The organism is Bernardetia sp. (genome assembly GCF_020630935.1).
GTDB lineage: Bacteria > Bacteroidota > Bacteroidia > Cytophagales > Bernardetiaceae > Bernardetia.
In genome coordinates this window covers 62,203-112,042 of the sequence record NZ_JAHDIG010000006.1, presented here as the reverse complement: position 1 = coordinate 112,042, position 49,840 = coordinate 62,203, and the positions used below count along the sequence as shown (strand labels likewise).

At 33.7% G+C, this 49,840-nt stretch carries 43 protein-coding genes and 1 pseudogene; 15 read left to right on the top strand and 29 right to left on the bottom strand.

Annotation, left to right across the window (positions count from 1 at the left end):
* A partial coding sequence (locus QZ659_RS03405; protein ID WP_291721855.1) for an OmpA family protein occupies positions 1-2,474 on the top strand: 2,474 nt, incomplete at its 5' end.
* A gap of 41 nt (positions 2,475-2,515) precedes the next feature.
* Here the strand turns inward: QZ659_RS03405 and QZ659_RS03400 are convergent.
* Together QZ659_RS03400 and QZ659_RS03395 are read right to left on the bottom strand one after the other, a co-directional pair.
* Positions 2,516-2,995 carry a hypothetical protein gene (locus QZ659_RS03400; protein WP_291721852.1) on the bottom strand — a complete coding sequence of 160 codons (480 nt, stop codon included), beginning with the start codon at positions 2,993-2,995 and terminating at the stop codon, positions 2,516-2,518.
* Between the two features lie 45 nt (positions 2,996-3,040).
* Entirely contained in the window at positions 3,041-3,592 is a 552-nt protein-coding gene (locus QZ659_RS03395) for a hypothetical protein (protein WP_291721849.1), read from the bottom strand.
* A 175-nt stretch (positions 3,593-3,767) separates the two neighbouring features.
* Between QZ659_RS03395 and QZ659_RS03390 the strand changes: the two genes are divergently transcribed.
* On the top strand, positions 3,768-4,316 hold the full coding sequence (locus QZ659_RS03390; RefSeq protein WP_291721846.1) for a DUF4291 domain-containing protein: 549 nt from the start codon (positions 3,768-3,770) through the stop codon (positions 4,314-4,316).
* A 17-nt stretch (positions 4,317-4,333) separates the two neighbouring features.
* Here QZ659_RS03390 and QZ659_RS03385 read toward each other — a convergent pair whose 3' ends face one another.
* On the bottom strand, positions 4,334-5,212 hold the full coding sequence (locus tag QZ659_RS03385) for an NAD(P)-dependent oxidoreductase (protein ID WP_291721843.1): 879 nt from the start codon (positions 5,210-5,212) through the stop codon (positions 4,334-4,336).
* A gap of 275 nt (positions 5,213-5,487) precedes the next feature.
* Positions 5,488-6,003, bottom strand: coding sequence for a TspO/MBR family protein (locus QZ659_RS03380; RefSeq protein ID WP_291721840.1), 516 nt, complete (start codon positions 6,001-6,003; stop codon positions 5,488-5,490).
* 123 nt (positions 6,004-6,126) lie between these two features.
* Between QZ659_RS03380 and QZ659_RS03375 the strand changes: the two genes are divergently transcribed.
* The gene (locus QZ659_RS03375; protein WP_291721837.1) at positions 6,127-6,666 is read left to right on the top strand and encodes a YceI family protein; all 540 of its coding nucleotides are present in this window, start codon (positions 6,127-6,129) and stop codon (positions 6,664-6,666) included.
* 83 nt (positions 6,667-6,749) lie between these two features.
* On the opposite strand, the gene QZ659_RS03370 is transcribed toward QZ659_RS03375, so the two are convergent.
* A complete protein-coding gene (locus QZ659_RS03370; protein ID WP_291721834.1) occupies positions 6,750-7,679 on the bottom strand; it encodes a hypothetical protein in 930 nt (309 codons plus the stop codon).
* A 61-nt stretch (positions 7,680-7,740) separates the two neighbouring features.
* Positions 7,741-9,327 carry an OmpA family protein gene (locus QZ659_RS03365; protein WP_291721831.1) on the bottom strand — a complete coding sequence of 529 codons (1,587 nt, stop codon included), beginning with the start codon at positions 9,325-9,327 and terminating at the stop codon, positions 7,741-7,743.
* 594 nt (positions 9,328-9,921) lie between these two features.
* On the opposite strand from QZ659_RS03365, the gene QZ659_RS03360 reads away from it, so the two are divergent.
* From QZ659_RS03360 to QZ659_RS03335, 6 genes are all read left to right on the top strand, one after another.
* A complete protein-coding gene (locus QZ659_RS03360) occupies positions 9,922-10,734 on the top strand; it encodes an ABC transporter substrate-binding protein (protein WP_291721828.1) in 813 nt (270 codons plus the stop codon).
* A 161-nt stretch (positions 10,735-10,895) separates the two neighbouring features.
* A complete protein-coding gene (locus QZ659_RS03355; RefSeq protein ID WP_291721825.1) occupies positions 10,896-11,510 on the top strand; it encodes a hypothetical protein in 615 nt (204 codons plus the stop codon).
* Positions 11,511-11,648: 138 nt separating this feature from the next.
* Positions 11,649-12,524, top strand: coding sequence for a 30S ribosomal protein S6--L-glutamate ligase (gene rimK, locus QZ659_RS03350; protein WP_291721822.1), 876 nt, complete (start codon positions 11,649-11,651; stop codon positions 12,522-12,524).
* A gap of 282 nt (positions 12,525-12,806) precedes the next feature.
* Complete coding sequence (locus QZ659_RS03345) at positions 12,807-13,748, top strand: hypothetical protein (RefSeq protein WP_291721819.1); 942 nt, start codon at positions 12,807-12,809, stop codon at positions 13,746-13,748.
* Between the two features lie 192 nt (positions 13,749-13,940).
* Positions 13,941-14,804 carry a hypothetical protein gene (locus QZ659_RS03340; protein ID WP_291721816.1) on the top strand — a complete coding sequence of 288 codons (864 nt, stop codon included), beginning with the start codon at positions 13,941-13,943 and terminating at the stop codon, positions 14,802-14,804.
* 126 nt (positions 14,805-14,930) lie between these two features.
* Positions 14,931-16,307 (top strand): OmpA family protein, encoded by a 1,377-nt coding sequence (locus QZ659_RS03335; RefSeq protein ID WP_291721813.1) that lies wholly within the window; start codon positions 14,931-14,933, stop codon positions 16,305-16,307.
* Positions 16,308-16,311: 4 nt separating this feature from the next.
* On the opposite strand, the gene lpxK is transcribed toward QZ659_RS03335, so the two are convergent.
* Positions 16,312-17,403 carry a tetraacyldisaccharide 4'-kinase gene (gene lpxK, locus QZ659_RS03330; RefSeq protein WP_291721810.1) on the bottom strand — a complete coding sequence of 364 codons (1,092 nt, stop codon included), beginning with the start codon at positions 17,401-17,403 and terminating at the stop codon, positions 16,312-16,314.
* Between the two features lie 114 nt (positions 17,404-17,517).
* Between lpxK and QZ659_RS03325 the strand changes: the two genes are divergently transcribed.
* Positions 17,518-18,201, top strand: a complete 684-nt coding sequence (locus QZ659_RS03325) for a hypothetical protein (protein ID WP_291721806.1) — start codon at positions 17,518-17,520, stop codon at positions 18,199-18,201.
* Between the two features lie 52 nt (positions 18,202-18,253).
* Here the strand turns inward: QZ659_RS03325 and QZ659_RS03320 are convergent, their stop codons facing one another.
* From QZ659_RS03320 to QZ659_RS03295, 6 genes are all read right to left on the bottom strand, one after another.
* Positions 18,254-22,354: a LamG-like jellyroll fold domain-containing protein gene (locus QZ659_RS03320; protein ID WP_291721803.1), complete on the bottom strand. Its 4,101-nt coding sequence runs from the start codon at positions 22,352-22,354 to the stop codon at positions 18,254-18,256.
* A gap of 211 nt (positions 22,355-22,565) precedes the next feature.
* Positions 22,566-23,252 carry a hypothetical protein gene (locus tag QZ659_RS03315; protein WP_291721800.1) on the bottom strand — a complete coding sequence of 229 codons (687 nt, stop codon included), beginning with the start codon at positions 23,250-23,252 and terminating at the stop codon, positions 22,566-22,568.
* A 93-nt stretch (positions 23,253-23,345) separates the two neighbouring features.
* The gene (locus QZ659_RS03310; RefSeq protein ID WP_291721797.1) at positions 23,346-23,792 is read right to left on the bottom strand and encodes a GNAT family N-acetyltransferase; all 447 of its coding nucleotides are present in this window, start codon (positions 23,790-23,792) and stop codon (positions 23,346-23,348) included.
* Between the two features lie 137 nt (positions 23,793-23,929).
* On the bottom strand, positions 23,930-24,562 hold the full coding sequence (locus tag QZ659_RS03305) for an NAD(P)H-dependent oxidoreductase (RefSeq protein WP_291721794.1): 633 nt from the start codon (positions 24,560-24,562) through the stop codon (positions 23,930-23,932).
* 30 nt (positions 24,563-24,592) lie between these two features.
* Entirely contained in the window at positions 24,593-25,042 is a 450-nt protein-coding gene (locus tag QZ659_RS03300) for a MarR family winged helix-turn-helix transcriptional regulator (RefSeq protein ID WP_291721791.1), read from the bottom strand.
* A gap of 4 nt (positions 25,043-25,046) precedes the next feature.
* Entirely contained in the window at positions 25,047-25,478 is a 432-nt protein-coding gene (locus tag QZ659_RS03295) for a hypothetical protein (RefSeq protein WP_291721788.1), read from the bottom strand.
* A 178-nt stretch (positions 25,479-25,656) separates the two neighbouring features.
* Between QZ659_RS03295 and QZ659_RS03290 the strand changes: the two genes are divergently transcribed.
* Positions 25,657-26,082: a hypothetical protein gene (locus tag QZ659_RS03290; protein ID WP_291721785.1), complete on the top strand. Its 426-nt coding sequence runs from the start codon at positions 25,657-25,659 to the stop codon at positions 26,080-26,082.
* 43 nt (positions 26,083-26,125) lie between these two features.
* Here the strand turns inward: QZ659_RS03290 and QZ659_RS03285 are convergent, their stop codons facing one another.
* A complete protein-coding gene (locus tag QZ659_RS03285) occupies positions 26,126-26,677 on the bottom strand; it encodes an AAA family ATPase (protein ID WP_291721782.1) in 552 nt (183 codons plus the stop codon).
* 444 nt (positions 26,678-27,121) lie between these two features.
* On the opposite strand from QZ659_RS03285, the gene ileS reads away from it, so the two are divergent.
* The 4 genes from ileS to QZ659_RS03265 all read left to right on the top strand — a co-directional run bounded on the left by ileS (position 27,122) and on the right by QZ659_RS03265 (position 32,960).
* Positions 27,122-30,487 (top strand): isoleucine--tRNA ligase, encoded by a 3,366-nt coding sequence (ileS, locus tag QZ659_RS03280; RefSeq protein WP_291721779.1) that lies wholly within the window; start codon positions 27,122-27,124, stop codon positions 30,485-30,487.
* A gap of 102 nt (positions 30,488-30,589) precedes the next feature.
* Positions 30,590-31,519 carry a toxin-antitoxin system YwqK family antitoxin gene (locus QZ659_RS03275; RefSeq protein WP_291721777.1) on the top strand — a complete coding sequence of 310 codons (930 nt, stop codon included), beginning with the start codon at positions 30,590-30,592 and terminating at the stop codon, positions 31,517-31,519.
* Positions 31,520-31,680: 161 nt separating this feature from the next.
* Positions 31,681-31,983: a hypothetical protein gene (locus tag QZ659_RS03270; protein WP_291721775.1), complete on the top strand. Its 303-nt coding sequence runs from the start codon at positions 31,681-31,683 to the stop codon at positions 31,981-31,983.
* A 62-nt stretch (positions 31,984-32,045) separates the two neighbouring features.
* Positions 32,046-32,960: a glutaminase gene (locus tag QZ659_RS03265; protein WP_291721773.1), complete on the top strand. Its 915-nt coding sequence runs from the start codon at positions 32,046-32,048 to the stop codon at positions 32,958-32,960.
* 226 nt (positions 32,961-33,186) lie between these two features.
* On the opposite strand, the gene QZ659_RS03260 is transcribed toward QZ659_RS03265, so the two are convergent.
* The 15 genes and pseudogenes from QZ659_RS03260 to QZ659_RS03190 form a co-directional block, all read right to left on the bottom strand.
* On the bottom strand, positions 33,187-37,248 hold the full coding sequence (locus QZ659_RS03260; RefSeq protein ID WP_291721771.1) for a response regulator: 4,062 nt from the start codon (positions 37,246-37,248) through the stop codon (positions 33,187-33,189).
* A 170-nt stretch (positions 37,249-37,418) separates the two neighbouring features.
* Positions 37,419-37,808: a hypothetical protein gene (locus QZ659_RS03255; RefSeq protein ID WP_291721769.1), complete on the bottom strand. Its 390-nt coding sequence runs from the start codon at positions 37,806-37,808 to the stop codon at positions 37,419-37,421.
* A 3-nt stretch (positions 37,809-37,811) separates the two neighbouring features.
* The gene (locus QZ659_RS03250) at positions 37,812-37,976 is read right to left on the bottom strand and encodes a hypothetical protein (RefSeq protein ID WP_291721767.1); all 165 of its coding nucleotides are present in this window, start codon (positions 37,974-37,976) and stop codon (positions 37,812-37,814) included.
* An 18-nt stretch (positions 37,977-37,994) separates the two neighbouring features.
* Positions 37,995-38,771 carry a phosphodiester glycosidase family protein gene (locus QZ659_RS03245; protein WP_291721764.1) on the bottom strand — a complete coding sequence of 259 codons (777 nt, stop codon included), beginning with the start codon at positions 38,769-38,771 and terminating at the stop codon, positions 37,995-37,997.
* A 109-nt stretch (positions 38,772-38,880) separates the two neighbouring features.
* Positions 38,881-39,633 (bottom strand): hypothetical protein, encoded by a 753-nt coding sequence (locus QZ659_RS03240; protein ID WP_291721762.1) that lies wholly within the window; start codon positions 39,631-39,633, stop codon positions 38,881-38,883.
* Positions 39,634-39,731: 98 nt separating this feature from the next.
* Positions 39,732-40,493, bottom strand: coding sequence for a L,D-transpeptidase family protein (locus tag QZ659_RS03235; protein ID WP_291721759.1), 762 nt, complete (start codon positions 40,491-40,493; stop codon positions 39,732-39,734).
* A gap of 27 nt (positions 40,494-40,520) precedes the next feature.
* The gene (locus QZ659_RS03230; protein ID WP_291721756.1) at positions 40,521-41,243 is read right to left on the bottom strand and encodes a hypothetical protein; all 723 of its coding nucleotides are present in this window, start codon (positions 41,241-41,243) and stop codon (positions 40,521-40,523) included.
* Positions 41,244-41,385: 142 nt separating this feature from the next.
* A complete protein-coding gene (locus QZ659_RS03225; RefSeq protein WP_291721753.1) occupies positions 41,386-42,585 on the bottom strand; it encodes a BamA/TamA family outer membrane protein in 1,200 nt (399 codons plus the stop codon).
* A 297-nt stretch (positions 42,586-42,882) separates the two neighbouring features.
* Positions 42,883-44,031, bottom strand: coding sequence for a glycosyltransferase (locus QZ659_RS03220; RefSeq protein ID WP_291721749.1), 1,149 nt, complete (start codon positions 44,029-44,031; stop codon positions 42,883-42,885).
* Positions 44,024-45,334 carry a hypothetical protein gene (locus tag QZ659_RS03215; RefSeq protein WP_291721746.1) on the bottom strand — a complete coding sequence of 437 codons (1,311 nt, stop codon included), beginning with the start codon at positions 45,332-45,334 and terminating at the stop codon, positions 44,024-44,026. Before QZ659_RS03215 ends, QZ659_RS03220 begins: the two co-directional genes overlap by 8 nt.
* Before the next feature lie 9 nt (positions 45,335-45,343).
* A complete protein-coding gene (locus QZ659_RS03210; protein WP_291721743.1) occupies positions 45,344-46,612 on the bottom strand; it encodes a hypothetical protein in 1,269 nt (422 codons plus the stop codon).
* Complete coding sequence (locus QZ659_RS03205; protein ID WP_291721740.1) at positions 46,587-47,846, bottom strand: glycosyltransferase family 4 protein; 1,260 nt, start codon at positions 47,844-47,846, stop codon at positions 46,587-46,589. Before QZ659_RS03205 ends, QZ659_RS03210 begins: the two co-directional genes overlap by 26 nt.
* Positions 47,847-47,855: 9 nt before the next feature.
* Positions 47,856-48,581, bottom strand: a complete 726-nt coding sequence (locus QZ659_RS03200) for an FkbM family methyltransferase (RefSeq protein WP_291721737.1) — start codon at positions 48,579-48,581, stop codon at positions 47,856-47,858.
* Complete coding sequence (locus tag QZ659_RS03195; RefSeq protein WP_291721733.1) at positions 48,578-49,612, bottom strand: glycosyltransferase; 1,035 nt, start codon at positions 49,610-49,612, stop codon at positions 48,578-48,580. Before QZ659_RS03195 ends, QZ659_RS03200 begins: the two co-directional genes overlap by 4 nt.
* A 6-nt stretch (positions 49,613-49,618) precedes the next feature.
* Positions 49,619-49,840: pseudogene (locus tag QZ659_RS03190) on the bottom strand (hypothetical protein); the annotation flags it as partial.

Below are 49,840 nucleotides of genomic sequence, written 5' to 3'. Positions count from 1 at the left end.
TGTCCACAGTAGAAAAAAACAAACTCACATCGGAAGGAATCAGTAATTTTAAAGATGTTTTTAATGTAAAAGAAGGCATCGCAACGGCAGCATCAAATCTTATTATTGATGCGTTTTATTATGTTCCTTTTGAGCGATTACCACTTACGCCTCCATACAATCGCCCAGAAAATGCAGATACTACACAGGCTTTGCGCCACATTTTGGTACTACAAGCCACAGATTTTTTAGAAACCTATCAGAAAACACGTCCTTATCAAACCATCAAAAACGCTCGTAGAAGTCTTTTGAAAGAATTTATTTCTATTCAAGATTTACGTGCTAGAGGAACTGGAAACGGTTATCTCTACGAAAAATATTGTAAATATATTTTGGAAGATTACACAGAAGAGGAACTGCGCCACATTATTCCAGAATTTTATGGAGCAGACTGGGATTTTCCTAAATATGGCTACAAGAATAAAGAAGAATATAAAAAACTAGAAGCCTTTGCCAAGACCAAAAACATGAGTGTTTTGGAGCTTTTTTGTGAGCTAAACCTTCATTACAAAGGAGTTGTCTATGAAAACAATAAATGTCTGAACTGTAATTTGTACGAAGATTTTATAAAAGAATTTGCACCTCATCAGCTTGCTTTTGTAGCAGTTCAGAAGCTCGCTAGTCCTCTGATTGTGGAAAAAAAATGGAGTGAGGCAAGTGCTGTTTATCAGAAATTTCAACCTTTATTTACAGACAAAAAAGATGATTTTGACAAACTCATTGCACTTTTAAATGCAAAAGAAGATAATCTCAACTTAGAAAATTTAGGACAGAATGTAAATTCAGAAGGTTATGAAACTGCGCCTGTACCGTTTTTGGATGCGTATGGCAATGAAGGACTTTATTTTTGTCGAATGGATTTAGGAACAGGACAAGATGTGTATTACTCAATGTTTCAAAATGGAAAGTACACAAAAGCTGTTCGTTTGCCCGACGGAGTAAACACCAACACACACGAAGTTCCTCAAAGTGTTAGTTTTGATGGAAATACACTTGTTTTGTTTGGAAATTATGGCAGCTTAGATGCTTACAAAATTGAACTTCGCCAGCAAAACAGTCAGCTTGGAAATGGAGATTTATTTTATGCAGAAAGAAATCTCAAACAAGGAAACTCAACTAGCAATACCACTTGGGGAAGAATAAAAGCCTTTCCTTTTCCAGTCAATACACCAAACTATGAAGCAGGATTGAGTTTTTCAGCAGATGGAAATGCAGTTGTTTTTTCATCAGATAGAGAAGGTGTAGTGGGAAATTATTTACCCAAAGCTCCAAAAGACCGTTTGTATTTTCATGGCAGAGAAGAGTTTAATATCGATATTTTTGTAAGTGAGAAAAATCCAGAAACAGGAGAATGGCAAGAACCCATAAATTTGGGAGAAATCATCAATACACCTTTTGCCGAAACACAGCCTTTTCTTCATCCAGATATGAAAACACTTTATTTTGTTTCTGACGGACATTATGGTTTGGGAAGTGGAGATATTTTTATGTCTAAACGCCTAAATCCAACGTCTTGGACAGAATGGAGTGAGCCTGTAAACTTAGGAAAATCTATCAATACGCCTTTTTTAGATGGTTTTTATATGGGAACAGATGGAAAGTTTGCTTTCATTGTCTTAAAAAATACAGATACGCCCAATGAGAATCAGAATAATTCTTACAAGACTAATTATGACATTTATCGTTTTGAAGTGCCAGAGCGTTTTCGTCCAGAGCCTGTTTTGCCTCCAAGCATTATTACAGGAAAATTGGTAGATATAAATGGAAAAGGAATCCAAACACACGTTTTTATTGAAGACTTATCAACAGGAAAAACAATTGGAAAGACACAAAGCAAAAAAGACGGTTCGTTTAGCGTTCAGATAGCTGGCAATTTCCTTTCAAATAATTCGTCTGCCAATGCTTCTTCAAAAATAGGAATGTATGCTAAAGAAAAAGGCTATTTTTCTACCTCTCAAAATATTTCTACCAAATCTAATCAACAACACAATAGTAATAATACAAACTCCAAAACAGGAGTTGTAGGGAAAGCAAATTTTATCCAAACGAATCAAAATTTAGAAATCTATAAAATCTCTGAACTTATAAGCAATCAGAAAACAGTAAGGCTGAATAATCTATTTTTTGACTTTGATAGTTATGCACTACAAGAAACTTCGCTTCCAGAAATAAAGCGTTTATTTGAAATTTTGAAAGAAAATACATCTTTAAAAGTCAGTATTGAAGGACACACCGACAATACTGGAAAAGCAGACTATAACAAACAACTTTCTGAAAACCGTGCAAAATCGGTTGCCGAACAGCTTATTTCTTTAGGAGTTGATAAAGCTAGAGTAAGCTATGAAGGTTTTGGTTCAGAAAAACCCATCGCAGATAATTTTAACGAAGAAGGAAGAGCCAAAAATCGTAGGGTAGAGTTTAGGCTATCCGAATAAAAAAATGTAGGTCAAATGGCTTACCTTTGACCTATTAATTTCTACAACTGTTTGAAAGAGGCTGCAATTTCTGTCATTTGTTTCTCAAAAAGAGATTTTTGATTTTTGGCTGTCCATTGAGCAATCTGATAATATTTCTCTTTGCCTTTCACTAGCGTAAAACTATAATATACAGAAATTCTGTCTTGGGTTTGCCCTTGAATGGTAAAGTTTTTGGCAGCCAAACCATTGATTTCCAAATCTATAATATCAGTTTTTGCACTAATTTTTATCGTTTCTCCAATAGAATGATAGACAATATCTGTATAACCTTTCAGATTAGGAGGATAAACTTCTTCTGCCTTATTTTCTATAATTTTTCTGGTAAAGTCTTGTCTGTCTTCTTCTATCACAATAACAAAAAGTTCTTTATTCAAATTTTGATATTGCAAAGAAGCATTCGGATTTAGAGAGTCCGTTTCACTCAAAAAATCGGGAAGAGCTAAAGAATAATCGTTGTTGATTTCTACAATTTTGTTCATAAATTTATTTTTATTGTAAGTTTTATGAGTACAAAATTAGCGATTTTATAATTCTTTGAATGAAGCTGCAATTTTATCCATTTCTGCTTTATGTAGTTCTTTTCTGTCTAAAAGAGTCCATTGCAATATTTGGTAATAGGTGTCTTTTCCTTCTACTAAAGTATAGTGATAAAAGACATCCAACTCTTCTAGTTTCAAAGAAAATTCAAAGTATTTTGCATCTAAAGTTCCAATTTTTTTATCTACAAGATTTGCCTCTCCAAACTCTGGATTTTCTTTAAGCCCAGCCACAATCAAGTCAGAATAGCTTTTCAAATCATTTGAAAACATTTCTTGCAAACCATTTTCTTCAATAATTTTATTGAATTCTGTTTTGTTATCTTCAATCACAACAACATAAAATTCTTTTAATGGGTTCTGATATTGCAGTGTTGCCTCTTCATGTAGTTCCTTGCTTTCTCTCAAATAAGAAGGTAAATCTAATGAGTATTTCTGACCTGTTACAACAGTTTCGTAAGTGGTTTTGAAATCACAGCCACTAAAAAGAGTAGAAAAAAGAAAGAGAGCGACTATATAAAACAAAGGTATTTTTTTCATTATGATATTTTTTTTCTTGAAAAATAAAATTACTGTCTTGTCAAAAGAACGAAAAATAAAGTAAATAAAAGATTTTTGAAGTATTTTTATTAAAAAAACTAAATCAGATCGGAATTTTATAGGTAAAAATGTGGTTTTGGTAAGAATAAATTTATAACAATCAAGATGATAAAATATGAGTACCATCAAAAACTACCAAACCATTCGTGCTACCTTCAACAAAGATACAATCGTTGTTTATCAAGCCTATAACGATAAAATTGCTGATGAGGCAGTAGAGTTACAAAAATTTGGACAACAATTTTCATTCAAACGAATGACGTGGATAAAGCCTTCATTTCTTTGGCTAATGGAACGCAGCAACTGGGCAAACAAACCCAATCAAAATAGAATATTAGAAATTCATATAAAAAGAATATTTTGGGATAAATGCTTAGAGTTGGCAGTAGATACAGACATTAGCAAGTCTGAGGGAAGTGTAAAAAATGCTGATATTTTAGTGCAATGGGATCCAGAACGCACTCTTAGAGGAGCAAAACTAGGTATTCGTAGTATTCAGATTGGGATAAGCAGAAAAATGATAGAAGAATACAATGAAAATATCACTAAAATTGTGGATATTACAGAAAAGGTAAAGAAGATGTATAACCTCAATAGCCAAGGCAAGTTTGATAAATCAAACAAACTGCTTCCTAAAGTAAAAGAATATAGGACAGAGGTTTAAATCTGTCCTATTTTTGACTATTTAGACTTTTCTAAAAATTGATGAATAGCCGAAAAATCAAGTCTGCCCAATCCTTCTTTTTTTGCACTAGCGAAGAGTTCTTTTGTGAGGTTAGCTAAAAATAAAGGCTGATTTTGCTCGTAGGCTGTAAGCGTAGCTAAGTGTAAATCTTTGTGCATTAGCTCTAACGGAAACTGAACTTCATAATCGTTTTCTTTGATTTTTGGAGCTTTAAACTTTGTAAAAGGAGCAGTTACGGCAAGGTTGGGCAATGTATTTAATAAAAAATCCCTATCCAATCCCATAGATTCGCCTAGCAAAATACTTTCAGAGAACATCAGCATCGATTGCGCCAACATAATATTGACAATCATTTTGAAGGAAGAGCCTTTTCCGACGTCTCCTAAAGAAAGTATTTTCTGTCCCATCATCAAAAGATAAGGCTCTATATCTTTAATACTTCCCTTTTCAGCTCCTATGAAGAAGACCAATTCTTTGTTTTGAGCTTGTGGTTTTGAGCCTGCTACGGGTGCATCAATAAACTTTACACCTTGCTTTTTTGCCTCCTCAAAAGCTCTCTTGCTAAATGATGGATTTACAGTAGAGCAGTCTAACCAAATTGTATCTTTTTTCATAGCCGAAAGTCCACCATTTTCTCCAAAAAACACATTCTCAACAGCTTCTGGATTGGCAAGCATACTAAAGACAATATCAGCTTCTGATACAGCCTCATTTACAGAATCTGCTACTTTTGTACCTTGTTTAGCTAGTTTTTCTGTAGCTTCTTTGCTTCGGTTATAGACGGTAAGTTCGAAATCATGCTCTTTTTGGTTGTTAGCTAAATGGGTTGCCATTTCTGTTCCCATTATTCCCAGTCCTATAAATGTGATTTTCATTGTGGTTTAGTTTTTTGAGGTAAAATGTTCTTTACTTATTGGTGTCGCTATCACTAAAATACCAATAAGGGTATCGTCTGACACCTTCAAGAAGCCAAGTACGTTTATGTTTCATTTTCTACAAAACTACTTCAAAAGAAAGTGTTTAAAAATGAACTAGATAAATCAAAAATCTTGAACTAGATTAAGATTTTGCACACTAAAGTATATGCTACATTATTTTTATTTGCATTCATTTCCAAAAAAGCTAACCTAAGTCCTTCATAATTAACCATTCATTTATTCAGCCACCAAATAGAGAAATTAAGTACACTAGCAAAACTAACCCACAAAATATATGGGAACAGCAAAAAACTAGCAGGCTTATAAATTCTGTAAAAATGAATTGTTGTCAAAACCACAAAGCCAAGAAGCGTAATAATCTCTATAAAAGCTAAGAAAAGCATTTGATGTTTAAAGAAAATAAATGACCAAAAGAAATTTAGTATCAATTGTATAGCAAACAGACCTAGTGCAATCTGAACATTATTTTTTTTCATGTCAGAAAGCGAATATTTTCCATCTGATGTTCCCTTGTGCCAAACGAGTGCAGCAGCAAGTCCCATCAAAAAATATAATACCGTCCAAACAGGTGCAAAAAGCCAACTAGGAGGATTGAAAAAGGGCTTTTCGATAGTTCTGAACCAATCCGTAACTCCGTCAGAAGTTGCTACACCAGCAATAACTCCAACAATTTCACAAATAACAATCAGAACAACAGCTTTGATAATAAACGAGTTCTTATTTTGCATGTACTTAAAAAAATAAAGGTGAAAAAATAATTTTTGTCTCTTTTTAACAAATTAATAACATTTTGAACCTTCATTTGTTCTGTCCATATAAACAACTATTTTTTAAACTAACCCCCTATTTTTATGTCAACTTGGACAATAGACCCAATGCACTCTGAAATTCAGTTTAAAGCCAAACACATGGTAATTACAACTGTTACAGGCTCTTTTTTAGAGTTTTCTGGCAAACTAGAAAAAGAAAATGATGAGAAAGACAATTTTGAAGATGCTACTATTTCGTTTGAAGCAAAAGTAGATAGCATTGATACAGGTGTAGAACAGCGTGATGAACATTTGCGCTCCAAAGATTTTTTTGAAGCAGAAAAGTACCCTACCATTAAATTCAAATCTACAACCTTCAAGAAAAATGGTTCTGATTCTTCCTATAATTTAGAAGGTGATATGACTATTAAAGGTATTACAAAACCTATCCAACTCAAAGTAGAGTATGGGGGAACGGGAAAAGACTTATACGGACAAACTAAAGCAGGTTTTGAGCTTAGAGGTGAAGTAAAACGTCAAGATTTTGGGCTAGTTTGGGATGTAAAAACAGAAGAAGGTGCAGTTGTAGTTTCTGATGACATCAAACTCGTTGCAGAATTACAGCTTGGCAAGCAGGAATAAAAAGCTTTAGGGACAATGCGTGCATTGTCCCTACAAAAAATCCATACTTCTCATTCGCTAAACTTGGCTAGTTTTTGTCTGTTTTATTTGAATTCAATTTTTAGAGGTTTTTCTGATTTTATCCAGCCTGATACATTTCGATTCCCTCTCCACCAACCCCTTACTATTCTTTTTATGGATTCTTTTGAAAAAACCACAAAGTACCAATACATATCTTCTTCCTTCTTATAAAAAAGTAATTCTCCTTTTTGATCAGCTTTTATTGTAGCATAACTTCCTATTTTATATTCATTTTCATAATTATAATGTTCTTCAATTCCTGGAAACTTTGCACGACTTTTAACCAAAATACTATCACTAGCTATATAAAGTTCTGTACTATCTGTTGTTGTAATGTTACCTATAGGAATTCTTTCTTCAACCAAATCAAACCTATATGTATAACATAGTTGGTATTTTCTTCTAAGTGTTTGGTTTTCATACTCATAAACATTTTCACAGCGAAGAAAGTCTGCACAACATCCATGTTCAATTACCTTTATTAGAACGCAGTTATCACTTTTTTTGTTAATTTCCACGACTGTCCCATCCCAAGACTTCAGTAAATCAAACGTTCCCTCACTATTGATTTTCCAAATAGCACACATATATCCCTCACCTGGCATGTTATGTCCTTTCAACAAAAATATAAGATCTGTATCTTTATTATTATCTGAATCTACAAATTTCCAGTCTTGAAATAAGCCATTTACGACATGATAATTATCATAATCTTTCTTGTCTATTCTATATAAATAATTAGCAAAACCTCTGTAATCATTATCTGCTATTACTCCTACCTTTTCGCAATTTCTAAGAAGACTCTCCCTTTCCTTGACAGAAAGCTCTACTGTATCAACAGTAATGATAGGCTCTCTAAAAGCAGGATATTCCCTTACCAAATTTTGCCCAAAACTCTCAAATCCAATTCCTAAAAAAAGGAGAGAAAAAAATATCAAAACTTTGATTTTCATAGCCATTTTTAATTTATAAACATTTATTTCCTCACTCTAAAGAGTGAGCTACATTTTTCGTTCACTTACGTATCACAATCTCCACACGTCTGTTTTTGCTGCGTCCGTTTTCGGTGGTGTTGGTTTGGGCTGGACTTTGCTCGCCTTGTGGTGTGATGCTGATTTTTGCGCTTGAAATACCATTCTTTTCTAAGAAATTTTGAACAGATGCTAGTCTTTTTTGAGACAGAATTTGATTGTAGTTATTGCTACCTTTCGAATCGGTGTGTCCTGTCAAGATAATTTTTTGTGTGGGATTCTTAGAGCTATTTCTTTCAAAGGTTTTTATGAGCTTTTTCAAAACTTGAATCGCTTTCTCATCTAACTTATCCGAATCAAAAGCAAAATAGACGTTTTCTAGTTCGATTATATTTTCCTTGCAGTCGGTTATGGCTGTGTTTCCTAGTTCTAGCTTAGTATATTTTTTTATAATTGGAATTTCTACATTTTTCGTCTCAAAAGATGGTTCTTCATCAAAGCCTTTTGTAGTTTCTATGATTTGCTTGTATGATTTTTTAGTTTTTGGAGGATTCGGAATAAGAAGAACATACTCTCCTTTGTTGCGTGCATTGGTAAAGCTAACACTAATTTCTCTGTCATTTTCATCATACAAACTCACTTTTGCATCTATGGGTTCGCCATCACAACCTATTATATTTCCCTCTAAAAGCAAAACAGGCGAAGGCTTTATCTCTGGCGAGGCATTGATTAAATCTGCATAAAAAATATCGCCTTCCCTCACAAAATAAGCAGCCTCTCCAGAAGCCGTCAAGACAAAACCATAATCGTCTTTTTCTGTGTTGAAGGGCGCACCAATATTATAAATCTCTAAAGCATTGCCATTTTCATCTAAAACAGCCTTGAAAATATCTAGCCCACCAAAACCACCATAGCCATTAGAAGCAAAGTAAATCGTTTTGTTATCAGCAGCTAAAAACACCGAACGCTCATCTTTTGGCGTAGAAATTGGCATTTGCTCACACAAAGACCATTTTCCAGTAGAGTCTTTTTTGCTCCAATACAAATCCATATCACCATTATAATTTGCTCCAGCAGCCACAATAAAACAGTTCATATCCGAAGAAACGCTCATTCCATCAGTTGCATATCCTCCATATTTTGAAAATTCTCTTCTAAAAAATTGGTTTATTCCTTCTCCCAATCCTCTCATTCCTGTCCACGTATTGCCCTTTGCTTTAGCTTGATAATAAGGACCTCCTTCGGCTACCCAGTTTCGTCTCCACGACTGAAAAACTACTTGCTGTCCGTCTTGGGTTACAAAAGGCTCATCTTCCCCCGAAGAACTATTGATGCCTTTTAAATTTTTAGCTTCCGTCCAGTTGCCGTTGTGGTCTTTTTTTGAAAAATAAATATCTCCATCGTAGCGCACTTGATTTTTATACATTCCAGAACGCACCGACCACGCTTCCCCTCCTCGGCTACTCATAAAAAATAAATATTTTCCATCTGGTGTAACAGAAAGATTCGTTTCTCTGCCTTTTGAGTTCAAGACATTTATCGCTTCAATTTGTGCAGAATCTGGATGTTGCAAAATACGTGGAAGCAAATTAGCATCTTGAGCAGAAATAGCACTAACTTTGAATATCAAAATTATTAATAATACAGAATAAACAACTGGTTGTGAATTTTTTATAATTTTCATCTGAGGAGAAGATAGGAACAAATCAAATAGTCGATAAGAGAACGGAAACAAGGTAGGAATATTTTGTAGTTTTAATGAGATTATTGTCGGTGGCAAGAATATGATAAAACTCTCTTGTAATATGATAATAAAATTTTGAATTTATGACATTTCGTTGTGCTACAATAGGGTAAACGCACGAAACTTTTTATACTAGCTCACTTAGCTTTAAATAAACTTTACTTGTCAGAGTAATCTAAATAATCAAAGTAAAAAAGACCTTCTATTTGATTTAAATGGCTATACTTTTTTTTCGTGCGTTTACCCTAGTGCTACAACTCTATTCCAATTTATCTATGCTCTTCTACAAACATCAGGTTGCTCTGCAACTGGTATCTTGAAAAAATACTTTCATCAAATAAGTAGTCTAAAAATGTTGCAGCGCAACACAATATTTGTAGAAATGAGTCATTACAAGTATTTTGAAAGTTGCAGCGCAACGAAATATAAAAAAGCAGGTAGTTATCTTTTTTATAAAAACCATTTACCAATTTGTCAAAAATGCCCATTTACACAGACCAGTTAGACAGAAAAATAGAAATTAAAGAAATACCAAAACGCATTGTTTCGCTCGTTCCTTCACAGACAGAGCTTCTTTTTGATTTAGGAGTAGAAGAAAACATTGTAGGAATTACGAAATACTGTATTCACCCAAGAGAAAAAGTAAAAAAAGTAACCAAGATAGGAGGAACAAAAGATTTTGATGTTGAGAAAATAGCTAATCTAAAGCCAGATTTGATTATTGCCAACAAAGAAGAAAACTACAAGGAAGGCATTGAAGCATTGGAAAAACAGTTTCCTGTTTGGATAAGTGATGTAGATGATTTGAATTCTACTCTTGAAATGATTTCAGATGTTTCAGAAATAGTAGGCAAACAAGAAGAAGGCAAAGAACTGACAGACAAACTAATTTTAAATTTTAACGCCTTAGAAAATTCAACTAAAAATAGCTACACAACTCTGTATTTTATTTGGAAAGAACCTTATATGAGCATAGGACAAGATACTTTTATCAATGATATTTTGAAGCGTACAAATTTAGAAAATGTAATTACAGAAAATCGCTATCCAACTCTTACTCTTGATGAGATTAAAAATCTCAACCCTCAAATTGTATTGCTTTCTTCCGAACCTTATCCTTTCAAGGAGAAAGATATAAAAGAGTTTGCTCAAGTTTTACCGAATGCTTATATTAGAGTAGTCGATGGAGAGCTTTTTTCGTGGTACGGAAGCAGACTAAAGCATACAGTTTCTTATCTTAAAGAGCTTCAAAAAGACATAAAATTGCACTTTAACAAGTTAAAATTAAATTAAAAAGATACATTTATTACATTTTTTCTCTAAAATCGGATTGTTGGCGTGGTTTGTGTTTTTATTGAGATATAACAATTAAGAAATTTGATTCTACTTACTTACTTTATATTTTCAGATTTTAGAAATTTTACTATTCTTACCCTAAAACCTTCCTTCACTCTATGAAAAATTTAGTAACAAATTCTACAATAAGATTAGCTCAAAAAATGGTATTAGCTTTTGCTTTTGTATTTTTTATTGGAAACAGCTATGCAACAACTTCTTTTCATCAGTATTACAACGATATTTTCACTAACCTAAACAGTGACCTAAACGATATAAACACAAAAAACCCTCGTGGTTATCTGACAAGAAAAGGCGTAAAGTATAAGTGGGAACTAGAACGCTCGGCACGTCCAGGACAATATACCTATTTTGTACACAGAGAAAAAGGAGGAAAATCTAATCTTGTCTATAATACGACAATGGTAGCTATAGATAATAGAAGCACTACTGGAGATTATGTTATCAAGATATTTTATTCTGTAAACAAAGGCTATAAGTGGGATTTGGATAGAAAAACGATGTTAAGAATTACCTATAAAAAAGATGGTTCAGTAGATTATCAAGCAACAGGACAAATGGCTAAATTTGAAGACAACAATCACGGACTATCAGCAGCACAGTTCAAAGAAAAAACAGCTCTGAATCCTAATTTTTCAGATACATTTGTACGCCATGCAGCAGCTTCTATTGCGTATGCTATATATAAGTATCCAAAAATGATGAGGTTATAAGAAAAACACGTCTGACTTACTTATTTACTCAAAAGCGACTTCTTTATTACGAAGAAAGTCGCTTTTTTTGTATTTGAAATATTAATTCCTATCTTTTCAAGTATTAATTCACAACAAAATCTTATTAAAACAAAAATCATGAAATTAGCCATCTTATCGGCAAACAAACACCTTTATTCTACACAAAGACTTGTTGAAGCAGGAGAAAAAAAAGGACACGAAATGGTTATTATAGACCATACAAAATGTGATTTGGTCATTCAAAAAAAGAAGCCTAGCATAATTTATAAAGGAGAAGAAATAACAGGCGTAGATGGAGTTATTCCAAGAATTGGAGCTTCTGTAACTTTCTTTGGAACAGCAGTAGTGCGTCAGTTTGAGATGATGAAAGTTTTTACAGCCATCGAATCGCAGGCTTTAGTTCGCTCAAGAGACAAGCTAAGAAGTTTGCAGATTTTGGCTCGTGCAGGTCTGGATTTGCCTAAAACAGTTTTTAGTAATTATTCAAAAGACGTAAGCAGTGTGGTAGATAAAGCTGGAGGTGCGCCACTGGTTATCAAACTTTTGGAAGGAACACAAGGACTAGGCGTAGTTTTGGCAGATAATCGAAACACAGCCGAATCTATGCTTGAAGCCTTCAACGGACTTAAAGCTCGTGTAATTGCACAAGAATTTATCAAAGAGGCAGGAGGTGCAGATATTCGTGTGTTTGTAGTAGGAGGAATGGTAGTAGGAGCAATGAAAAGACAAGGAAAAGAAGGTGAGTTTCGTTCTAACCTTCACAGAGGAGGAAGCGCAAATATCATAGAACTGACAGACCAAGAAGAAAATGCAGCCTTGAAAGCAGCTAGAGTTTTGGGCTTAGGAATTGCTGGTGTGGATATGTTGCAATCGGCTAGAGGACCTTTGATTTTGGAAGTCAATTCTTCCCCAGGGTTGGAAGGCATAGAAAAAGCCACAGGCAGAGATATTGCCAACGATATTATAAAATATATGGAAAGAAATGTAGACTAATTGAATGAAAAGTTTACAATGAACACCTGAAAGTCAGTGCAGCTAATTAAAAATTAGCTTATCAATTTTTGGTCGGGTTGAGGTACACCTCAACCTATTTTATTTTAATAGAATTAGCAAAAAATAAATTATAATGTATTTATTATCTTGGCTTTCAGCTTAAAAATCCTATCAATCATTTACCAATCAAACCATACAGTATTTAAAAACTTTTCTCTATAAAATACCGTTTTGTTAAAAAAGTAAAACGAATTTCCATTTTTTCAACTAAAACAGTTCTCCATGAAAACGCTTCTTGTTCTTTTTATTGCTTCGATTTCTTCCATTGCAGCCTACGGAATTATAAAAGTCAGTCAATCTCATAAGCAAACTTATAATGCTTGGATTACTCATGTAGAAGAATATGCAGGAAATAAGATTGACACGATTCGTCCCAATCCAGACGATATAGATAGCTATCGTTATGTGAGCAGAAGTATAGAATGGAAAACGTTTTTAGCCATGGCAGATACATTTAATTTACCCAAAACTACACAGCGTTTTAGGTATTTGACAGACGATGACGTTTTCAAAATTCGTGAGCAGTTTTGGTACATGTCTGGAGCAAACAATATAGAAGATTTGGCTATCGCAGCTTTTTTTGCAGAAATGTATTATGCTGCCCCAGCATCTATAAAATACATCCAGCAAAGGTTGAAAGCAGATGGATTTAGAGGATTGAATGTTACAGGAAAACTCAATCAGCAGACTATTAATGCTATTGAATCGCAGCCTAAAAAACAAATGTGGGATTGGCTTTTAAAACAGCGTAAAAACTATATTTATAATAAAACAGCCTCTCCACAGATGCAGAAATACAGAAAAGGATTATTGAAAAGAGCCAATGATTTCCATAAAAAATTTGAATCTTTTTTAGGAGAAGACAGCACAACTAAGGAAATGGATAGTTATGAAGATACAAAAGTTCCTATTGAAAACTTAGAAAAAGATTCTACCCAAAATAGTACATCAGAAACCCAAAGTACTTCTCAAAATACAGATAATTCAGAAGCTGATGTAAAAATTATTGTGAGCTCTGTCCCTCTACAAAGTCCAAGAACTGGGGACACTACTAGACGGAAAGAAAACGTTGCATCTGTAATAAAGGGTGATACAATAAAAACAATAAGCGACACAAAAGAAAATGGCGTTCGTATCGTTGTCAAATCTGAAAACGAACAGTAGCAATTATTGTAGGTCAAAAGCGAGCTTTTGACAAAAGTTTATTTTCAAACTGATAGATTTTATGTATTTTGGAGTGGAAATAAGAAGAATATAGGAAAATATCATTTTTTCTATATTTTTTTTAACGCACAATGAATAGTAACTTTGTGTTGTAGTGTACTATCTAAAACTCCTTTCTACATCTCTGAATCTATGCAAAAATATATTTACCCTCTTTTAGTATCTGTTTTTTTATTTGCTGGAATATTCTTTTCTTCTTGTAATAACACAAAAGAAGAAGCTCTCAATGAATCTAGGGAAATCATAAAAGAACAAGATTACGAAATCGAAACGATGAAGCGCCGTATCGATACGCTAGAACAAACCATCCGTGCATTGGCAAAAAACAGAGAATCTTCTGACCAAGAGGCAAATGAGTTGAAACTAAAAGCACAAGAACTCCAAAAAGCTATCAAAAGCTACCAAGGAGCATTATCAAAAAAAGAAAAAGAATTTAAAGAATATCGTTATCTAGCATTGGAAGATAAACGTGTTGCTGAAATCAGAGAAGAAAAGCGCAAACTTCGTGAAGACAATGAGTTTATTGTCAATAAAATCAAACAACTCAAGCAGATGCAAGAAGTCAATGATGTTATGGACGGACTAACTGACATTATTGATAAAATCCCTCCTTTCAATAAATTTGATTGTTATTATAGAGATAAAAAAGACTTAGAAGCTAGTCGTAAAAAAGACAACGGTTATAGCCCTAAACTGCTTTTAGTAGAAGAAGATGGAACATATCCACAGGCAGATATTGGGCAAGTTATCATCGATTTGGATTTAAACTTCTTTAAGCTAGACGGCAACCCTAACCAAGCTACCCTAACACTCTGTTTGTTTGAAGAAGGAAGTCAAGCTCCTGTTTTTTGTCAAGATGAAGTATTCGACACAGAGTATAAACGTGTAGAATGGAAACAAGCAGCTTCTACCTTTGGAGCAAAAAAATACTATTTCCAAGTGCGTCATGGAGACAGAATTTTGAGTAATAAATACAATTTTTCTATAAAGAATTGATATTTCTATACTTTCTATTGCTCTAAGACATAATAAAAACACTGTCTAAAATACAGATTAATAACTAAAATACGTTATTCTAGTACAAAATATACCTATTCTGAATAACTAATTTTCCTCTTTGTGATGAATATCCAAATTTTCTCTTCACATACCTTTTTTAAGGCTGTTTTACTATTTGTTTTATGTTTTGTTTTTGTATATGCTAGTGTTGCTCAAACAACTCCTGCTTGGCATTTTGACACCTACAATACTAAAAACTCTACTATTCCACACAACTTTATCAATGATTTAGCTTTTGATGCAACAGATGGTTCGCTTTGGATAGCTACTGGAGGAGGGTTGGTACATTGGTCTAAAAAAGATTCTACCCTCTACACACCAAAAAATTCAGAACTTCAAGATTATGGTATAAAATGTATTACAATTGGGCAAGATGGTGATAAATATATTGGAACATATGGAGCAGGAGTGTATAAAATAGATACAGAGGGTAATTTTTCTCATTTGAAAGTTCCTTCACAGTCAAATAAAAATGCTGTTCTTTGTATTACAGAAGACCAAAACAAAACTATTTGGGTAGGCACAGAAGAAGAAGGACTTTTTCGCATCGATTCTAAATTCAAGTTACTTATCAGTGTAGAAAGAATAGCTTTTACACGTGTTTTTAATATTCTTGTAGATAAAGATAATACGAAATGGATAGCCACAGAACGTGGACTTTATACACTAGATAACGAGAGTCGTCTTAAAATATATCCTTCTTTAAGAAATCAACCTATCAATTCTATTGTCTTCTCGCCAAAAAATGAACTCCTTATCAGTTCAACATTAGAAAGCACTGCACAGTTTTTCATAGATGGTAAAAAACAAAAATCCTCAAAAAATGTGCATTATCAGTTCCGAACAATGCTACCAGTCGCAGAAAAAAATCAAACGCTTTGGGCTGCTTCACTAAGTGGTTTGTCACTATTAGACAATGAGAGCGAGTGGACTGTTTTTAGTCCTCAAAACTCTGCTTTTCCCTCTAGTATGGTAAGTACACTAGCACAAGACCCAAAAGACAAAACAATATGGGCTGGAACTTTTGGACAAGGATTAGTTAAAATCTCTCAACTCAAAAACCTACCCGAAGGAGAATTTAGACTAGGAACAACCTCTATCAAAAAGGGAGAAATAGTGCGTTTGCATATTGGTTTTGAAAGAGCCACAGCTATTTTTAGCGACACTACAGGAATTTCTGAACTGGTAGAATTTATGCAAGAAAATCAAAATATAAGAATCGAACTAGCAGGACACACCGACACAGCAGGAGATGCCTCCCTAAACTACAAACTCTCACAAGAAAGAGCTGATGCCGTAAAACTCTATTTGATGAGAAACAACATAGAAGCCAGCCGAATAGAAACTAAAGCATACGGAGGAACACGTCCTATTTCGAATAATAATAGTGAGGCTTCAAGGCAAAAAAATAGAAGAGTAGAAATGAAGATTATTGAATAAGGAACTATCCCCACAGAGAATGCAATACTCCACCAAAACCATCTGGAAAAAACATTCCAAACTCTTTTTCTTCATTTTTATCTAAAAAAACGACTTTGATAGGAATATAAAAAATAGAGAGTTTAGACTTTTCTGATTCTGTAAACTTTTCTAATAAAGGACGTAACTTAACAGCATCTTTTTCTGTGGTTAGCCAAACTGTCTTTGAGTTTTTTAAAAAGCCTATATCCTTTGCAGAATAATCGTGATGGTCTGGAAAGTTTTTTTCAGATTCCAATTGACCAAATTTCTGCTCTACATATTCTTGGAAAGGTTTGTAGTTAGCTATTCCTGTCAAAATTCCATAAGAGTAAGTTGTATCATCTTCTAAGTCCAACAGTTCATTTTCATTTAAAACAGAAACAGGAGTATCATACTCAAAGCCAGTAAAAAAAATAGGAGCTTTTGTGTATTTTCTAATTTTTTTTCGAATTATCCTCTTTTCTCCTTCTGCTAAATTCAATGGCGACTTACTTATAAAAACAGCATGTGCACGTTTTGCACCTCTTCGGCTTTCTCTAATTCTACCCATCGGCAACAAAAAATCTTCATAAAATGGACGATTATAGTCTGAAAGTAGAATAGAAAAATAAGGTCGTATAGCTCGGTGCTGAAAGGCATCATCTAGCAAAATAGTCTTTGTATTTGGAAATAACTCAAGAATTTTTTGTACTCCCAAAGCACGTTTTTCACACACTACAACATTTACTTTACTATTGTCTTTTGCAAATTTTTGATAAAACTGCATTGGTTCGTCTCCTATTTCAGAAGCTGTTGTGGTTTCATTTGCCAATACAAAACCTTTTGTTTTTCGTCCATAGCCTCTTGAGAGAGTTGCTAGTTGGTAGTCTTTTTCATCTTTGTATTTCTGTAGAAAATATCGAATCAAATACTCTGTATGTGGTGTTTTTCCTGTTCCTCCTACAGTAATATTACCCACTGAAACTACCATAACAGACGAGTGAAAAACTTTGAACCATTCTTTATCATAAAAATAGTTTCTTAGGCGAGTTATGGCATCATATAGAATAGCGAAAGGAAAAAGAAGGTATTTCAAAGTTGCTTTGTTTTACGCATTGGTTATTGTACTTTTAGAAAAGACAAAATTAAACAAAACAGGCAGATACAAACCTGTGAGCAATAAAAAAAGAAAATTAAATATTATCTCATTATGATAAAACATTATCTACTTTTATCTGTGTTTTTACTGTTTTCTTGTACTGCTTCTCCTCAAAAAAATGAGTCCTTTGCTACTGACACAACTAACAATACAGAGCAAACAAGTAGTGTAACAGAATTAGTTACTTGGGAAGAAAAACAGTTTTTTTTAAGAGACTCTATCCTTAAAGCAAAACCAAATGAGATATTGAAGTCAGATTTTTTTCAAGAGTTTTATATCAGAGATATTGTAGAACAAGAAGGAAATTCTATCACATTTAATTTACCTTTTAACCTACATGCTTTTGATTGTGGTGCGCCAGACTGTTATACTACAACTTTAAGTTTTGCTATTCCAATTGAAAAAGTATCTGATTTTCCTAAGACAATTACTTGTCAGTTTTATGAAGAAGGATGTATTACCGAAAAGCCAACAAGCAAAAACATTGAATTTGTGCTTATAGAAAACTCCAAAACATATATAAATTACTATTCAGATAAAGAAAACTCAAATTTAGTTTTGATAGGAGACAAACAGAACTCAGCTATCTACTATTTCACAGACGTAAAAGCGAATACCATAAAAGTAAATCTAATAGATAAAATTTTGGAAGAATACGATGAAGAAAACCCAAATGCTATTATTCCTTATAGAATTTGGAGAATGGAAACAAATGAGTATGAAAACTTTTTATAAAAAGCTCACTCATTGAATGCTAAATGTTTCAATGAGTGAGAATAAGCAATTATTATTCTTTAATAACTTTCATAACAGAAGAAGACCTTTCTCCTACAATACGTAGTAAGTACATTCCATTAGGGTACTTTATCATACTAAATGGAATACTTTTTTCATCAGTAGTAGTTATGGTTTTGTGTTCTAATACTTCACCAATCGTATTTACCAATGTAATTTCTACTTTTGTATCTCTAACAAACTCTTTACTTCCTAAGTAAAGAGTAAACTCATTACTCGTCGGATTTGGATAGATAGTATTGACTTGCTCACTAAAATCACTATCAGAGAGTTTGGCAGAAACCACTTTAGTAAAATTAAAGTTTCCATTCAAATCAATTTGTTTGAGCTTGTAGTAATATGTAATATTGGGTTGGACTTCTATATCCAAGAAATTATAATCTTGTCTTATTTGAGAAGTTCCTTTTCCTTCTACGAAGCCAATCTTGGTAAACTCTTCATCTTCGGCTGCTCTATACACTTCAAAACCATAATTATCTCTTTCTTGAAGAGTTGCCCACTTTACTAAAATAGCGTTTTCATCTGGCTGAGCATCTATAAATAATAGTTCAATAGGAAGTATAGTAATGTCCTGCGATTGTGCCGTGGCAAATGAACCCATATTTCCTGTAAAACCAGATCTTGCAGTAAGTTGTGGGTTATTTGCTATACAAAACCCTGTAGGAATTGTCCAAGGAGGTGTAACTTGTTGCATAACAGTAGTAGATGCTCCTGTATAATTGCCATAATCTCGGTTATACAAATACATTTGATATTCTGCATTTACAGGAATAGGATTATTGGTTGCATCAAATGAGTCGAAATTCCAAAAACCATTATCCAAAGCAGCATCTGTATCAAAGTCTGCTCCACAAATATTTGTTTGTCCAGTAACAGGACTAGGAACAGTTGTATATTGTTGAAAACCTGCTGTTACGTTGTTTGCTGAACTCGGCTGATTAAAATTCGCATCTGCTCTTTGATAAGTAAAAGTAGGATCTGGACATTGAATAGTACGTGATTGAAGAGTGCGAGTAGTACTGCCATTGAGGTTTCCATCTTCAAAATTATAATAGGCTCTAAGATTAGTCGCTTGTGGACACTGTAATGCATTGGCAGCACAACCTTGATTAAAAGACGCTTGTATTTGTGCCTCTGTACGAGTTTCAGACCATACTTTTAGCTCATCTACTTCACCTCTCATAGAAATAGTACTGTTACCACTCCAACGCCCTACATATCCGTTTGATAAGACAGTATTTAGAGGAGCAGGTAAGTCATAAGTACGAATCCGAATCCCATCATAATAGAATGTTACCTGCTGAGCAATATCGTTATAAGTTAGGGCATAGTGATGCCAGTTATTCAGACTATTAGGAAGGTTGATGAGTTGCAAATCAAATCCATTATTTAGACGAATAAACCAAGAATTATTAGTTGTACCTGTTACTAAGGCAAAATCTTGTGAGTTCCCAGTTCCTGTGCTATTTCCAAACTGAAACAACCCTGCACCATTAAAATTAGTTACTCTTGCCCATATTTCTACTGTACGAGAGTTGTTTCCTGAAATGCCAACATTACCTGTATTTGTGCCAAAATCTACATATTCATCATCACCTGTAATAGCCAAAACACCATTGGGGTTTGGATCACAAGTCAAACTACCATACGTTGCTGTTTGCCAATCTCCATTTTCAAACCCTGGCATAGCTCCATCTTTATTAGACTCTGGTAAAATGGTAGAAGGGTTTTGTAAAACTAACCCAACAGGAAAAGAGTAATATCCAGTAGCATTTTTTGCTCGGTTGAGTTTTCCTGCTACGAAATAATCAGTTGCAGCTGTCGTAGCTGATGAAGTAGTATTAAATCCTGTAATAGCATTTGGATCAGGGTTGTTAATCACAACAGAACGAGAATTATCTACTCCTGCCATAGTCGGATAATCTTCTGGTACGATATAGCCTTGGACAAAGCTAAGAGAGCCTGTACTACTTACTTCCAAGTCTTGGTCACTAGAAGAAAGTATTGTAACTCCAGCTACATTATTGAATGTTGAAGTTCCAATAGTATTTGCAATTACTAAATCTTCGAATTCACCAGTTCCTGTACTTGCCTTTGAATAATTCTGTCTTCCTGTTCCAACAAAACTAAATGTAGAGCCTGTTTGCATATTTAAACTGCCATCATGAATCATATTTCCACAAACATTAACTTGTCCTCCTGTAGCCACATTCAGATTACCTCCATCTAAAAGCGTCAGATTACGGACATTCAAAACATCTGTTCCTGTTACGTTCAAAGCAGAACTTGCAATAGGTGTGGGAGGAATAATTATATCTACACTACAATCTGGAACACCTGCTGCTCCACACGGCTTACTCCAATTTAGATCATTATTTACTCCTCCAGGAAAACTTCCATCCCATACATATTCATTTGTACCTACACATATTTCATCACTAAGAACACAATCACCTACAGTGGCTTCTACTCTTATCGTTTGTCTGCGCTGAATATTAGTAACTGTATAACTATTACTAGTTCCGTTTTGTACTTCAACTCCATCACTGAGCCATCTAAAATTGGTTGCTTGTATATCTGCTGTAACTGTCGTATTCGTACCATAGTTTATATTTACATCACTACCCAAATCTAAGGTTCGAAAATCGGAAAAATACCCATAACGAGTTCCAGTTGATGCTCCACCATTTACAAAACCTAGGTGAAATAACCCTGCTTCATCTGTTCCAGCTGTTATAGTGTTACTCTCTACAGTTACTACTGCTCCTGCTGGTACTTGAGTTGTATTAAAGGTGTACTGTGTTCCGTAATAGTCACTTGCTCCTATCTGTGTAAAAGTAGCTGGAAAAGCAGGTCCTCCTAATGCTGCAGGTTGAAATAATATAGTACCATTTACTCTTACTGTGAAATTATTTGTAAAATCAAAATTACCTCCTACTGGTCTTCCTCTTGTCATTAAATTTATAGTGAAGTTTTCAGTTGTAGAGCGTGTAATACGTGTTGTTAGAGAGCCTGTACATTCTACAGGTGGAAGAATAGCAAAACCAGTCTCACAACCATAGCCAGCATAATGACCTACATAAGCAGGCAGTGTAGTTTCTATAAAAATCCTCTGACCAGCTGTGGAAAGTGTATGCGTATAAGTTTGTCCTGCATTAATAGTAGTTACTAATGTTCCATTTACACGAACTTGTGTGCCATTTTGAGTAGCTGTAACAACAGCAAGTTCTGGATTTCCTGCAGGAGTTCCTGAACCTACACCCAACCGTCCTCTCAACACCACATATTCTGTTCCTATAACATCTACAGGAACGAGTTGATCGCCTGCCAAATCGTTACACCCTCCCTGTCCAGAAAAGATAGAGTCACTAAACTTAGTAACAGCAACTGGTCTATTAGCTTGAATACGAGAGCCAGAAGGCAAACCTCCTGCTGCTGGTTCTACTACCGAGCCCACATAAGTTTCTCCTCTATTAAGGGTAAAAGAAAAAGGTACATTTGCAGCCTGCCCTCCCTCCAAAGCTCTTGTTGGAGTAACTGTAACTAAAGTATTATCTTCTGTTGCGACTATTACAAAGCCACTTCTCCCATCAATGGGATTTCTGTTTGCATGACTCCAAGTATTTTGAAATGGAACATAAAAATCTAGTCCTAACCCATTAGCTCCTTTTAAAGCAAAAATATCAGGATTGATTCCAGAATTAACTTCGTAGTAAGCCGTAATCTTTGCAGTTGATTCTACCAACAACCCTGTAGTACTTACTTGAGGAGTAGCTGGAGTAGGTGTATCATAAGGGGTTTCTATTAATGCTTTGCTAGGTTCTATATCAATGAATTGAGATGTATTTGCAGCTACATTTACAATATAAGTTGGAAATGCTAGATTAGATGGCTGTGTAACAGTAACCGTAGCAGGGTCATCAAATGCTGAGACTACAATACGAATCGGACCATCACTATGAGAAGAGGTAACATCAGGCGCAGCAAACCAAAATTGTGTATCAGATTGTGCTTGTAAATTTTTTATAGATAGGCATAGTAAAAGTAAAAAAAATAGCCTACCCAATTTGTGATTTTGAAAAATTTGTTTCATGGTATTGTTATATTTTATAAGCTATAAAGAACAAAGGGAATTAACTTATATATACAACAATTTTACTGCCTATTTAGTCTTTTTTAGCTAATAAAAAACGCCCTTCATCTAACAGTTGTAACTTATCCATTCATTTCACAACAATTATATCTAAAAAAAACAACTTAATAAAATATAATTTTATTACATGGTTATTTTACACATTAATCATCTATAAGCACTCCATTTTTTCTGTTTGATTTCGATATTTCAAAACCAATTCAAAATCCTGTAATAACTCTGAAAGATCTGAACATTCAACTTCTTTATTTGCTACGGTAGCAGAGGTTGGATTATTTTTCATAGAGGAACGAATCGTAAATTTTTTCTCTAAGCATTGTATGAGTTTTCCATCAATGATATAAAAGCGATTTTCTGTAATGTCATCTCGTGTCGCATTTTCGACTTTAGCATCAACATCAAAGTTCCAACTGCTTGTCTCTTTATAGATAAAAAATGGCTTTGCATCTTTCAAAAAATATTCTTTGCTTATGCCTCCGTGGTCGTAACCACTAAAATATTTGATAACACGAAGGCTTCCATTTTCAGAAAAATAAGAAACCTCTCCACCTACTCCTCCCTCCTCATAACATTCATATTGGAAGGAAATAGAATCTAGTTTTTTATTAGCTATTTTTGACACAATACTTTTGTATTCCTCTCTGATGTCTTCTATAGTTTTCAGTTCTTTTGTTTCTTGTACTTTATTGGTACTTTCAGAGGATATTTCTGTATTTTTTTCATCTTCAGATGAGGTAGAGATTTGTTCGCCTTCAGAAGATTGAGAGGTATTAGTTTCTGAAGTTTGATTGCAAGAAATGAACAAAAAGATAAGCAACAAATAAGATAGCTGTTTCATAATTCAGAAGTTAGTTGTATTGAGTTTTTGTAATGATTAGAATAAATATAATATTATTTTTTTTATGTGTGATTATTTGAACCACATTTAATTTCACAGTTTTTTTTCAAAACATCTGCTATTTTCCACTCCAATGTACTGTCCATAATTTGGAATTATGTCATATCCATTTTTTTTATAGAGTGCTATTGCTTCGGGTTGTTTTGTGCCTGTTTCTAAGACACATTTTTTATAAGATAGTTCTTTTGCCCATTTTTCTAGCTCTAAAAGAACTTTTGAAGCAATACCTTTTCCACGACTTTTAGGCAACGTGTACATTCTTTTGACTTCCATAGTATCACTATCGAATGGTTTGATTGCTCCACAGCCTAATGGAATATCATTTTCGTATAGTACAACGACGTGTTTTATTGAATCAATTTTATTAAACTGTGCATAAAAAGAATGTTCTGCGCCATCTCTTTTTGCCAAATCAGCATCAAGAAGTTTAACCAAATTAATAAAATCTTGATGTTCAGAATTCGTTCGTATTGCTTTCATACAAGGTTTAAAACAATTTTTTTTAAAAACATCGCTAATTTAAGCTAAAATTCTTTCTATCAAAGGTATAAAAACGAAAAAGGTCATAAATTAAACATTCATGACCTTTTAATTTTCTCTAATAAAGACAAAAAGCATTAATCAATGACTGTAACTAAGTCTTCTTTAGATTTTCTTACTTTTTTCAGATTTACAAGCCAATCTTCTTCTGCTTTTCTATAACCTACTGGAAGAAGTACACAACTTCTAAGTCCTTTGTCTCTAAGTCCTAAGATTTCATCTACTTTATTTGGGTCAAAGCCTTCCATTGGTGTACAATCTACTCCTTCAAAAGCACAAGCTGTTAAGGCTTCTGTAAAGGCGATGTATGCTTGACGTGCTGCGTGTTGGAAGTTTTCTTCTGCATCTCTTTTAGGATAAGAACCTAAAAGCATCTGACGATAATTTTCCCAACCTTCATTTTTAAAACCACGCACTTCATTGACCAAATCAAACATTTTATTGATTCTGTCTTCTGTGTAAGTGTCCCACGCTGCAAAAACAAATAAATGAGAGCAGTCTGCCACAACAGATTGATTCCAAGCCACAGCCTTAATTTTTTCTTTGACTTCTTGATTAGTAACTACAATTACTTCGAAAGGCTGTAAGCCACTTGATGTAGGCGCAAGAGAAATGGCTTCAATAATATTATCGATTTTTTCTTGTGGTACTTTTTTACCATTCATTGCTTTTGTAGCGTATCGCCACTTGAGTTTTTCTAATAATTCCATTTTTGATATTTAAAAATATTGGACAATAGTTTATTTTTCTTCTTTTGATAAGACATCAATCCACTCATTCAAGATATTTTTCAAATTCATAACATCTTCTACTTGAATATTTTGTGTTACCAAAACGCTTGCTAGTTCATTAGGAATACAAGCAGCTTTAGTTTTGAGGTCTTTTCCTCTTTGTGTTAGCTTTATAATGACACTACGCTCATCTTCTTTAGAACGATTGCGCTCAATGAGTTCTAATTTTTCCATTCGCTTGAGCATTGGAGAGAGTGTATTGGTATTAAGCAATAGTTTTTCTGTAATCTGATTGACAGTAAGATTATCATTTTCCCAAAGCACTAGCAAGACTAAATATTGAGGATAGGTAATTTCCATCTTGTCTAAAAAAGGCTTGTAGGCTTTCGTGATAAGACGAGAAACCGAATACAAAGGAAAACAAATCTGATTACTAAGTTTTAATTGAGAATCTTCCATAGATTTAGTTGTTTTTTTCTGTTTTCTTTCCTGCCCTCCAGCTTTGCCATGCTCCACTAGACCACAACGCCCAAGCTATCAAGACAGGTTGAAAGAAAAGACGAATGAGCCTAGCTCTATCAGAGTTTAATGCTCCAAATGCATCTCTACCTTCCAAATACTGCGAAACATTCCCAGGGAAAATCAGAATAAAAAATATAGCTAACGCCCAACCAAACTCTGTTCGTTTAGATTTCCAAAAAGCCAGTCCAAGAGCTAATGTCATTTCTACAATTCCAGATAGAATAACGACCATATCTTTACTAAAAAATGGAATCCAGTCAGGAACTTGTGCTTGAAAATCTATTCTATTAAAAGTCAAATGGCTAAAACCTGCATAGAACATAAATAAAGCTAACAAGATTCTAAATACGTTTTGTAATGTTGATGTTTTCATTTTATGATTTTTTAAATCAAACACGATTTTATTTAAAGCGATTAAATCGCTTGCGATACAAATGTATGAATTTTTATTTAGATTCTCATTATTTTTTCTGAGAATGCAACCTTTTCTACTATTTATAGGCTCTTACAGTAGAAATGCAATCATTATTCAAACTAAAACAACAAAAAACATGAAAATCTACTTATTTCTATTATCGTCTTTTTTACTATTTATAGCCTTGTCTTCATGTAAAAAAGAAATGCAAGGTGAGGTACTACCTTACACTTTAACAGAAAACAATGGAATAGTAGGTAAGTGGTTATGTACAGAATCTTTCGATACTTACGACAGATATTGGCAAGAAGCTAATTTAAAATATACTACACAATTAGAGTTTTCTAAAAATGGAGAATATTTAGAAAAAGGATTTCAAGACAATATGATTTATTGTGAAGGAGAGTATGAGGTAACAGATATAGATTCTGTATGGATAAATTCTAGTTGTTACACAAGTGGTTATAAGCAAGCTATTGATGAACTCACACCAACAACTTTGATTACAGTACAGGGTGGAATACATGGTCCTGTATATATAAAATATAAGGCAATAAAATAAGTTGTCCTTTTTTAGGGGTAGTTCTGCAAACTTTTGTAATGCCTTAGGGCTGCCTCTTTAGCACTTCAATCTGTGAGATAACCTGTTTTACTTTTACCTCTAGCTCCTCCTCTCCATCAAGTTTTAAAACAGGACAATTCAACTTCATTATCCACTCATTATGTATTTTGAGTGAACGTCCATTAAAATTAGGGTCGTCGTATTTGCTTGCCCATTCTATGAAAGCCTTTGATTTTTCTTGTAGTTTCTTGTCTGTAAGAAGTTCATTGCCATATCTTTCTAACTCTCTTACCTTCAAACGCTCCATTCTTACCTCATTTTTCAAATAAATAAAAACGGCTAAATCAAAAGCTATTGTCCATTCCTTTCCCCAACTCACAAGCGAACCACTAACTACAACATTTTCATACTTCTCAATATCCGTTTTGAGGGCTTTATTTCTTTCTATGAGTGGTATTTTTTCTTGAAATGGTGGATTGGTTTTCTCCCAGTAATAATCATCAGCATCCAAATGCTTGAAATTGATTTGTTTTTCTAGTTCTCTGCCTAGTGTAGTTGTTCCAGAGCCTGATGCGCCGAAGATGAGTATTTTCATTGCTATTTGGATTTGATTAGTAAAGGATTTTTAGGATTGATAGGATTAGAAAAACCAGATATACCATTCTCATAGAAATAATATAAAGCAGTTTTTAAAGTGTACGACAAAAATCTCCTTTTGGGTTGTATATCAAAAAGATAGCTTATACATTTCGTTGTGCGGCAACTATTAAATAGACTAGGGCAATCAATTCTACAAATATGATGTTGCGCTGCAACTTTCTACTATATTTTATCTTATAGAAAATACATCTTTATTAGCTTTTATGTAAAACACAAGTTGCAGAGCAACGAAATATTAAATGTTTTGTAAAAAGGGAAATTTGTCGCACACCCTAGCTTTTCCACACTATCTTTTTAATTTACAATTTCTTACCTTTGTGGATTGATTAATTTTGAATAGCCATTAAAAGACTTTTTAAAGTCCAGAATATATATAAAAATGAAATATACCGAACCAAAAAATATCAGTTACGCAGGCGTAGCGAAAGATGTTCTCCATTTTTGGAACGAGAACAAGATTTTTGAGGCTTCTGTCCAAAACAGAGAAGGCAAACCTACTTTTACGTTCTTCGAAGGACCTCCTTCTGCCAACGGAAAACCGGGTATTCACCACGTTATGGCTCGTACGATTAAGGATATTTTTTGTCGTTACCAAACTTTGAAAGGCTTTCAAGTAAAGCGTAAAGGAGGTTGGGATACGCACGGTTTGCCTATTGAATTACAGGTAGAAAAAGAATTAGGCATTACAAAAGAAGACATTGGCAAAACGATTTCTATCGAAGACTATAATCAGAAGTGTAGAGAAGCTGTAATGCGTTACAAAGAACTTTGGGACGACATCACAACAAAAATGGGCTATTGGGTAGATTTAGGAAACCCATACATCACTTTTGATAAAAATTATATGGAAACGCTTTGGTATCTACTAAAGCAATTCTATGATAAAGGACTTTTATACAAAGGATATAGCATTCAGCCGTATTCTCCTGCTGCTGGTACTGGTCTTTCTTCACACGAACTCAATCAACCAGGGTGTTATCGTGAAGTAAAAGACTTATCTGTTATTGCACAGTTTAAGGTAAAAGGAACAGCAAATGATTTCCTTTTGGCTTGGACAACAACGCCTTGGACGCTTCCATCAAACGCAGCTTTAGCTGTTGGAAAAAATATAGACTACGTAAAAGTAGAAACACACAACCAGTACACGAAGCAGCCAATAAATGTATATGTAGCAAAAGCACTTTTAAATAAAGTTCTTGACCCTAAAAAATATGTCGACCACGGTGTGTATGACGAAGAAAAACACCCAAATCAGCATCCTTACACAATTTTAGAACAATGTAAAGGAGAGCGTTTGGAAGGCTTGGAGTATGAGCAACTTTTACCTTATGTCCAGCCAGACGAAGCAAATGGAACTGCTTTTAGAGTAATCTTAGGAGATTTTGTAAGTACAGAAGATGGTACAGGTATCGTTCATATTGCGCCTACTTTTGGTGCAGACGATGCTCGTGTAGCTAAACTTGCAAACGTTCCTGCTATTTTGGTAAATGATGAAAACGGAAACCCAATGCCACTTGTGGACAAAAGAGGACGTTTTGTAAAAGAAGTTACTGATTTTGCAGGTGAGGCTGTAAAAGAAGAATATGAACCAAACGAAGTTACAAGCAAAGAAGGCTACGAAAATGTAGATTTGCGTATTGCTGTAAAGCTCAAAAAATCGAATCGTGCTTTCAAAGTAGAAAAATACGAACACAACTACCCTCATTGTTGGCGTACTGACAAGCCTGTTTTGTACTATCCATTAGATTCTTGGTTTATCAAAACGACAGAACACAAAGAAAGAATGGTAGAGCTAAACAAAACCATCAACTGGAAACCTGCCAGTACAGGTGAAGGGCGTTTTGGAAACTGGCTTGAAAACCTTGTAGATTGGAACTTATCTCGTTCTCGTTATTGGGGAACTCCTCTTCCGATTTGGAGAAGTGAAGACGGAACAGAGGACGTTTGTATTGGTTCTATAAAAGACCTTTTAGCAGGAATACAAGAAGCCAACGACTCAAAAGTCTTGACAACAGAAGAAATCAAGAAAAATCGTGGTTTCTTAGAGAAATTTATGGCAAATCAAGCTGATTTGCACCGTCCGTATGTAGATGATATTACGCTTGTAAAAGGCAAAACAAAACTTACTAGAGAAACAGACCTTATCGATGTTTGGTTTGATTCGGGGGCAATGCCGTATGCACAGTGGCATTATCCATTTGAGCAAAATGAAGTTTTTGAAAAATCTTTCCCTGCTGATTTTATTGCAGAAGGTGTTGACCAAACTCGTGGTTGGTTCTTTACGCTTCACGCTATCGGAACAATGCTCTTCGACTCTGTAGCCTATAAAAATGTAATTTCGAATGGACTTGTATTAGACGATAAAGGCAATAAGATGTCGAAGTCTAAAGGAAATGTAGTCGACCCATTTGAAACCTTAGAAAACTTTGGAGCAGACCCAACTCGTTGGTACTTGATTGAAAACTCAAATCCTTGGGACAGTTTGCGTTTTAGTAAAGATGGCGTTACGGAAGTGCAGCGTAAGTTTTTCAATACGCTTCAAAACACCTATTCTTTCTTTGCTCTATATGCAAATTTAGATGATTTTGATTTTGATAAAAATAATGTAATTCCTGTTGAGAAACGACCTGAAAGCGACCGTTGGATTATCTCAAAACTTCACTCTTTGATAGCCGAAGTAGATGCAGCTTTTGCAGAATATGAGCCTACTAAAGCAGCTCGTGCGATGTCTAAATTTGTAACAGACGACCTTTCAAATTGGTACGTTCGTTTGAATAGAAAACGTTTTTGGAAAGCCGAACTTGTAGATGACAAGATTGCAGCCTACCAGACACTTCATACGTGTTTGGAAACGGTTGTTTTGTTGGCTTCTCCGATTGCACCATTCTATTCTGATTTTGTATATCGTAACTTGAAAAAAGCAGACAAAGACAGCAAGGTTTCTGTTCACTTGGCAGATTTTCCTGTTTCTGATGAGAGCTTGATAAACAAAGATTTGGAAACACAAATGGAACTTGCTCAACAGATTTCTTCGATGACACACGCTTTGCGTAAGAAAAATCAGATGAGAGTTCGCCAGCCATTGCAGAAAATTATGGTAGCTGTGGTAGATGAAACTACTCAAAATCATATCAAAGCTGTACAAGAATTAATTTTATCAGAAGTAAATGTAAAAGAACTAGAGTTTTTAGCTCCAGATTCTGACAAACTTACCAAAACAATAAAACCAAACTTTAAAAAGCTAGGTAGCCAGTACGGAAAAGCAATGCCAAAAATTGCTGCACAAGTAAAAGCCATGTCACAATCTGATATTGCAACGTTGGAGCAAACAGGCGTATTTACATTCAATCTTGATGGAGAGGTAATTCCACTCACACCAGACGATGTAGAAATCGGAACAGAAGATATTGAAGGCTGGGTAGTGATGAGCGAAAACGGAATTACAGTAGCTTTAGATGTAAACCTTACCGATGAGTTACGCCAAGAAGGAATTGCTAGAGATTTGGTAAATCGTATTCAAAACCTTAGAAAAGACGAAGGTTTGGAAGTACAGGATAAGATTATGTTACAAATCCAAAAAGGTAACGAACTTCTAAACGATGCTTTGTCCAACTTCAAAAAATATATCTGTGATGAAACACAAGCCTTAGAAATGGAAGTGTTGGAATCAGTAAATGATAGCGTTGAGCTAGAAACCGAAGAAACAAAAGTTCATTTGGCAATGAAAGTGCATCAGTTAAACTAATGTAGTACACACTTTAGTGTGTGAGCAGATGTTATGAATAAAATCAAAAGTTCCATTTCCTTGAGAGGTGGAACTTTTGTAGTTTTATAGAAAAAAAAGACTATGAGATTCATTGTATTCCTAATTTGTTTTATTTTTATTTATCAAGTTTCTTTCCCCCAAACAATAGAAGAAATAACATTGGACTCTACCAACCACTATATGATTGTAGAAAATGATACCCTTCCGTTTGTTATGTCCAAAGTAGAACGACTGGTTTATACTAAGTTGCAGATAGATACTATGGTTTACTCTTTTGATTCTCTTCCCTGTCCTTCATTTTACCGTTTTGAAAACAAGATTTTCAATTATTATGATGCAAATTGTAAAAAACAAGGAGTTTGGATTGAAGAAGTGATAGGAAGAATATGGAAAGGCAAATATATTGAAGGTAAAAAAGAAGGCATTTGGAAAACTATAGATAAAAAAAATGCAGAAGATTATTATGAAATAAAGTTATTCAAAGACAATGTGATGACTTGGTCTAAAATATTCTACCCAAATCATTTACAGAAATCCTATGTTACTTGGGAAAGAGCAGATTCGTATTATATTCAGTCTATAAAAAGATGGTATGAAAACGGAAAACCTAAAGAACAATACAAATGTAAACTTAATGGTGAGAGTAAGTATTATTTGCCTTTAAAAGTGTATGAAATTGATACAGCGTATGAATGGTTTGAAAGTGGTCAATTAAAGTATATTGCGATTCATAAAGGTTCAAAGAAAAACTATACTTATTTTTATGAAAATGGAAATATACAAATCAATACTATTTGTGGTGTATTGGGTAAAAATACTAGACAGATTACACATTATTACGAGAGTGGAAATATAAAAGCAATCAATTATTTTCTAGCAACTAAGAAAAATTATAATAAGAAAATAGGCATCTGGGAGTATTACGATGAATACAAAAACCTTATAAAGAAGGTCATTTATAAGAAAGGTAAAGAAAAAAAGACAGTGTATTTCGATGATATGAAAAAATAAATATGATTATATAGGATTAATATGACAAAAGCTAAGAATAAAATCATCAATCTAATCCAAGCAGGAATTTCCACTGCTCCTAATGAATTTACTCGTTCGTTTTATTTTATTACGATACAAAACGAAAGACTTTTTTTGTAATCCATATCGCTGACTACTTTATGCTCAATGAAGATTTAGAAATAGATGATTCTGTAACCAGTTCTATGTCTAGGGAAGCTCAAAAGGAAATAGTAAACTGGATAAAAAGAATAGAGAAAAACGATTCCTCTCTTATTTGTATTCCCCAACGAGGAATCACAGATGAAGAAATTTTGGAAATAGAATTATTGGAATTTATAGAAAACAACAATATTGATTTAGAAACAGCTAAAATACAACTTGCAGAATCTGAAATGCCCATATCAGTATCACTTGATTTAGAAAATATAAAAATTAGTCAGAAAAAATGGTGGCAATTTTGAAAATAAATGGTATCCTTATGATTGAAAACAGTATTAGACAAACCTCATAAACACAATAAAAAGTGAATTTCGAAACAATCATTAAAGAGATATATCAAAATATCAAACTTTTAGAAGATAGTGGAGAACTAGCATCTTATATCCCAGAACTAGCCTACATTAATCCAGAAAGTTTTGGCGTACATATTTCTACACTTGATAAAAATGATTTTGGTATTGGAAATTATACTGATAAATTTTCCATTCAAAGTATTGCTAAAGTTCTTTCCTTAGCACTCGCTTACAGAATGGTTGGGGAAAGTATTTGGAAAAGATTGGGAGTTGAACCTTCTGGAAATCCGTTCAACTCCCTTACACAACTTGAAGTAGATAATGGCATACCTAGAAATCCGTTTATTAATGCTGGTGCAATCGTAATTTCTGATATTTTGATTAGTAATTTGGAAAATCCAAGAGAAGATTTTTTGGCTTTTGTAAGAAGCCTCTCCAATAACCCAAACTTAGATTATTCAAGTGAAGTAGCTGCATCAGAGAAAGCAATAGGATTTAGAAATGTAGCGTTGTGTAATTTTATTAAATCTTTCGGTAATATTGAAAATGACCCAAACAAAGTCCTTGATTTTTACTTTGACCTCTGCTCGTTAGAAATGACTTGTAAAGAACTCTCAGAAGCATTTTTATTTTTGGCAAATAATGGACGTAGAACAGTAGATAACCTTACAATACTTACCAAAAGTGAAGCAAAGAGAATAAATGCACTCATGCAAACCTGTGGTTTTTATGACGAATCTGGAGAATTTGCCTTCAAAGTAGGACTACCTGGAAAAAGTGGTGTTGGAGGAGGAATTATAGCTGTTCATCCAAATCAATATACAATAGCCGTTTGGAGTCCAAAATTAAATAAGAGAGGAAACTCCTATAAAGGAATGAGATTTTTAGAAGAATTTACTACAAAATCTGAGCTATCCATATTCTAATTCATTGCTATTTGTCTCATGAATAGATTTCTTTAAAGGAAACGAAACGTATTTCAATATGAAACACGTGATTTAAGATAAAAAAGGCTGAACTCAACAACAGCTATCAAAGAACTATGAGTTAAATAGTTAAACGACTAAGTCAAACCCCAAACTTTGTACAACTTACACACTTTATAGGATAGTGTCAGACAGTTTCGGAAATAGCACTTGAAGTAGGCTTTTATCACACTCGTTTTCCAATCCATTTACAAACCGTATAAACAAGCTGGTCGTAATCTACTGGCTTAACAATATAACCATTTGCACCTGCATCAAAGCATTCTTGTTTGTCTTCTTCTTGTGCCTTCCCTGTAATAGCAACGATTGGATAATGCTTGAGTTCTTCATCTTGACGAATCTTTCTCATAGCGTCCAAACCATTCATTTCTGGCATTACTGAGTCCATTAGCACCAAATCTACATCTTCTTCACGCAACATATCAATGGCTTGCTGCCCATTCATAGCTTCTAAAATTTGAGCTTCATAGGTTTCTAAAGCAGAGGCAATCACGAAAATATTACGAATATCATCATCTACAACTAAAATAGTTTTATTCTTAATAATTTTGATGGCTTCTTCCTTACTTATTTCGCCTCCAGCTTCATCAGCAGCTTTTTGCTCTTCGATATCGTCTTCATCTTCACTAATTTCCTCATTGATAGAATTACGTGTTAGCGAACGAGGAGGAACATCGCCTTCTAGTTTTTCTGTAGGTTTCTTTCTGCCTGTCTTAGAAGATGATTTTTTAGAAATCATTTCCTCTAACTCTTTATCTACCTTGAGTTCGTCTAATAAAGATTCGGCAAGTTGAGCCGTACGTGATTTCTGTCCGTTCGAACTTGAAAATTCATCTTGCTTTGGAGTTTCCTTCTCCACTTCTTCTTCCATTCTATGCAAAAATATAGCGACCTCTTCACGCAATTTTTCATCGGTATCTCTTGTTTTTAAGATGATGCTTTGCGCTGCTTGGCGAAGGTTGGTTTCCTCTTCATGTGAAAGAGATTTTCCAGTATAGATAATGACAGGAATATTAGAATGATTTTCATTGATGTATTTGCAAACTGCCTGCCCACTACCATCTTTCAATCCTAAATCTACAATAGCACCATCAAATGTTCCGTTTTCAATAGCTTGAATCGCTTCATCTTGGCTCTTTACACCCAAAACTTTTACATCATCACCAATAATAAGCTCTTTGATGGCTTCCATTTGCGACTCGTCATCTTCTACTATCAAAAGCTCTTTGACTTTCTTTTTCGAAAGACGAAGCATATCCGACATTGCACTCTTCAAAACATTTTCATCTATTGGTTTTTGTAAGAAACCAAATGCTCCTGTGGAAAGAAGATTGTGGTCTTTGTCTCTTGCTGAAATAATTTCGATAGGAATATGACGCAATTCTTTATACGATTTGAGTTTTTTCAAAACATCTACTCCATCAATATCTGGCAAACCTAAATCCAAAATAATTCCGTTAGGCTTATACTGAATTGCCAAATCGATGCCTTCTTCTCCACTCTGTGCAATAAGCGTTTTGATACTCTGTGCGCTCAAGACTTCTGCCATACTTTCAGCAAATTGTACCTCATCTTCAATAATCAAAATGACATTATCATTTTTGTTAATATTGTCTCTATCGTCGTCAATATCTTCTCTGATAAGTTTTCTAGGCAAACGTTTCTGAGATGCTGTTCCTCTTTTTGCATCCAAGTTTTTTACCACTACGGTTACTCTGTCTTCTTTTTCTGCTAATTCTTCATCCAATCTTTTTGGTAAGATAATAGAAAATGTACTTCCCTTTCCTGCTTCTGAATCTAGTTCAATCTGTCCTTGTAAGAGTTTGGTAAGTTCACGAGCAATAGAAAGTCCTAATCCTGTACCTCCATATTCTCTTGAAGTTGTACCATCAGCTTGTTTGAAGGCTTCAAAAATGACTTGCTGTTTATCTTTTGGTATGCCAATACCTGTATCGCTGATACTGTATTTATAATGATTTTCGTCGTGTTCAGTGATAGTGAGCTTTACTTGTCCTTTTTTAGTAAACTTAAATGAGTTAGATAAGAAATTGCGTAAAATTTGAGCTAATCTTTCCTTATCACTATATATGAATGATTTTGTTTTGTCTTCTGTAATAAAATCAATTCCTTTTTCTTGAGCTATGCCTTGGAACAAATCGCTCATATCGGTAACGATTTCCTTGTTGGTAAATTCTACTGGATTGATAACCATTTTTCCAGCTTCAATCTTAGAAAGGTCAAGAATATCATTGATAAGACGTAAAAGTTCTCCCCCCGATTTATAAATAATTTTAGCTTTTTTCACATCTTTCTCTGGTAATGACCTTTTCTCATTCTTAGAAAGCATTTTGGAAAGCATAATAATTGAGTTGAGAGGCGTTCGAAGCTCGTGCGACATATTTGCCAAAAACTCTGACTTGTATTTGTTGGAAAGTTCTAGCTCTTCGGCTCTCCTATCTAGTTCTTCCTTAGCTAAAATTAGGCTTTCATTTCTACGACGCAATTCTTCTGATTTTTCTTGCAATTCTCCCTGCTGAATTTCCAATCTTTCATTGGCTTGCTCAATCTCTTTTGCTCTCGCTTGTGCGCTACGTGTGGCTTCTTCCGAAGTAGCCAAAAGTCCTTTGATTCTATCTGTTTGAGAAACAGAATAAATGTAAGTTACGATGGTGTTGGCAGCTTGTTGCAAGAACTCTTGTTTGAGCTGTGTGAAAGGCTCAAAAGAAGCAAGTTCGATAACTCCATACAATTCATATTCAAAAACTAAAGGAAAAGCGTACACATGAGTTGGTGGTTCTTCGACTGTACCCGTAGTCAGTGCCATATCTTGCCTTCTAATATTTTTCAAGAGAATTGGACTACGCTCTAAAGCTACTTGTCCTACCAAGCCTTCGCCAATTTTGTATTCGTTTGAAAGTCCAGAACGCTCTGTAAAGGCATACGAAGCATTGAGTTTCAGTTTTGATGAGAAATTATCTACCAAATACATCACACCTTGTGCAGAATCGGTATAACGAGAAATAAAATTGATAGCTTTTCTACTTAGTTCTAGTGAAAGAAGATTTCCAGAAAGCTGTTGTGCAAGCTGATTGATACCATCTTTAATCCAGTTTTGTTCGAAAGTTTCTTTCTTATTGGCTCTAAGACTTTCTGTCATTCGTTGTAGAGCAGTACTTAGTTCGTCTTCTTCTCCTCTTTCTTTTACTTCAACTGTATAATCTCCTTTTGCAATAACTTGTGCTTGATTGATGATATTTTTAAAATTCTCAATCATCTGGTTGATAGAAATGGCTAATAAATCGTTCGGACTTTTTACTTCTACTCGCCTAGAGAGGTCGCCTTTTGCAATGCTGTTTGTGATATTTGAGATTTCTTTCAAATTTTCAACTACTTTCCTAACCGAAGAATAAATACTTTCTTCTGATTTGTTGTTATTGAATTTCATATTTAAGTCGCCAGCCGAAACTCTGCGAGCTATATCTGCAATTTCGGAAGGGTCGCCACCAATTTTTTTGCTTGTGTTGCGAACAATAAAAAGAGCTACTGCAAAACTTACCAAAATAGAAAAGATAGTACCACCAATAATCAGACGACTAGAGTCTGTATAAATCTCTTCGCTTCGTTCGGCTGCTTCTCTAGCGTTTTGTAAATCTTGAGCAATTATAAAATCCAAATTCTGATTACTTTCCTCAAAAGACAAAGCTGCTGTAAGCATTAATGTCTGTTTTGCTTGTTCTTTATTGTTGTATCTAGAATCTCTCTGTACTTTCTTACTTAGTTCTAAATACTTATTATACGATTCTTCATAGAGTTCGAAATCGCTTCTATTTTTTATGATTTGGCGCATCGCCTTCGATTCCTTTGAGTCATCTTCCTCATAAATATCTCCCATTTCTCTTAATTTTTCCTGTCTTTCATCTAAGAAGGCTCTGTATTTTTGCTCGCTTTCTGCTATTTGCATTTCAAGTTCTCTCATTTCTGCCTCATACCCTGCCATTTCAGTTTCTGAAAGCGCAAAGATATGCTGCTGCTGACGTATCATGTGGTCAGATGTATTTGTATTGATACTTGAAATTTCATAGATACTTGGCATCCAGTTTTCACTAATTTCTACGGCAACTTCTTGTACTTGAGAGAGCTTATAGATGGCAAAGAAATTAACTATGATAGACAGAGTTAGGATAAAGGAAAAACCTGCAATAAGTTTTGTGGATAATCGCTCAAACATTCGTATTACTATTTTTTATGAGAAAGGCTATCTATTTCTTAATTTTTTCTAACTATAATTTACTACTAATTTAACTAAAATAGCAAACATAACGCCTTTTATCCTTCGAAAAGGACTAAAATAGGTTGGCTTTCGACGAAAACGAATTTTTAATCGGTTGTTTTTAGCTTTTAAAAAATGCAATACAATACAAACCCACCAAAAGCCATAGAAAAAGGAAACAACAAGCGAATGTAAAGAGGTTTTAATATTTCAGCTGATTTGAGAGAATAAGCATGATGATATTTTCTTGGAACAAGATAAAGAAGCAAAGAAGTAGCAATCATAAATCCACCCAAAACTTTAAAAAACATAGGGTAACGACAAAAGTCAGCATAAAAAACCATTGCAGCAGCAGGAATTAACCGAATTGTGATTTCAGCATAATTTATAAAATTAGTACTCCCAGCCTTAGCTATGGTTTCTCTTGCTTTTGTGGGAGCAAAAAGCATCAGAAAACCTACTGAAATCAAAAACAACCCAAACAGAACTACAATATATTTAGAAAGAATGATAAGCATAATTTATTCTTTTTCTTTAAAAAGTTGGAAGCCCCAAGCAATAAGTAAAAATCCAATTCCAGTAAGTGGAGGAGGAAGAATTTTTGAGATAATGCCAATTACAATCATTGCAATAGCAATAAGAACGAGCAGAATACTGACAAGGTTAATTTTTTGATTGTGTGACATAATAATAATTTTTAAAGGTTATTTTGTTTCAGCTATGATAACTCCAAATATGCCATCAGTTTGTTGCCAGTTTTTTGAAGGAAGATAAGTTTTGGAAACAAAACCATCTAAATAAAGAGCATTTTTGCAGTCATTTTGTTTGAAAAACGTAGCAAAATCATAAAAATTAATTTCCTTTTTAGACATCGCAAATAAGAGATTTCCATTGGGCAAAACTCCAACCCCATTTCTAATATTAAGGTTGGAAGAGCCTTTCATAAATTTTGAATGCATTTTCCCATCAATCAGTAACATAGGTCCTGATTGTGTGGCATACTTTATATTTTCGTAATTATTGGCTTTCAAAAATTCCTTTGTCGTACAGACAACAGAACTATCATTATTTGTCAGATAAAAAATACCATTCGGCTGCATATAAAAATTGCCATAGCCTTTTTCTACTGTATCTATTTTAGCCTTTATTTTTCCATTTTGAATGAACAAACCTTGTGGAGACAAATCTCTTCTAAACATCCCTCCATTCATTGCAAAAACAAGCTCTTTTCCTTCTTTTTGCAATGCTTTTTTCAATACTTCAAAATTTTCGTAATGTTTTCCTGCCTTATCTTTCCAGTAAAAATCTAGTTTTTGTTTTTTAGGATTAATTGCATAACTCAATATTCTACTCTCATCTATCTTGTAATTTGGGTCGTTTTGAGTAACTTTTTCTTGCTTACTTCCGATATTTTGATAAACGATGAAACTTGTCAAGACAACAAGAATGGGTAGAATAATTAGACCTAGCTTTCTTTTCATAATTTGAGATTTTGTATGAAACAAAAAATCTCTATCAAGCATATTTTCTTGATAGAGATTTAAGATACTATAATTTTCTGAGCTTTATTTCATTTTAGAATGTAATTCTCTATTTATCGTCTTCATTTTCTTCTTCTTCCAGTGCTTCCAAATCTACGATTCCAACCTCTTCAATTGTTCCATCTGGCTGTACTTCGTGGATTGTACCTGATTGTACTGTCATTTCTTTGTCTTCTCCGTCTGCTGCATAGACCATACAACTCATGGTTTTGTCTTCATTAAGCGTACAGGTTACTTTTTCTTCTTGTGTGAACCCATCTTGTGAGCCTCTGATGTAGTATTGTACATTTTTCTCAGCAATCGGTTTGCCCTCTGCATCAAATGTTACTAGCTTGGTAAACTGGAAAATAGAACCATCATAGCCATAGAATAAAAGCGCATTAATACCTTCTGGCATTTCATCTAGCTTTCCGATAAGGTATAAACGATTTCCCCCTTTAGGTTCGACCATTACTTTTTCTCCTAATCCGTTGATGATATTGAAATATTTTTCATAAGTCGTCATAGAAATTGGAGAAAAGACTTTTTTATTTGTTTTTTCACTAACATCGTAAGGCGTTTTGACCTCTTTTATTTTTCCAACAAACTCTGAAAAATCTTCTGCTGGAACAGTATCTTTTAGGTGTAGAGCTTTTCTATTTTTATCTTTATTAGCATCATAAACGTTTGCATCATCTACTACAACGGCTCTTGATTTATCTTTTTTGTAAGGATTTACATTTCGCTGTGCAAAAGAACTACTAGAAAGAAAACTAAAAGCAAACACAAATAGTAAAAGGGAATAAATAGTAGGCTGTTTCATTGTATAAAAAAAATTAAGGTAATGGGATAAAAATGGTTTTATAATAAGTAGTAAAACTACATACCAACCATTCTTGTTTTGATAAGATACAGATAAAATTATTTGAAAACATAATTACCTTTTGCATCTATGCTAAAAGACAATTCTTCTTTGTTTTTCTCAAATTTTTCATATCCTATCTTTATGTTGTCCCAAAATCCTACCAAATTTTTATATTTTGGATAAAATTCTTGCTGATTCTCTTTATTCATGCGAAAGGGCAAAACATAAATCGGAATCTTCGTTTGTCCATTCGTTCTTGCCTGTACTGCCAAAACATAGACTTCTTTGATGTACTCATCTGTAATGGGAATACAGCCAATCGTAACACAAGCTCCATGAAGATAGATTGCTCCTCCCAAATCTTTAGTTGCCGTTTTAGGATTTCTACGCTTATCTGCTAAATTAGGGTAGCTAATTCCTAGAGACAAAAAATAGCTACTCATAGGGTTGAAATGATTGATGTAGTAAAAGCCTTCTGGAACTTGATAATCGCCTTCCTTATTTTTATGCCCCAAATCGCCTGAGTTTTGGCAAATATCATAGGTCAGAAATTTTTGATATTGCTTTGCTGTTTTAGACTTAACATAAACTTCTAGCTCTTGTTCATCTTTGTAAGCTACTATCAAAATATTTAAGTTTTGGAGCGATAGTTTTTTTTCTTTTAGCTTTTTACTAAGGTAGTTTTCCTTTTCTGTATAGGCTGTCCGTACTTTTTTATAGCGTTTTTGTTCTGTAACAAAATCTTGATAAGCAAAAAAACCAATACAACAAACAACCAGTGAAAAAAGTCCTAAGAGATGTTTTTTTTGAATTTTCATAAGTGCATACTTTTTAAAATGAAATGCCTACTCTCCATTTCTTGCCAATGAGGTTTCTAAATCTATAAGTCCAATTTCTTTGATGCTTCCATCTTCTTGTACTTGATAAATTTGTTCATAAACAGGAATCATAGTTTTGCCAACTTCCTCATAATTTACACAACCTAGTGTTTGGTCTTCATTGATATGACAAGTCATTTTTCCTTCCATTCCTTCTTCTGAACCTTTAATATAATATTGTATTTCTTGTGATGCAATCGGGTTTCCGTTTTTATCAAAAGTAACGAGTTTTGAAAACTGAATGCTATTTCCTTCAAAGGCATAAAATAATAATGCTTCTATGCCAGTTGGCATATTGTCTAATTTCCCTACTAGATAAAGTCTGTTTTCATCTTGTGGAGCTAATACGATTGTTTCTTGTATGCCATTGGTAAGATTGAAATGCTCGTTGTAAGTATCTAAAGAAACAGGGGAATACAAATCTGTATTGACAACTTCATCTAGGAGAAGATAGCTATTTATTGTTTCTATATTTTCTATAAAATTGGAAAAATTGTTTGAAGTCGTAGTTTCTTTTCGTACCAATTCTTTTCGTTTGGTGTCTTTACTTGCATCATAAACATTAGATTCGTCTATGATAAGAATACGCTGTTTGTTTTTGTAAGGATTTACATTGCGCTGTCCGAATGTAGTTGCAGAAGAAAAAACAAATACTAAAAGCAAAAGAGAAAAAAATGAAGTATTTTTCATTGAAGTAAGATAGTTAGTAGTTGAAGTGTGAAATAGACAAACAAAACACGAAATTATAAACACGTATGTACTTTGTTTTCACAAATCTCTTTAACTAAAACCTTACCAAAAGTTAATAAGAATAAATTTTTATTTAAAAAATTTAAAATGCTTCTGCAATTCCGAAGTAAAAATTCAATTTTTCGCCTTTTGCAACATCAAAACGAATGTTGAGATTTTCAGATTTTACAATTTTGAGACGTAAGCCAGCCCCATATCCTACCTTAAGATTTTTGAAGCTCAAATCTTCTTTTGTATGATAAACATCTCCAGCCCCCACAAAGACCACCATTCCAACAGGTTCATAGATTGTAAAACGATATTCAGTTTGTAGTGCTATCATATTGTTATCTATAAATCTTCCTTTGTAATATCCACGCATCAGTTCGCTTCCTCCAAGGGCAGCTAGTTCAACCAAAGGCGCATCTCCATCTGTAAAATATCCATATCCTTGAAAAGCTAAGACATCGTTTCGATGAGAAAGTTTGAAATACTGACGCAAATCTACTCTAGTTACTTCAAAAGGCGTACCTCCCAAAGATTTTCCATTAAAGGCGTGTCTAAACTCGTAGAGCGAACCCTTCTGAGCATTCAAAACATTGTCCCTAGAATCGTAAAGAGCAGCTAAATCCAGTCCAGCAGAGATAGAGCCATCATACCCTAAAGGCTGATTTCTATTAAGTATTCCATCTTTTTCAAGCTCCATATCCCAAACATTATTGTAACGTATTCCCCCACCAACAAAAAATTTACCTACTACTCTCTTTAAGAGTAAAGGACTGATTAAAATATTCTGATATTCAAAAAGCTCTTCATTTTTGATAGAAGTCGTGTTTCCAAGACCGAAATATTGTTGGGGAAACTTAGAATAACCTAAATTTCCTCTAAGCATCCATTTTTCATCATTGAAAAAAACAACATAGCCAGAATTAACTACTACTTGTTTTCGAAGGGTATAAAGTGCAGAAATCGGCATATTTGATGTGCGTGTTTCTCTACTGGCATTCTTAAACTTAAACAGCCATTTTGCTCCTATCCCAAATCCCCAACTGGTTTCGGGTTTGTAGGAAACGATAGGAGAGATAACAAATTTACTACGGAAGCGAGTAGAGTCTTCCAAAACATCAGCTTTGTTTCTAAATTCCACATAATCTATTATTTTATCAAAAAAAGTTTCTTTTTTTTCTTCCTGCTGAGTATTGGTAGAATCTTGGTCTTGTGCCTTTACTGTCGTATGTTGAACAAAATAAAGAGATAGAACAAATAGAAAGGAATAGAATATCTTATAGGTATAAATTTTCATTGTATGGCAAATCGTAACTTCTATGAATAATAAGGAGGTTAAAAAAGCAAAAAAATAGACTTCTTAACAACTTTTTTTATAGAGCTACGAGAAATCTACCTATAAGACGCATTTTGTAGGCGAATTGTTAAAAATTTTGTATCAAAAAGTAGAATTATATTTAGTTTCTGTAATCAGAGACACTGATTTTTAATGTTTTAACCCATTTTTTTGTATGAAGAAGTTATTCATCATAGGAACATTACTAGCAATATTCAGTTTTAGACAAAAAACAAATTTGTAGAGTAGTATCATTTTCTATTCAAAACTATTCTCTATTGTTTGTGCTATCTTTTCAAATGACCAGTTTTGTATAATTTGAGAAGATAATCGCCCCATATCTTTTGCTTGTCTTTGGGATGTAATTTTATTCATTGCCTCTTTTAAAGACTGTACATTTTCACTTTGAAAAACAAATCCATTTTCATTATCTTGTATCAAATCTATTGCACAACCTACTTTTGTACTGGCAATGATGGCTTTTTCTGCTGCCATAGCCTCATTGATAGCCAATCCCCACGTTTCAGAAACAGATGTGAGTAGAAATACATCTGCCAATAAATAGATAATGGGCATCTTAGACTGATTTTGAAAAGGTAAAAAGTGTATGTTAGCTCTGTTTTTGGTTTGCTCTTTAAGTTCTTCTTCCAAATGACCGTTTCCCACCAAAATCAAATGTTCTTTATTCTTTCCTCTTTCTATAAATGCTTGAATTAGCAGTTGGGGCTGCTTAACAGCTTCAAATTTACCTGCAAAAAGCCATACTAATTCATTTTCTTGAATTCCTAATTCTTCTCTCCACTTGTTGGCTACTGCTACATTTTCATCTGTTGGTGTAAAACGAGAATTGTCAATGGCATGAGGAGCAAAAGTGAGTTTTGTATCGCTTACTCCTGCATGTTTGTAATAGCTTTTATTATTTGTTCCGACAAAAAACGCTTTATCTATATGTGAGTAGAGCCAAGTAAGAAACAGTTTGCGAGCTACTTTTTTCACAGGAGAAATTGTTGTTAGGAGATGTGAATCTCCACGAAACCATACTGAAATTTTATTTGAAAAGTAACGGATAACTTTCAAATGACTTTTGTAGCTCCAACCGAAGACTAAAATGGCATTAGGTTCATAGCTTTTTATGTCTTCAATAATTGTTGGATTATCAATTCCTTTGAAATGATGTGAACCTTTATCAGTTGCTATATTCTCTAAAAACTTGTAATTGTATCCCTCTAATAAAGGAATATCCCATTCTATTTTTTTTCCAAACCCTTCATCAAACTTATCTTTAAGTACATCTTCTCCCCATGTATAGAAAACACAAATATCTATTTTTTGTCGCTCTGAAAGCAATTTAAAAATGGGAGCATAATATTGGATGGGATGAGTGGTAATAATGGCTAATTTATTCATTTATTTCAATGATTTTGTCAAAAAATTCAGCTTGCTTGCGTGTCATTTCTCTAGCTGTATAAGGCTCAAAAGCTTGCCAATCCGTTTGTGGTTTTTGTTCAATATTTTCTAAAAACTTCTTGAATGTAATGTAGGCTTCCTCAATTTTGTCTTCATCAAACTTCTCCTCTAAAAAAGGAATTACTGTACCTGCATTCGTCTTCCTAAGAATAGAAACGGCACTGCTTCCTTCATAAAATACTGCACAGATAGGTTTTTCAGACAAAATATAAGGATAAAGTTTTGAGGCTGTATAATTTTTATCTATTGAACCAAAAATAAGCAATCCGTTAGCCTCTGAAAGCAAACGCAACGTATCAAAATAAGGAATTCGTGCAGGAAACTCTTCTACTAAAGTTTGAACACCTATTTGTTGAGCTACTGGAAAAATAGTAGGTTTAGGATTCTGAGAAGAATAATCTGTTCCAATAAAAAAAAGTTTTAGTTTTTTGAAAAGTGTAGGGTTTTCTTTCAGTCCTTTGCTAATAGCTTTAAAGAGTATCTGAGCTGCTGTTTTTAGGTCGTGTCCTCCTCTGCCTATATAAACAAGATGTACAAAATCATCTTTTGGATTAAAAAACTTGTTGTGAAAATCCATTTTGTTAGCCACCTCAAAATCTTTATCAAAAGCTCCAAATGGAAGCGTAATACAAGTTTGAGGTGTGATATTCTGATAGCGTTTTTGTAAGGTTTGACAGTATCCCTCTGAAACTGACACAATACCATCTACCTTTTTCATCGCAATAGGCTCTAAAAACTTATGCAAATTATATGAAAACCAAAATTTAGGTGGACGTTCAGCCTTTGGACGAGTGAGGTAGTAGTCTGAATGCCAAGGGTCTTGCATATCTATTATGTATGGAATCTTGAATTTTCTTTTCCAGTATGCACCCAAAACACAAATAGGAAAGACCGTTGTAGAAAAATAAATAAGTTCTATTGGATTACCTTCTTTTTGTTTTTGCCTTATGATTTGATTGACTTTTTTTCTATAAAAATACATAGAACGAAGCCCTAGCTCACCTAGTCCAACTTTTCGTGTATATTTTGCAGAAAATGCCTTAACATGATGAATTTCTAAATCTTCTGGAACAGTTTGTAATAATATTTCTTCTTTAGGAAACTCTGTTAGGTGAGGCGCAACTCCAACAACAATCGGATTCCATCCAAACTCTTTCCAATAGTTTACTCCTTGTCGAACACGGTGCATATCGGCTGCATTATTAGGAGGAAATGTAGGAGAAATAATAAGTAAATTTTTCATTTTGAATAATTAGCTCAATGTTTTTTCTAAGATGTCAAGAAACTTTTGTCCTTCTATATTCCAGTTATATTTTGTTTTTGAAGCATTTTTAGAGGCTTTTTTCATGTTTTCTAGCATTTCAGTCTTGTTTTTCTTACTGTCAGCTAAAATTTCAATTTTTTGTACCACTTCTTCTATACTTTGAATATTTACTAAAAAGCCTATATTTTCATTCTGTTTTAGTAACCAAGCTTGACCTTTTGTAGAAGAAGACAAAATAGCCAGTCCAGTATTCAAATACTGAAAGATTTTATTAGAAATAGCTAATTCGTTGTTGATACTAAAACCTGTTTCTAGTGCAAGCCCTACATCGTGTTCTGCTGTTCTAAATACCAGTTCTTGATTTGAAACCAAACTATGAAAGTAGATATTTTCTCTTACTTTTTTGCTAGTTGCTAAACTTAGCACATGGTTTTTTACTTCTTCACTGGCTTCTCCTCTCAAATGCAATTCTATATCATCTCTATCTAGTCTGTTTAAGGCTTCTATAATTTGCTCAATCCCCCTTCCTTTTCCCGTTGTTTGAGAAAACCAATACAAAGATAAATTATTCGAATTAGTTCTGTCTTTGTACACTTTATCTACTTCTTCCATATCTTCAAATACATTTAAGATAGGAACTATGGTAGGAAGATTGGGATAAAGCTGATTATAAAAATCTATATACAAAGGACTAGCACAAGTGATATAATCAGCTTTAGGAAGATATTTTTTCTCCAACTCTACGATATTTTCATCTTTATTTTTAGAAGTTACACTATACGCATCTTCAATATCAAAGCCTAGTTTTGCCTTATTTTTTTTAGCTATATGAGCAACTACTGGCAACATATTTATATTATGAACAATATATAAGTCTGCCTTTATAGACCTTAAAAAATAATATAAAGGAAGCCAAAGAGGAGTAGAAAGACTTAGTTTACCCACTACACTCCTATTTGCAAGATGTGGAATTTTTTTAGCTATGTGATGAAAGCCTGTTCCCAACAAGTACCCCATTTTTTTTTTATAAAATGGATATACAAACACTTCCCAACTAGGATTTTGATGTACCAACTCTTTGTCAAAAGGAACAAGTTTTTTTAGAGTTTGAAGCCCTACAACAGAGACTTGATATCCATTTTGAGAGGCTGTGGTTGCTTCTTTTATCAGACGAGGATTTGAGGAAATATGCCCTACTGAAACAAAGCAAATATGTTTTTTATTATTTGATTTATTTTCTATTTTTTGTTTCCTCATAAAGTAAATATTGATGTTTTATAGTCTCAGCTACTTTGTTTCTATAATCTTCCCATTGCCATTTTTCAGCCGTTTCTAATGCTTTTCGGCTTGTGTTTTCTATAAGATGTTTGTTCTCTACACACCATTTCATTTGCTGTAAAAGAGCTTCTTGATCTCCTACAGGAACAATCCATCCATTTTCGTTATGTTCTATAAAATCTAGTGCCATACAATTAGGAGTAGCAATAACAGGAATACCATTTGCCATTGCTTCTGAAATAACCATTCCGAATCCATCTGAATAGGTAAATGACACAAAAATGCTTACTTCTTTTATAAAGTTCATATATTCTTGATGTGCAAGTCTATCATAAAATTTAACAGAAGGTGGTAATTCTTGTTTTTCTTTATCATCTAATAGATATGTTCCTATAATTCTCAATTCAACATTTGAGAAAATTTTATCTAGTTTTTTCCAAACTCTCAATACGTGATGTGCACCTTTCAAATAACTTATGTTTCCAGAAATTGCAAAGATAACTTTATCTATATTTTCTCTACTATCACTTTGCTGTTTTGGTTTGGGAAATGCCAAAGGAATCACTTGGGCTTTTTGTTGATAAATTGCTGGAAACGAATTTTTTGTAAAAGTAGAATTACAAATGATTGTACTAGCCAAATGCAGCTCTTCTTCTCGCCTTTGATTCCTTTCCTTACTCAAATCTGAAGAAAATAAATTGTTATACTGCTTTTTAAACTCATTTTCTTCTTTAAATAATTTGTCTATTATTTTATCAAATGATTTATAATATACACTTGGCTGTTCGTAAACACACATTATTTGCTTACTATTAGCAGCCTTCAAAGCTGCAAGCGAACAGTGTTCGTACCCATGAAATATCTCAATATTTGATTTTTTTATTTGACCTGCTACCCATCTATCGTAAGAATTCTCTGCCCACTCCCATACTTTGTCAGTAGTTTCTGTTGAAGCATAACGACTAGCAAAAAGACGTATGAGTTCCCTATAAGGATAAGTTTTTATTTTTTCAAAAGGTATTTCAGAGATAGCTTTTTTCTCTATATCTTTTTCTAAACTTGGAGCTATTTTTTTAAGAAAATTAGATAAAAAGTACTCTTTATGAGCAATAAAAGTTGTACAGAACTTCTCTAACATATTATGTTCATAATATGCAAAGGCTGTCTGACGAACAAAAATCCCTGTACCTGGATGGGCATGTAGCACTTTCATAATGTTTGACTATATCCAATTTTTATTTGCTCTAAAAGAAGAGTTTTCTTTTACAAAAATAAAATCACTTTGCCACAATGCTTTGTCTAATGGACGACGAGTAAATGAACAAATATCATAGGTTACAAAGCCATACTGATACATAAAATTACAAACTTCATGTACTAGAGGAACATTCTGATGAATGTCCAGTAAGGATACCTCTAACAGAACAACATCAGTGTTTTTCAAGTATTCTGTTGCACCTTTCAAAATTTCTAGTTCATACCCTTGTGTATCTATTTTTAAAAAATCTATTTTGCCTATGTTTCTTTTTTCTAAAAGCAAAGCTAAAGTAGTAGTTAATTTGCTTACTTTCTCAAACTCATCGTTTTCTTCGTGTTCTGTAAGTACTGAACTTGCTGTTTCACTTTGGTGAAAAATAACTTCTTTATTAGCTTCAGCAGCTAAAAGAGCCTGCTCAAAATAAATTTTTCCATTAGACTGATTAGCCATTTTTTCTAATAGAGTAGCTTTTTCACTCATTGGCTCTACCATCAGAAATTTACTATTTGGAAATATGGTTTGCATCTCCTTTGTCCATTCTCCTTTATATGCACCTATATCAACAGTCATTTTTGGGTCAAAACCTAAATTTTTAAGTTTTGAAATAGAACGAAACATATCAGGGACATCTAGTTTTTCTCTTAATTTTTCTTTTAGAGATGTAGGTAATAATCGTGTTAATATACTCATTGAATTATCTTCTGATAAGTTTGTAAATAATGTTCAGCTATTACAGTAGCACTAAACCTTTCTTCTGCATCTTTTCGCACATCAAGGCGAGAAATAGCATCTATTTTTTCTACTGCTTCTATCATTTGTTGTAGTGTTTGGCAAATGTAGCCATTTATTCCATGCTTGACAACCTCTGGCACAGAACCTCTCCCAAAACCAATAACAGGAGTTCCACAAGCCATGGCTTCTGCCATCACAATTCCAAAAGGTTCATTCCAAAGAATAGGCATCAAAAAAGCTGCTGCTTTTCCCAAAATTTCATTCTTTTGAGTATCATTTACAGCTCCTATATAAACAATCTGATTGTCGTCCAAATGAGGTTTCACTTCCTTTTCGAAATATCCTGTTTGAGCATCGTCTTTTGGGATATTCCCAGCAATGATGAGTTTTCTATTTGTTTTCTTAGCTACTTCTATGGCAATATGTGTTCCCTTAATATGTTCTATCCTACCTAAAAACACTAAAGGAGCATCTTCTTCTACTATTTCTTCATAATCATAAATTTCTATCGGAACACCATTATAGATAGCATAACTAGGTGCATAAGGACGAATTTGCGAAGCAATATATTCACTACATCCTGAAAAATGAAGCGTATTTTTTTTAGATAAACTGAGAGCTTTTTTGATTTGAGAAATGGTAGGTTCACGCTGGTAGCTCATCAAAATAGGAGTAGAAGTAGGTAAAATTGGAAGTAGATATGCCAAACGACCAAAACTATGCACTATATCAACGTCTTGTAGTGTTTTGTCTGTCAGTATTTTGCTGATAGTAAGTGTATTTTTGAGAATATTTTTTATTCCATTATTACTTGTGCTGGGGTAAGGAACTAGAGTCGCTTCCGTATTTGAGTCTTGATGTCCAAATAAAATTACTTCATGTCCTTTTTTTAGATACTCTGTAATAAGCATATCTATTATTCGTTCAATACCTCCGTATAGTAGAGGAGGTACTGGTATTTCTGCATCTGTTGTGATGGCTATTTTCATTATTTCTTAAAATAAAGATTCATAGATATTTAGCATTTCTTCTCCCACTTTTTGAGTAGTGCGAGGAGGAACTATATTTTTGCTCAACATATTAGTAAGTGATGGATGAGTAGCTACATTTAGCAAAATATTTTCAAAGGTAGATAAATCATCAAACTGATATAAAAAACCTGTTTTACCATCTTCCACAAGCTCTGCCACTCCTCCAATATTTGCTCCAATAATTGG

What these genes read in the sequence shown, in the direction of transcription:
- QZ659_RS03270 (WP_291721775.1), top strand. Translation starts at nt 31,681, where the DNA reads ATGCTCAATGAAGATTTAGAAATAGATGATTCTGTAACCAGTTCTATG.
- QZ659_RS03390 (WP_291721846.1), top strand. Translation starts at nt 3,768, where the DNA reads ATGAGTACCATCAAAAACTACCAAACCATTCGTGCTACCTTCAACAAA.
- QZ659_RS03250 (WP_291721767.1), bottom strand. Translation starts at nt 37,976, where the DNA reads ATGTCACACAATCAAAAAATTAACCTTGTCAGTATTCTGCTCGTTCTT.
- QZ659_RS03340 (WP_291721816.1), top strand. Translation starts at nt 13,941, where the DNA reads ATGCAAAAATATATTTACCCTCTTTTAGTATCTGTTTTTTTATTTGCT.
- QZ659_RS03360 (WP_291721828.1), top strand. Translation starts at nt 9,922, where the DNA reads ATGCCCATTTACACAGACCAGTTAGACAGAAAAATAGAAATTAAAGAA.
- QZ659_RS03320 (WP_291721803.1), bottom strand. Translation starts at nt 22,354, where the DNA reads ATGAAACAAATTTTTCAAAATCACAAATTGGGTAGGCTATTTTTTTTA.
- QZ659_RS03335 (WP_291721813.1), top strand. Translation starts at nt 14,931, where the DNA reads ATGAATATCCAAATTTTCTCTTCACATACCTTTTTTAAGGCTGTTTTA.
- QZ659_RS03200 (WP_291721737.1), bottom strand. Translation starts at nt 48,581, where the DNA reads ATGAGTATATTAACACGATTATTACCTACATCTCTAAAAGAAAAATTA.
- QZ659_RS03345 (WP_291721819.1), top strand. Translation starts at nt 12,807, where the DNA reads ATGAAAACGCTTCTTGTTCTTTTTATTGCTTCGATTTCTTCCATTGCA.
- QZ659_RS03325 (WP_291721806.1), top strand. Translation starts at nt 17,518, where the DNA reads ATGATAAAACATTATCTACTTTTATCTGTGTTTTTACTGTTTTCTTGT.
- QZ659_RS03290 (WP_291721785.1), top strand. Translation starts at nt 25,657, where the DNA reads ATGAAAATCTACTTATTTCTATTATCGTCTTTTTTACTATTTATAGCC.
- QZ659_RS03225 (WP_291721753.1), bottom strand. Translation starts at nt 42,585, where the DNA reads ATGAAAATTTATACCTATAAGATATTCTATTCCTTTCTATTTGTTCTA.
- QZ659_RS03205 (WP_291721740.1), bottom strand. Translation starts at nt 47,846, where the DNA reads ATGAAAGTGCTACATGCCCATCCAGGTACAGGGATTTTTGTTCGTCAG.
- QZ659_RS03305 (WP_291721794.1), bottom strand. Translation starts at nt 24,562, where the DNA reads ATGGAATTATTAGAAAAACTCAAGTGGCGATACGCTACAAAAGCAATG.
- QZ659_RS03195 (WP_291721733.1), bottom strand. Translation starts at nt 49,612, where the DNA reads ATGAAAATAGCCATCACAACAGATGCAGAAATACCAGTACCTCCTCTA.
- QZ659_RS03395 (WP_291721849.1), bottom strand. Translation starts at nt 3,592, where the DNA reads ATGAAAAAAATACCTTTGTTTTATATAGTCGCTCTCTTTCTTTTTTCT.
- QZ659_RS03255 (WP_291721769.1), bottom strand. Translation starts at nt 37,808, where the DNA reads ATGCTTATCATTCTTTCTAAATATATTGTAGTTCTGTTTGGGTTGTTT.
- QZ659_RS03235 (WP_291721759.1), bottom strand. Translation starts at nt 40,493, where the DNA reads ATGAAAATTCAAAAAAAACATCTCTTAGGACTTTTTTCACTGGTTGTT.
- QZ659_RS03355 (WP_291721825.1), top strand. Translation starts at nt 10,896, where the DNA reads ATGAAAAATTTAGTAACAAATTCTACAATAAGATTAGCTCAAAAAATG.
- QZ659_RS03245 (WP_291721764.1), bottom strand. Translation starts at nt 38,771, where the DNA reads ATGAAAAGAAAGCTAGGTCTAATTATTCTACCCATTCTTGTTGTCTTG.
- QZ659_RS03400 (WP_291721852.1), bottom strand. Translation starts at nt 2,995, where the DNA reads ATGAACAAAATTGTAGAAATCAACAACGATTATTCTTTAGCTCTTCCC.
- QZ659_RS03375 (WP_291721837.1), top strand. Translation starts at nt 6,127, where the DNA reads ATGTCAACTTGGACAATAGACCCAATGCACTCTGAAATTCAGTTTAAA.
- QZ659_RS03215 (WP_291721746.1), bottom strand. Translation starts at nt 45,334, where the DNA reads ATGAAAAATTTACTTATTATTTCTCCTACATTTCCTCCTAATAATGCA.
- QZ659_RS03230 (WP_291721756.1), bottom strand. Translation starts at nt 41,243, where the DNA reads ATGAAAAATACTTCATTTTTTTCTCTTTTGCTTTTAGTATTTGTTTTT.
- QZ659_RS03380 (WP_291721840.1), bottom strand. Translation starts at nt 6,003, where the DNA reads ATGCAAAATAAGAACTCGTTTATTATCAAAGCTGTTGTTCTGATTGTT.
- QZ659_RS03370 (WP_291721834.1), bottom strand. Translation starts at nt 7,679, where the DNA reads ATGAAAATCAAAGTTTTGATATTTTTTTCTCTCCTTTTTTTAGGAATT.
- QZ659_RS03300 (WP_291721791.1), bottom strand. Translation starts at nt 25,042, where the DNA reads ATGGAAGATTCTCAATTAAAACTTAGTAATCAGATTTGTTTTCCTTTG.
- QZ659_RS03260 (WP_291721771.1), bottom strand. Translation starts at nt 37,248, where the DNA reads ATGTTTGAGCGATTATCCACAAAACTTATTGCAGGTTTTTCCTTTATC.
- QZ659_RS03315 (WP_291721800.1), bottom strand. Translation starts at nt 23,252, where the DNA reads ATGAAACAGCTATCTTATTTGTTGCTTATCTTTTTGTTCATTTCTTGC.
- QZ659_RS03275 (WP_291721777.1), top strand. Translation starts at nt 30,590, where the DNA reads ATGAGATTCATTGTATTCCTAATTTGTTTTATTTTTATTTATCAAGTT.
- QZ659_RS03220 (WP_291721749.1), bottom strand. Translation starts at nt 44,031, where the DNA reads ATGAATAAATTAGCCATTATTACCACTCATCCCATCCAATATTATGCT.
- rimK (WP_291721822.1), top strand. Translation starts at nt 11,649, where the DNA reads ATGAAATTAGCCATCTTATCGGCAAACAAACACCTTTATTCTACACAA.
- QZ659_RS03310 (WP_291721797.1), bottom strand. Translation starts at nt 23,792, where the DNA reads ATGAAAGCAATACGAACGAATTCTGAACATCAAGATTTTATTAATTTG.
- QZ659_RS03295 (WP_291721788.1), bottom strand. Translation starts at nt 25,478, where the DNA reads ATGAAAACATCAACATTACAAAACGTATTTAGAATCTTGTTAGCTTTA.
- QZ659_RS03285 (WP_291721782.1), bottom strand. Translation starts at nt 26,677, where the DNA reads ATGAAAATACTCATCTTCGGCGCATCAGGCTCTGGAACAACTACACTA.
- QZ659_RS03385 (WP_291721843.1), bottom strand. Translation starts at nt 5,212, where the DNA reads ATGAAAATCACATTTATAGGACTGGGAATAATGGGAACAGAAATGGCA.
- QZ659_RS03240 (WP_291721762.1), bottom strand. Translation starts at nt 39,633, where the DNA reads ATGAAACAGCCTACTATTTATTCCCTTTTACTATTTGTGTTTGCTTTT.
- QZ659_RS03210 (WP_291721743.1), bottom strand. Translation starts at nt 46,612, where the DNA reads ATGAGGAAACAAAAAATAGAAAATAAATCAAATAATAAAAAACATATT.
- ileS (WP_291721779.1), top strand. Translation starts at nt 27,122, where the DNA reads ATGAAATATACCGAACCAAAAAATATCAGTTACGCAGGCGTAGCGAAA.